Raw genomic sequence first — 57,671 nt, 5'->3', positions numbered from 1 at the left:
GACAATGATTTGGTTATGATCATTAATGCCACCAGTACAAAGCACTATGACCAACTAATTGAGCTTATGATGTCGAACCATCCTAATATTAAGAGAGTTAATACTCAGGTTGTACTCGATGCTCCCAAACAATCACTCGAGCTTCCCTTATAAAAAAACAGCTACACAAACTGTGTAGCTGCTCTGATACGAATTCAATTAGGAAGCCTTAAATTGATTTGTTAGTGGGTCATACGTATACCCAACACTTGAGAGTTTCTCTCTTACATTTTGCACATCAATTTCATAAGTAGAGACTAAATCTTCCAGACTCCCACATTCCAGCCTCAATTTTTCGTTAATGATGCCAAGTAAAATATGACTGTCTAAACGACTGACGTTACTCAAATCCATAATCGGGCTCCTTCTGATGACCACGATTTTAGCTTAGTCACTTTTACTCATATTGCATGTTCAAAAATGAGAAATGTTAACTTGCTCAGATAACATGGAAATAGACCTGATGAAAACTCACGATAGAGACGAGCATCAGAATACTGGCAACTGAAATCTGCACTTTACTAATAGAGCGGGTCACTATGAGATGCCATGCCCAGATGACAACAGCTGTTACTAGGAGCGCGAAGTTAATAAGAATCACATGAAGCAGTTCATTCAGTGTCACCGGATCCAAGGATGATGCAAACGGAACCAATACTAAAGCTATCGCCATCGCAGCAAAAATTCCGCTAACCGGTAAGATTTTATGGAACGCCTGTAAACGAGTTCTGGCCATCGTTAACATCCAATGAGCTCCAATCAAACCAAGAATAAATGCTTCAATTAAAACTAATACGCCCGCAACCCAAGTCGGTGCCATAAACATCTGATAGATAACAACCAACACCGAGAATACATTGGCTATATACAGTGCATAAAGCGGTCCCTCTTCGCGAGTTTTACCCGTTTGGACTTTCGTCATAAAGAAACCGATAAAAACGACGTTAAGGAGCACAAAAGGCAATTTGAATGACGCAAGAACCCACAGTATAAGAATAAGGGGGAGTATTTTATGAATACGACCACGCTGCCCCGGACAAATCTGTCCCTTTTTAAGCACAGTAGATAACAACAGCAACGCGCCAGTCGCCAAAGGAGGTATTACAGCAAGTATTGAATCAAACATAGACATTGAATCACATTAAGTTTTTCTTAATTTTATCAAAAGTCTCCCCCTATGGTCTCTATTATTTTTCACATACCTTATCCACTCACTAGAGAGGCTCCACCATAATGGCATTGATAAATGCATAGCGACTTGACGACTCTTCATCACACATAAAGTAGACATCGAACTTACCCTCACTATTGGCATAAGCAGTGAGTGTCTTCATATGAGGTGTAGGATTATCAACTGAGGCATCAATTCTTACGTGTGATTTCCCATGATCAACAGAATACCGACCAATTTTATCCGCTCCTGGAGAATTTCGGTAAGCAGATATAGTCACCAAAATCTGCTGTTGTGGCTTAAAACCACTGAATGAAGAGTGTTTTACGTATTCTTTGGACTGGGTGTAGGTATATTGACGCTTACAAGCATCATGGGTCACCGATACCGTAATATCACCACTTTCAAGAGCGCCTTTATTACTCCCGTAGCGAATTTGATTCGATTCGAAGAACGTTTGCATGTTAATAGAACTTGGCTCGTATCCCTCTAATGGTGAGAGATTTATTGAATCCCTATCTCCGGTCGAATACACCTGATGCGCGCCTAAGATAAACTCAGAATCCCCGGTTGAATGAGGTTGTACACAAAAATGAACTAATGCTTTGACGGGTAATACTGGAGCAAGCTGTGTCGGATTATCAATTCGGGCTTCGCGAAGAGGTGACTCATTGCGAATACGTCGAACGATATTGTTTATATACCAGCGGCGAATCACGGTGTAGTTGGGACTATGTGTTCCATCTGAATTTAGAATATGAAAATTACGATTGCGATAGAAATCGTACCAATCCATATAAGGCTTATCGTCTAGCCAATTACACGGCGACATCTCTTTGGCAAGTGGATAAATGATATGTTCATTGAAGGGTTTGGAACCGATATCTTCATTCATAATGGCATCACCATTATCATAAGCACGAAAAGAGGTGTTTACCAATAACGGAATATTCCCATTTGACCATATAGAATGAATAAGCGTCTTCATCGCTGTGTATAACGCTTCTTTAGTCTTCTCACGCATTTTCGACCATGGTCGAAAATCGGAAACATCATTACCTAGCGTGTGTATAACCACTAATGCTCTCACTCCAGCATATTTGGATTTATGCTTTTCCCACGCAGCCAAAGTCGCTTCAACACCTCGCCCACCTTCAGCCTCATCAATTACCTTAACGGATAGCCCCTGTCGTTTGAATTCTTGAGCAATACAGTCCTCCATTCGATTCACTATGCCATCGGTTATCGATGCCCCAAGGCAGATAATGTGCGATATATCGGAGATCGGGCATAACCGACTACCAAAATCAGTTGTGGTTTGCTGTGTTGCCATCGCAATCTTGTCTCCACTTTAAAAATAAGTCACCAAATTAAGGCCTTTGCTTACGTTTGTAATTAGATTTTTGGGAGTTTTTTGAAAAATACTTGTAAAAAAAGACGATAATTATCAAAGAAGACAACACGACAGAACGACTTTAACATTCCCTCAAATTTATCATGGATATGTTGAGCTAGATACTCAAATCACTTGTCGCTATAATGCCCGCCTCGCAACGAAGAGGTTAAAATATGAACAACGATACCACTCCAATTTTCCAATACAAAAAATACTGGGCGGAGTGTTTTGGTCCGGCACCTTTTCTGCCGACCAGTAGAAAAGAAATGGAGCAACTTGGTTGGGATAGCTGTGACGTCATCATCGTAACCGGTGACGCCTATGTTGATCATCCTAGCTTTGGTATGGCGATTATTGGTCGCTTGCTGGAAGCTCAAGGTTTCCGTGTTGGTATCATTGCTCAGCCTCGTTGGGATAATAAAGACGATTTTATGGCTTTAGGTAAGCCTAATCTTTTCTTTGGTATCACTGCGGGTAACATGGACTCAATGATTAACCGCTACACTGCGGACAAAAAATTGCGCCATGATGATGCGTATACACCTAACAATGAAGGTGGTAAACGCCCAGACCGCGCCACTCTCGTTTACTCTCAGCGTTGTAAAGAAGCTTATAAAGATGTTCCTATCGTACTTGGTGGTATCGAAGCGAGTTTAAGACGCGTTGCCCACTACGATTATTGGTCTGATAAAATCCGTCGCTCCATTTTATTTGATGCTAAAGCCGATATCCTTCTTTTTGGTAACGCTGAACGTGCACTGGTTGAAGTCGCACACCAGATTGCTAATGGTGCTTCTATGGCCGATCTTGCGTTTGTCAGAGGCACGGCCGTCAATTTATCGACAGTGCCAGAAAACTATCGGATTATTGACTCCTCTCGTATTGAAAAGCCGGGAAAACCATTCGTACCAAGCAATCCTTACGAAGTTGAAACTCAATGTGAAACGTCTCAAAAAGAGGAAGCAGTAGCTCAACCAATTACGATTCGCCCATCAAAGCACGATGCAGAAACAACCGCCGTTCGTATTCCATCTTTCGAAAAGCTTCGTAACGATAGAGTATTATACGCTCACGCAAGTCGAATTCTTCATTTGGAAACCAATCCATATTCAGGACGTGCACTGGTGCAATCGCATGGTGACCGAGAGTTATGGGTAAACAGAGCCCCTATCCCACTCACAACTGAAGAGATGGATTATGTTTTTGACTTACCTTACGCGAGGGTTCCGCACCCAATGTATGGCAAAGCAAAGATTCCTGCTTATGACATGATAAAAACGTCGGTTAATATCATGCGTGGTTGTTTTGGTGGATGCTCATTCTGTTCGATTACTGAGCATGAAGGTCGTATTATTCAAAACCGTTCAAAAGAATCGATCATCGGTGAAATAAAACAGATTCGCGACAAAGTACCCGGATTTACCGGTACCATTTCAGACTTGGGTGGGCCCACAGCTAACATGTATCGTCTCGGCTGTTCCGATCCAAGAGCAGAAGCCAACTGTCGTCGTCCTTCATGCGTGTTCCCTGGCATTTGCCACAAGCTCAATACCGATCACAAACACACCATCGATCTTTATCGTGAAGCGCGTAAGGTTGAAGGCGTGAAGAAAATTCTCATTGCATCAGGTGTTCGTTATGATCTGGCAATTGAATCTCCTGAATATGTTAAAGAGTTGGTGACTCATCACGTGGGCGGATATTTGAAGATTGCGCCTGAGCATACGGAAAAGGGTCCACTAGACCTGATGATGAAGCCAGGAATGGGAACGTATGATCGCTTTAAAGAAATGTTCGAAAAATACAGTGCTGAAGCAGGTAAAAAACAGTATCTGATTCCTTATTTCATTTCTGCTCACCCAGGAACAGAAGATGAAGACATGCTCAATTTGGCTCTGTGGCTTAAAAGTAATAATTTTGAGTGTGATCAGGTACAAAACTTCTATCCCTCACCGATGTGTAATGCGACTGCAATGTATCACTCAGAGACAAACCCTCTGAAACGAGTGAAATACAAGAAGAGAGAAGAAGTACCGGTAGCAAAAGGTGAAAAACAGCGCCGCTTACATAAAGCCTTACTACGCTATCATGACCCTGCTAACTGGCCTATGATCCGTACTGCTTTAAAAGAGATGGGTAAAGCGTATTTAATTGGCGATAAACCAAGCTGTTTGGTGCCTGCCGAAGATTCAGAAAAACAAACACCATCACAGCGCAGAAAGTCAGGCCGTCATGGCTCAAACCGTTTTGCGACAAAACATACTAAGTCGCAGCCAGGTTTTAAACCTCTTAACGGTGGCAATAGCAACAAGAGCCAAAACAACAATAACGGTGGTTCAGGTAACAAACAAACTAACAATCGCAGTGGTTCAAACAGTAAACCTCGCCAGAAACAAACTGCAAGGCAGAGATAGAGAAACAAAAACAGCGCCATTAGGCGCTGTTTTGTTATCTGTTAGACTGAAAAAATTACGCGTACTGCTCTTCAAACTCTTTCATAAATGCACATAACGCTTCAACCCCTTCAAGAGTCATTGCGTTATAAATCGAAGCACGCATACCGCCTACTGCACGGTGACCTTTAAGAGCAACAAGACCTTTCTCTTTAGCTAATTCAAGGAATTTTGCATCAAGTTCAGGTTTAGCTAGCTGGAACGGGATATTCATACGAGAACGGTTATTCGGATGAATCGTGTTGCGATAAAAATCTGACTCATCAATGCAGCTATACAATGTTTCTGCTTTCTTCGCGTTGATTTCTTCCATTGCTTTCACACCGCCAATTTCTTTTAGCCACTTGAAAACAAGACCAGAAAGATACCAAGCAAACGTTGGTGGCGTATTGAACATAGAATCTTTTTCAGCCAATACTTTATAGTTCAGTATCGTTGGTAACTCATTACGTGCAAAATCAAGAAGATCGTCACGTACGATAGCAATACAGATACCGGCAGGACCGATATTCTTCTGTGCACCCGCGTAGATCACACCATATTTGCTCACGTCAATTTGACGAGACAAAATATTAGATGACATGTCAGCTACGATTGGTTTGTCTGTCTGCGGTAAATCAAATATCTCGATACCATCGATAGTTTCATTTGGGCAAAAGTGAACGAATGCAGCTTCAGAATCAAACTTCCATTCGCTAGCTGGAAGGATCGCAGTCTTGCCATCAATAGTTGTTTTTACATCACAAACGTCAATTTCACAGTATTTTCCTGCTTCATCAATCGCACTTTCCGCCCAATAACCACCATCGACATACGTTGCTTTTTTCGAGTCACCCAGAAGATTCAATGGAACAGCTGCGAATTGAGCGCGAGCACCGCCTTGGCAAAATAGAACTTTGTAGTTATCTGGAATAGATAAGAGGTCACGCAAATCCTGCTCTGCTTCTTCTGCCACTTTCATAAATTCTTTACTACGGTGACTGATTTCCATAACTGACGTGCCTAGTCCATTCCAGTTAATGAATTCTGCCTGTGCCTTTTCCATAACAGCTTTAGGAAGTGCTGCCGGACCAGCACTGAAATTAAATACGGTGTCAGTTGTTGACTCCATGGGTAACTCGCTCCTGCTTTACAAATGAAAGGTGATTAATATCACTAATTATCCGATAAAAAAAGTGAAGGAAAAAAATATCTTATTCTTTTCCGTTCACATCCCTTATTTATTGAACCAATAAGGGGAAAAGAAGACTGATTATAGGCGTCTTCTGTCCATTAGGAAATAGGACATTACCGTCTTTTATATCGGCTTTTATTTGATAGGAGTTACCCGTGTCTGTCGCCATTTCCATAACCACTAGTTCATCAAGGGCAGACTGTAAATTAGGAAAATCTTTTGCCAGTGCTTTATCAACGGATGATGCTGCATTCCCTTCTAGTGATGTAATGACCTTAGCGAGATCAGCAGGCTCTTGGCTATCATTTGCCGGAACCGACAATTTCACTTCATTGGACATTTTTCCATCCTTATAGCTCAAGCCAAGCTTATTCACATTGACGTATAAACCTTTTGCAACCAAATCGTTTATGGTTGCGACCATTTTCTGCTTGAGTAACACGGAATCATCGTGTGTTTTCGCTGACGCTTGTTCAGATAAAGCAGCCAACTGATCAAGTAAGGTTGCGTCTAGGCCCCCTATCTCAACATCAATTTCGCCATTTATTATTTCGCCTGACTGCGTGGTGATATCGCCCACTTTTAACTCGTGGTGACTATTATAGTGAGTCATTTCAGAATCAATGTTGGAGGACATAGAGAACGATATATCGTGTGACTGTATCACGTTCGGTTGTGCAGAAGTCGAATAGATCAAGCTATCAAGGCCCAGCGTACCTTTGCCTATCCAAAAATGATTTAACTGTTTACCATCGCCGACAAGCGTGAGATTGTTGAAATTGATGTTTTCACCATTCTTGGAGATCAATTGCAAACTTGGCACATCCACATCGTAATTAACCTCTCCCAGGACAGTGATTGTTGTTTTGACCGTTGATGGGGAAATCGTCACATCCCATGGAGACTGCGTACCTTTGTAAACAATGCTATCGAGTGTGGAAACCAGCTCCGTATTGCCATTCAACTGAGTATCACTAACAATTTTTAGAGGTAACGCCGTTTTATTCTCGGGCTCCGTTACGCCTGAAATAGACCATAGTCCATGAGACAAATGAGAGTTGAAAATATAGTCAGTCGGTAACTTTTCAGTTTCAAGAGAACTTTTAATTGTAGGGTTCGTGATGGTCACTTTAAACTGAGCATCTGAAGAGAAATAACCCCTATCATATTTGAGTAATGTAATATCTATTGAGCTGTTGTGAACATGTGACAAATTATCTTCTGCGACACGTTGACCAATCTGACCAATAACCAATGGCCAACAGGCAATCAAACATACTGCACCCGCAGCAGCAAACCCTTTTTTTAATTTGTTCATAATACCCACTGTAATAAATTAGTGTTTAGTCACGAGCTTAGCTAAAAGTGATGACTATTATAAAACCCAGCTCCCAAACCATTTTGTTAAAAAAGCGTAAACTATTATTAAAGCTCTTGCTAAGTTAACGAGGCGGCTGATGAATCAATTTGCGATAGTATGTCTGGATAATAACCCCATTTGTATCGAACAATTTCAAGACGACCTCGTATTTTTTTCTGACTGCTTTGATCTTTACTGTGTTGAGTCCATTGAAGATGCACAACAAACCGTTGAGTTTATTTTTGAGCAAAACCAATCAATTGCCCTATTTGTCGCCAGCCATCACTCGGCTCTAGCGGGTGCAGACTATTTAACCACGCTCGATAAATCCAGCCAGACTCAAAAGAGTCGAAAAGTGTTAATTCTAAGTGATGAAAAAGATCTTCCTGCCATGCTAAATACAGTGAACGAGGGTCGCTTGGATCACTGTTTGACTAAGCCATTGGCAAGTAAGGTGTTATATACTATAGCAAAAAGGGAGCTTACCAAATTCGTTATCGAAAATGATAGCGACAACTTGTTGCATTACAGTCAAAGCCTCGAAAACGAGACATTGCTCACTGCACATATTAACCAATCGATGCACCAATATCGACAAGGGTTCATGCGTAACTACCATGACCTCTCCGATCAGCAGCTAGCTGAAAATGTTATTGTCGCGTTACATGATTTTTTCGATATAGAAGATGAAACACGAGCATGCCGAACTTACTCAAAAAACCATATTCTGACAAAAGAAGGAACTGAAAATGAATTTTTGTGGTTCATTACTAGTGGTGAGGTGGCCCTATACAAGTTGGATGATAATGGACACCGTCGCGAGGTGATCAGACATACTAAAGGTGGAATGGTCGGTGGCATGTCCTTTGTAACAGGTGAAGCTTCCTTCTCTACTGCCATTACACTGAGTAAGACAGAAGTTATAAAGCTGGATAGAGATGTTTTTTCGAAAGTAATGCATTCGAATAGCGAACTACTGCCACTATTTACTAACCTGCTGCTAAGGCATTTTAATCGCCGCCTACAACGCAGCATCAATACTAAGATGCAGCTTCAGGAAACATTAGATTCTTTAAAAAACGCCCAAAACCAGTTAATCGAAAGAGAAAAGATGGCGGTGCTGGGGCAACTCGTTGCTGGTGTTGCTCATGAACTCAATAACCCTGTTGCAGCAATAGCTCATCAAGCGGAAAAATTAACTGCGACATTAAATACGATTTTAGACAAACATCAGGACACCACCGAAAAGCTGCTTCATCCAACGTATAGAAATATGTTTGAACAAGGAAAGACTACGACACCACTATCAACTAGTGAGCAACGAGAACGAGTAAAATGCATCGATCAGAGACTGAATAACCGGTTGTTAAGTAAAAAGCTTGTTCGTTTAAATTTAGACTCAAGCCAAGAGGTCATCGATAGCGCGCTTCACTTTCCACAACAAACCCAATTCGAAGTCAATGAGCTGGAAAACTACGTTCAACTCGGTGAATCGCTACGTTCAATTCGTGTCTGCTCTGAACGCATCACACAAATGGTCAAAAGCCTTAAATCGTATGCAAGAAAAGACACAGAAGTACGTCAATTAGTCGACGTTCATGAAGGAATTGAAGATACAATCGTTATCTTCGAGAACAAGTTACAACACCATAAATTGATTCGTAAATACAGTGCAATACCTCACTTGTACACGATGGGAAACGCACTGCAGCAAGTATGGACAAACTTTATTTCTAATGCGCTTGATGCATTGGGTACAACCTCTGGAGAAATCACTATATCCACGGCTGAATTTCAACGAAATAACGTCCACTATGCGCAGATTTCCGTCAGCGACAATGGTATCGGTATTGAGGATGAAAGACTGCCTCATATTTTCGAACTAAACTTCACAACAAAGAAAGAAGGTCATTTTGGACTCGGCATAGGGCTTTCTATCTGTCAACAGATCATACACCAGCATAAAGGATGGATTGATGTAGAGTCCCAATCAGGTAAAGGAACAACCATCTCAGCGTATCTTCCACTACCGCAATAAAAGCAGGAGAGCAAGAATGAACCATCAAGAGTTTCTTATCCTATGTGTTGATGACGAACGAGAAGTTTTGGATAGTGTTGTCCAAGACCTTGAGGAATTTGAAGAGCACTTTGTGTTAGAAGCTGCAGAGTCTGTATCCGAAGCTCAGGAAGTGATTGCTGACTATGCTGCTCGCGACATTCCCTTAGCACTCATTCTATGTGATCACATTATGCCGGAGCAAACGGGTATTAGCTTTCTAATCGAACTTAATGATGAAAAGGCAACCTATCCAACCCGAAAACTGCTCTTAACAGGTCAGGCAGGACTTGATGATACAGTCGAAGCAATTAATCACGCATGCCTGGATTTTTACGTTAGTAAGCCATGGAATGGCGATGAACTACGCAGCACTATACGCCATCAGCTTTCTTTATATGTTGTCAGTCAGGTTAAAGATCTCAAGCCTTGGGTTACCATCTTAGAGCCAGAACTGCTGTTAAAAAAAATGGCCGATAGTCGTATCGACTACGGGGAATAGCTAAAAGTGGCATCATATTTGCTAAATTTCTGTTAGAAAGTCGGAACTATGACGCTCTAGCGTAGATTTTTTCACTATAAGTGTTTAAAAATAATTGAGATAGGTTAATCAAACGTTAAGTGTCAATTTCTAGGGATTCAATAACAACAGGTTTTAGCCATGCGTAAAGTCATAAGTGCAACATTATTATTAGCAGTATCAGGTTTAACACAAGCAGCGGTCGATCCCAACAGCTCGTCAGTTATGAGTAACTTTAGCTACGATTACGTTGAAGCTCGTGTCGGCGCAAGTCCTAATACTTACGGTGCGGGTATGAGTATGTCAATCCATCCCAACGCACATGTTATTGGCCGTATCGATTCAGAACTTGAAGGTGATATGGATGCATCTGGGGGTGTCGGATTTCATGCACCGATAAATAACTGGGCCGATTTCACAGGTGAAGCGCTACTTAAATATATCGATCCTGAACATGGTAGCAGCGACACTGGAATGGAGCTAAACCTCGGAGTACGCCAGTGGTTGGGGCCACAATTAGAAGTCGGTGGTAAAGTAGGTTATTTGACGATCGACGACAACGATGATTGGCTTGGTGCTGCTTTTGTCCGTTTTCATTCTACCGAACTATTCTCTGTCGGAGCAGAAGCACGCTTTAACGATGTCTATGACGACCAGTTAATGTTTAGCGCGCGCTTTAAATTCTAACTTTATTCATATAATGAGCACCGATTTGCGGTGCTCATTTAATTCATCGCCACTCAATGCTCAGCCCGTTCCAATTCATCTACATTTTTTAGTAGTTGTTCTATTTTTGGTTGCTGGATTAACTGCCAATGACAGCCATGAATCGCACCATATATTTTTAGTAAACACTTAACATCGGTTGCCTGACCATAATATTTGGCCTTAACCTTTGTAAAGGCTCGCTCCGCGCCAAGTGAGTAGAGTTCTTTTACAGAATATATGCCAGATTTTTTTAACATACGTTCTAACGAGATATTCATGTTCGCTAACTCTCTCAATCGCCTGCTCTCTGCACTATGACTGTAGTCATAGTGACGAGTAGCCAGATGCCGTGAAGAATAGACCATTGCTTCAACGTAAGAATGATGATTGATCGCGAGCTGAGTAATATCGAAATAATTTACAGTCGATGTTGAGTTTTTCTTTTTTAAAACAAACCGTTTGCAATTGAACTCACTAAACCATTCATCAAGCCAACCTCCTCCTTTGAGAAATAATTTGTCTTCACCAATGATGGCAAACATTGCACCACGCCAAAATACGCCGGTACTACCAAATACCGATTTTGTTGTCATCTCATCAGTTAACACAAAAGAATGTAGATACTCACCGTTCACGTTTGATTGGATTTTCATTGGACTAATACACCTTTATTTAATTTATAATAATCTTTCATAACCATTTAATAATTTTGGTGAATATTAGAACATTCAAATGCAAATTAGGTGTAAGCCATATGAGACTGGCGACTTTGTCATCAACTCAGGAATGATATTTTCGTATTTATGCGAAAAATCTCTCATATTTCATTTAGCACGCCAAAAAATTGTCATTTAATTGAGACAAAATATTGCAGCATAGGATAAAGCCATGAATAATATTAGTACATGCGAATCAAAGACATCTACTATGGATCACGTTTCTTTTTTTTGGACACCTATGCACCAACAAGATATGTTTGGTTCTGTCGAAAATGACTTTTGTCATATGGTCGACAGCTCTCTAGAGAATGGCAAAATAGTGCTGCCCCCTATTCCTAACGTCGTTTTGGAAATTCAGCGCCTATGCACCGAAGACAACACGACTATTGTTGATGTTTCCGAATGCTTGCTCAATGACCCTAGCCTAACAGCCGTCGTATTAAGAGTAGCTAACTCAGTCATTTTCAATCGACGCAACATTGTTTTTTCTGACGTAAACTCAGCGGTATCTAGGCTGGGGATTTTACGTGTTAGAGATATTGTTACTGCTCAATCAATCGAGCAATTAAAGTATTCCATCAATCTGGAAAACAGTTGCAAACAAATTCTCAGACAAAGTGCCATAAATTCAAGAGAACTTGGGGCAACGATGGTACTCATCGCTAAGCGTTTCAAGGAAATTAATAGCAATAAATACGATTACCTTGAACCGGACAAAGCACTTTTGGTAGGACTGTTAGCAGATATCGGTTTATTTTGTTTGCTTAGTGAATACCAAATGTTCCTTGACCGCGGAAACTATATCGAAAAGAACATGGCGTTGCGTATTTTCGAAACAAAGTGTTCTGATATTAGCTTACATGTGCTCAAATGCTGGGGTTTTGATACTGACTTTCAAGAAGTGGCTAGTAATCAGTCAATCACCCAACAAGGCCATAGTATTTCATATCTTGAGATAGCCCAACTCGCCTATTATCTTTTATTGGCAAGAAAACAAGACGAAGATATAGACGAGCCAGAGCTTGAGTTAAGTGTCGATGGTGCTCAAGTGCTCTACGATTTGAGTAGCAAAGCAACACACGAATTTGACGCACTGGTCTCAGACGTTGTGAATTCATCTGGCTTTTGATGTACTGTGTAAACTAACCTAAGCCACTCTTAAAATAGAGCGGCTTCAGGGAATTTGTCATGAGCAGGATAAAGACCCAAATCCAATAACGTTTGGATCTTAGTCATTTGTCCAGTGGCAATAAAAAGTTACGTTTTTATTTACAGCCAACTTCATGTAAGGTTCATCTATCTCATAACATTCATAAAATCTCAATTGCGAGAGTATATTAATAGCCCATATGAATGTTTAGAATTTCATCTATCTATGTAAGATAATTTCTCTAATTTGTAATGTTGATTTCAGAATCTATCGATATTGTCCAAATTTGACTAAATTTTCGAAAGTAGCCCAACATTTTTGAAATTTAGTTTGAGGCTTGTCATATTCTTATCATTTGGTATTTTGAAGTACTACAGAAATGCGATGACTTAGGTTTATACTGCTGGTAAGCGTAGGCTTAGATCATTTTAAGGGGCATTCCCTTTTTTCAGTTAATTTTAACTTGGCCATCGAACAACCTCGTGTGAACACTATGAATACATTAGAAAAGATTCAAAATAACTTAGAAAATTTTAGCAAGTCGGAACGTAAGGTTGCTGAAGTAATTATGGCTTCACCGCAAACAGCAATTCATTCAAGTATTGCGACGCTTGCAAAGATGGCCGATGTCAGTGAGCCCACAGTAAACCGTTTCTGTCGCCGTCTCGATACAAAAGGCTTCCCAGATTTTAAACTGCATTTGGCTCAAAGCTTAGCCAATGGAACACCTTATGTGAACCGTAATGTCGAAGAAGATGATGGTCCTGACGCTTACACACATAAGATATTTGAATCGACTATGGCGTGCCTGGATGTTGCCAAAAATAGTCTCGACCCAATTCAGATTAATCGTGCAGTTGACCTTTTGACTCAAGCAAAGCGTATTTCGTTTTTTGGTTTGGGCGCCTCTTCCGCTGTTGCACGTGACGCTCAAAACAAATTTATCCGCTTTAATATTCCAATTTCGTGTTTTGAAGACATAGTGATGCAGCGTATGAGTTGTATCAACTGTACAGACAATGACGTGATTGTTCTCATTTCTCACACAGGTAGAACAAAAAGCCAGGTCGAAATAGCTAACTTAGCTCGTCAGAATGGCGCTACTGTTATTGCGATTACAGCGAAGGATTCTCCACTAGATCAATGCAGTTCATTATCTATCTGTTTGGACGTTCCAGAAGATACTGATGTATACATGCCAATGGCAAGCCGAGTTGTACAGATGACGGTCATTGACGTGTTAGCGACTGGATTTACGTTACGCCGAGGTAGTGGTTTCCGTGATAATTTAAAACGCGTTAAAGATGCGTTGAAAGATTCGCGTTACGATAAACTTCCCCAGCTTTAAGAAATCGAAAAGGAGGCTCAAGCCTCCTTTTTTTATTTTATGCTCAGCTTATTCTGTACTCGCTCCATGCACCAGTGTCGGGTCGGATATGTACTCTACTTCGTTGTATTGCTCCGTAACCTCGTCATGACAGTTACCATCACAAGAGCAAACCTGATCCAATATCAACATCAGTCTTTCTTTGGTTAAAGGAATAGGATTTCCCTTTATAGAAAAGGAGACTAATGCGTCATCTGCTACATCCTCAAACGAGGTCTTACAGACACCAAAGTCTCCCAGATCGGGTATGGGTAATTGATTAAGCATCATGTTAACCCAGAGAACGGAATCTTCAACGTGAGTATGCTTTCTACCAGTGAGAATTTGAGCCAGCTTCATATATCGCTTTAGAATGTCTTTGCGCCCCTGCTCACGAGCAGCATTGATGTTCTCTTGCATGACGTGTGGAGCGAGTCGCGCAGTAATAACCGCATGCGGCGCGTCCAATTTTCCACCCAGAGCTGACGCCAGTCCGTGTGCAGCACCTAATTTAGCATTACTTAAAGCCATGCCGCCGAGCATTGCAGCGAAAGAGATATCGCTTCTCGCAGCATGATCATCGTGCAAACAAGCAGCAACTATCGACGTCCTGATCCTTTTCAACCCCTCTTCACATATCATGTCCGTAATAGGATTAGGCTCACCGCACACATACGCTTCCATAAGATGAACAAAAGCATCCATTGCGCCACGAGACGATTTGTAGGGATCCATTCCATAGGTTAACGAGGGATCGATTAGCGCCACGTCAGGTAGCATTTCTGGCCCACGGAGACTGACTTTGATTTTGTCTTGCCCGGATTTTAACACCGCATTCTTAGTGACTTCAGAACCAGTCGCGGCGGTAGTGGGGATAGCAATAAATGGCAGAGGTTTCGCTTTTAAAGGAACTCTCCTCCCGACAGCCTCAACATAATCATAAAGATTACCCTTATTGGGAATCAGCGCGGCTAAAGCTTTACCAGTGTCGATAACACTGCCCCCGCCAATTGCCACTACAACATCAGGCTTAAAGAGTCTCGCTCTCTGTGCAATTTCCTCCACGACTTTGATGTATGGCTCACCCGATATTCCGACATGCTGGTAATGCATCTTTTGCGCTTTAAGATACTCAACAACGATATTAAAGCGAGAAGGGTCTTTTCCTGAAACGAGTAGCACACTGTAGCCATATTGATTTATTATTGACAGTGATTGTTCAAGAACACCTTCACCGAAGCAAATTTTCGTTGAGGTCATAAACTGGAACATGACTTTACACTCCTACCTCTGATACTTTTTTTTAAATCTTGAACCCTATTACGAAATATTTATTTGATTCATTACAATTTGCTTCAAACTTAGCGCAATATAATTGCTAGATATTGCGCATGCTCACAGGATAGAAAGAAACCACTTTTCTATTTCATCAAGAATGATGTATCAGAATTGATGGGAATCTAATCAATAGATTTTATCTATTAAAGCAAGAGGTGCTTGCTGCTTTATTTTCTCAACTAATTCGTGCAATATGTATTTATAGAAAATAAGGAGAAAGATATGTTTGTAGTGATATTTGGTCGTCCCGGCTGTCCATTCTGCGTTCGTGCAAAAGAGCATGCCGAAACTCTTAAAGAAAAACGTGATGATTTTAACTATCGTTACGTTGATATCCAGGCAGAAGGCATCAGCAAAGCAGATTTAGAGAAAACGGTTGGTAAACCTGTAGAAACAGTTCCACAAATTTTCTTAGACCAAGAGCACATCGGTGGATGTACTGAATTTGAAGCTTACGCGAAAGAAAACTTAGGCCTATTTGATTAATATTAAATCAAATTAAGCTTCTAAAAACCCGCACACTGCGGGTTTTTTTATTCTCTATTAAAAAATCGTGAATTTATAAAATTTACCGTTATATTTTTTATTATTTACTATACAATTATTCGGCAATTACATTACTTTTTGGCATAGTTAATTAGAGTTTGCCGTGAATATAGACGTCGTTAGTTTGCTAGATCAAAATCCGATTTTATTAATCTTTGTTGTCCTTGGTATTGGCTTGGCGATAGCAAAAATTCGAATCGGTAGTTTCCAGTTTGGAAACTCAATTGGGGTTCTTATGACAGCCCTTGTCATGGGACATTTAGGCTTTTCATTCAATCCAGAAGCCCTCACCATTGGCTTTATGCTTTTTATCTACGCTGTAGGTATAGAGGCTGGACCCAACTTCTTCGGTATATTTTTCCGTGATGGAAAACATTATCTTGTTTTAAGTCTCGTTGTACTTCTTTTCGCTAATCTCATTGCCTACTTTGGTGGACAGCTACTCCATCTTGATTACGGTCTGTCTGCCGGGATGATGGCTGGGGCGTTAACTTCGACACCCGTACTTGTCGGTGCTCAGGATGCTCTCAATTCTGGTCTAGCCAATATTCCTCACAATATGAACCTGAGCATTGTGCTGGAAAACGTATCGGTTGGTTACGCGATGGCTTACCTGATTGGACTAATCAGTATGATCATTTTCGCCAAGTTGCTACCAAAGCTGCAAAAAGAAAACTTATCTGATTCAGCTCAGCGTATCGCTCGCGAACGTGGCTTAGGTGGGAACGGGCAAAGAAAAGTCTACCTCCCCATTATTAGAGCCTACCGTGTCGGTAAAGAACTGACAGATTGGATAGATGGCCGAAACCTTAGAGAATTGGGTATTTATCGTCAGACAGGTTGCTACATAGAGCGTATCAGACGTAATGGCATTCTTGCCCACCCTGATGGCGATGCCATTCTTCAAGAAGGTGATGAAATAGCACTAATGGGATTTCCAGACAGTCACGCGAGGCTCGACCCAAGCTTTCGTAACGGTAAAGAGGTCTTTGATCGAAACTTACTCGACCTTAGAATTTCTGATGAAGAGATCGTGGTCAAAAGTGACAGCATCGTTGGAAAACGTCTCTCCGATCTTAACTTGTCAGAATACGGCTGTTTTTTAAACCGGGTAACCCGTGCGCAAATCGAAATGCCTATGGACCTCGATATTGTTCTGGCCAAAGGTGACGTACTTCAGGTTAGTGGTGAAAGAACGCGCATCAAAGGACTGGCAGAAAAGATCGGTTTTATCTCTATCCATAGTCAGGTTGCCGATTTACTCGCATTTTGTGGTTTCTTCATTCTGGGAATATTACTCGGTCTTATTACCATGACGTTTGGTCATGTATCATTTGGCTTGGGTAATGCTGTTGGACTGCTTCTGTCAGGAATTATGCTTGGTTATCTTAGAGCGAACCACCCTACTTTCGGCTATGTTCCTCAGGGTGCTTTAAATATGGTCAAAGATTTGGGCCTGATGTTTTTCATGGTGGGTATCGGCTTGAGTGCCGGTGGAAAAATGTTTGAGCATCTCTCTGAAATTGGTATTCAAATAATCGGTCTTGCGTTGTTAGTCAGTGTGGTCCCGGTATTTTTTGCCTATCTTGTCGGAGCCTATGTTCTAAAAATGAACCGAGCGCTTTTGTTTGGCGCAATCATTGGAGCCAGAACTTGTGCACCAGCAATGGATATCGTTAACGATTACGCGAAGTCCACCATACCAGCACTTGGGTACGCTGGGACTTATACTATTGCCAATATTTTAATGACTCTGGCTGGCACAGTTATGATTCTTCTTACCTAACATCTGTATTTTTTGACTGATAATAATAAAAAAGGCGCCATTCGGCGCCTTTTTCAATAACATTGTCTGATTATAAATCAATTACATCAAATTTAACTTCTGGGTTGACGTCCGCTTCATAATCCACACCATCAATGCCAAAACCAAACAGTTTTAAAAATTCCTGTTTGTATGCATCGTAGTCAGTCAGTTCACGTAGGTTTTCAGTAGTGATTTGAGGCCAAAGATTCTGACAATGAGCCTGAATATCATCTCTGAGTTCCAAGTCATCCAAACGTAGACGATTTTTATCATCTACAGCAGGAGCCGATTGGTCTGCACGATACATACGTTCGCTGAACAAACGATAAATTTGCTCCATACAACCTTCGTGAATGCCTTCTTCACGCATTTTCTTAAACACCATCGCGATATAAAGAGGCATAACAGGGATCGCAGAACTTGCCTGAGTCACTACTGACTTGAGAACAGCAACATTCGCTGAACCACCCTTCTCACCAAGCTTATTGTTAAGCTCAGTAGCTGCGCGGTCTAGGTCCATTTTTGCACGACCAAGCGCACCTTCCCAGTAAATTGGCCAAGTTAGCTCAGTACCAATGTAGCTATAAGCCACAGTGCGACAACCTTCAGCAAGTACACCAGCTTCATCCAGTGCATTTACCCACAGTTCCCAATCTTGTCCACCCATAACAGTAACAGTATCTTCGATTTCCTGTTCTGTTGCAGGTTCAACACTCGCTTCGATAATCACGTCACGGTTAGTGTCAACAGCAGTTGAAGTGTAGGTTTCACCAATTGGTTTTAGAGAAGAACGAATCAACTCACCTGAATCAGGTAGTTTACGAACTGGAGAAGCCAGTGAGTAAACAATAAGATCAATTTGACCTAGATCTTCTTTAATCAGTTCAATGGCTTTCTGTTTTGCTTCGTGAGAAAAAGCATCGCCGTTGATACTTTTCGCATAAAGACCTTCTTCATGCGCTAATTTTTCAAACGCTGCCGCGTTGTAGAAACCAGCTGTACCCGGTTTTTTCTCGGTACCTGGCTTTTCAAAAAATACGCCGATAGTTGAAGCGCCACCGCCAAATGCAGCTGCGATGCGAGATGACATGCCATAGCCGCTTGATGCGCCTACAACCAGAACACGCTTAGGCGCATTCTCGATTTTACCTTTCGCTTTGGTATATTCGATTTGCTCTTTGATATTCGCTTCACAACCCACTGGGTGCGTCGTTGTACAAATGAATCCACGGATTTTAGGTTTGATGATCATATTCAACTTCCTTTAAAAAACCTCGCTAGGATAAAAGTTTCCAACATAAAACTCATCTTATTTATGTAATTTCTAACAAAAAAGCGAACAGGTAAGAGTTCTTGCGCACTTTAATCGTTCAATTTTTATCCTAATAAAAAATATTTAAAACTTTTTGGAACTATTTCCGATGAAGGCCGTCTGAATAAGTACACGTTAACGGTAAAACTACATGTTTGTTTGCCAACATACAGTTTACTTGTTTACGCTGCTTTTTCTTGTTAACTCCTATTTATGCCCAGCACAACTTTTAGTGCTGGGTTTTCTTTTTCTAGGAGCCCACGTCCCATCCAATTCCTGCTGATTTCGTTCTAAAATTTTCGACATTGTGACTTCAGAAGTCAAATTATCTCCGACATCATTGTGATATATTACGCGCGTATTGCAAGGAGAGTATCCAATGATTGCCCTATCCCACAGCCCAGTGACGGAGCACAACTTTCGCGGATTCCCATTTTACTTAAAAAGAGATGATTTGCTTCATCCTCATTTTTCAGGGAATAAAGCGCGTAAATTAAAGACGTTGATGGAAGAACCGTTACCTCATATCAAAACACTGATTAGTTATGGTTCCCCTCAAGCCAACTCATTGTACTCGTTTGCTGCTCTGGCATATTTACGTGGCTGGGAGTTCGAATTTTACGTCGACCATATTCCCGAAATGTTAGTTAATCATCCTATCGGTAACTATAAAGGTGCTATTGGACTAGGCGCAAAAGTCATTCCAGTTCAGCAACGGGCAGAAAAAGGAACACATCCAAAAGATTTCATCAATGATATTCGGCAACCGGACGAAAGCTGCCTTGTCATCCCTGAAGGTGCTCGCTGTGGGCTGGCTGAAGAGGGAATAAACTCACTTGCATACGAGTTACTTGATTTTATTAGATTGCACCAGCTGCAAAATGTTGTTGTCGCATTACCTTCTGGCACTGGAACAACTGCCATTTTCCTACATAACCAACTAAAAGAACATGATGTCGAGGTTCTGACCTGCGCCTGTGTTGGGGATAACCAATATCTTGAGTCCCAGTTTAAAGAACTAAAACCAGACACAACCTTTCCAACGATCTTATCACTCGAGAAGAAGCATCATTTTGGCAAACTATACGACGAACATTACGCCATATGGGATGAACTCAAACTAGAAACGCAAGTAGAGTTCGAATTGCTATACGATCCAATTATGTGGCGTTGCCTCGAGGAATGGCTGCCAAACAATCAAGATAAAACACTAATTTATCTTCATCAGGGCGGTATTTTGGGTAACCAAAGTATGCTTGCTCGATATAAATACCGTCTCAGACAAAAACTCTCATGAGATAAATCACAATTCGAACATTAAGACTCTTATCAGAATATACCTTAGCTAAGCTTTATTCAGGATAATCATAATGAGCAATGTGTATGATGATAAGAGTATGGTTTCTAGCCATAGCTATTTTTAGTTCTCCTACTATCGCCCTAGCAGAAGGACAGACTTTTGGAATTGTTGCAAAAAGTCTTGATGATGCCAACTTTACGGATACATGGAGAGGCTGTAATGAAGCCGCTGCAAAAAATAATGACAAATGTGTTCTTATTGGCGAACACGGCCCTGCCCACGCAAGACGCCAAATAATAGCCATAGAACAGGCAATACATGACCATTCTCTCTCCGCACTAGCCATTTCCGTCACTAAGTCTGATTTTCTTGCTAAGCACCTAAGTAGCCTGAATATTCCTGTGATTGCATTTGATTCTGACTTTAACTCAGCGTATCAGTCCGCACGCAAAACGTTTGTGGGTATGGATAACAAAGCACTGGGTCGCCAACTCGGTGAATTGGCCAAAAAACTCTACCCAAAAGGTGGTATCGTATGCATCATGACAGCCCTTTACCATCCGAACTTAAAGGAAAGAGTCGAAGCTCTAAGAGAATCCTTGAGTCAAAACAAGACAGTAACCAAGCATCTCGAAGGAGAAAATAATTGGTATGAATGCCCTCGTTCGCCGTTAGATACCTCGGGAGATGTCAATAAGGGTTTAACACAAGTCGAATACGCTCTAAAAAACATCCGACCTGATTTGGTCATTTCCGTCGGACATTGGCCTGTTGTAGAAGAAGGGTTATACCGACAGACCGTTGAACCGTACAAGAATCTACTTACTACAGGTAAGGTGAAAATGCTGGTCACGACAAGTACCATAGTCACAACAAAAGACGCATTACTCGATGAGAATCTTATTCATGGTTACGTCTATGTTGATTTCAGTGAGATTGGCAAAGAAACCTATTCAGTATTACGCAAAGTAGCGAATGGTGAAAGTGTGGAGCCTTACTATTATGTTCCTAATGGCGAGCGTTTAATGCCCCTTCCTAAAGAACAATAAGAACAGATCAAATTATTAACAAAATACTTGTAAAAGTGTTTTGTTTGGTTTATTTGTATATACATATTGAATATACAAATGGACAGGACAATGCATTGGATTTTAAAAAACGTTCATATCGTCACTATGGAGCAAGGAGAGAATGGCTACTCAGTATCCAACTTACGACATATTGAGATAAAGAACGGCCAGATTTTTGCTGTCCATCAAGACATCAATGAGGTCGCTACCGGTATAGAAGTAATAGATGGCCATGAAGCGTTAGTCTCTCCAGGACTTATTGATTGTCATACTCACTTAGTTTTTGGCGGTAACAGAGCCAATGAATTTGAAATGCGCTTACAAGGTGTACCTTACACTGAAATTGCCAATCAGGGCGGTGGAATCATTGCTACCGTTAATGCCACGCGCGCAGCGTCAATAGACGAGTTAGTTGAATACGCTTTACCTCGCCTTGATGGCTTGATTCGCAGTGGCGTCACAACGGTAGAAGTTAAGTCAGGTTATGGTCTCAATTTAGAAGACGAAATTAAAATGCTGAAAGCCGCAAAAATACTGAGTGAACTTCGTCCAATCAAGATTCAAACAACCTTACTTGCCGCTCATGCGATTCCACCTGAATACAAAACCTGCCCAGATGACTACGTGAACTTAATTTGTGACCGCATTATCCCGGAAGTGTCCAAGCAGAATCTTGCTGATGCCGTTGACGTGTTCTGTGAATCTATTGGTTTTTCACTCGAGCAAACTGAAAAAGTCTTTCAATGTGCCATTAAATACGGGCTGAAAGTTAAAGGGCATACTGAACAGCTTTCGAATTTAGGAGGCAGTGCGCTTACCGCAAAATATAATGGCCTTTCCGTCGATCACATCGAATATCTAGATGAGGCTGGCGTCAAAGCTATAGCACAAAGTGACACTGTAGCGACACTCCTACCCGGTGCGTTCTACTTTCTAAGAGAAACTCAGTATCCCCCTGTGGAATTACTACGTGAGTTCAATGTTCCCATCGCCATATCAACGGATGCAAACCCAGGTACGTCACCATTCTACGACCTAACACTAATGATGAATATGGCCTGCACTATTTTTGGTCTTACGCCAGAAGAATCATTGCGCGGCGTCACCTGTAACGCAGCAAAGGCGCTTGGTCTTGAAAGCATGATCGGTCAGATAAAACCCGGAATGGCTGCAGATTTAACATTATGGAATACCAATCATCCAGCAGACTTGAGCTATCAGTTTGGCCACCAGAAGGCACTGGCAAGAATCGTTGATGGGCACTATTACACTATTTAACACTGTATAACAGTTGCAAGACATATCGCTATTAATAGCGATAGAACAAGGAGTTACACTATGTCAGCACAAGATAAAATCGGAACGCGCCTAGATGAGTCGCGAACTATCCGCGCACCACGAGGTACAGAACTTAATGCAAAATCATGGTTAACCGAAGCGCCTCTGCGCATGTTGATGAATAACCTTGACCCCGATGTTGCTGAACATCCACATGCACTGGTGGTTTACGGCGGTATCGGCCGAGCAGCTAGAAACTGGGAATGCTATGACAAAATTGTAGAAGTATTACAACGCCTTGAAGATGATCAAACACTGTTGATTCAATCAGGTAAGCCAGTTGGTGTTTTCCCAACACATAAAAACGCACCTCGCGTTATGATTGCCAACTCCAACATCGTTCCTCATTGGGCTAATTGGGACCATTTCAACGAACTCGATAAAAAAGGCTTGATGATGTACGGCCAAATGACCGCGGGTTCTTGGATATACATCGGCTCTCAGGGGATTGTTCAAGGCACCTACGAGACATTCGTTGCAGTCGCGAAGAAACACTTTGATGGAGAGTCAAAAGGTCGTTGGATTTTAACTGGTGGTTTAGGTGGTATGGGTGGCGCACAAACGCTAGCCGCAACGATGGCTGGTTTCTCAATGCTCGCCGTTGAATGTGATGAATCACGTATCGACTATCGTCTACGTACCGGTTACGTTGATAAGAAAGCAACTACACTCGATGACGCATTAAAAATCATCAATGAATCTGACGAACCTGTATCTGTCGGCTTGTTGGGCAATGCGGCTGACGTGTTTAAAGAACTGGTTGATCGTAACATTACTCCAGATGTGGTTACTGACCAAACGTCGGCGCATGACCCGCTAAATGGTTACTTACCTCAGGGTTGGACGATGGCGCAAGCAAAAGACATGCGTGTAACTGACGAAGCGACTGTCGTCAAAGCAGCAAAAGCATCGATGGCTGTTCAGGTACAGGCAATGCTTGATCTTCAGTCTCGTGGTGCAGCAACTCTGGACTACGGCAACAATATTCGTCAGATGGCTTTGGAAGAAGGTGTCAAAAATGCCTTTGATTTCCCAGGATTCGTACCTGCCTATATTCGACCTCTATTCTGCGAAGGGATTGGTCCTTTCCGTTGGGCCGCATTATCAGGCGATCCAGAAGACATCTACAAAACTGACCAAAAAGTAAAAGAACTGATCCCTGATGACCCGCATCTTCACAACTGGTTAGATATGGCAAAAGAGCGCATTCACTTCCAAGGACTACCTTCACGTATCTGTTGGGTCGGATTGAAAGACCGTGAACGTCTCGGTCAGGCATTCAATGAAATGGTAAAAAATGGCGAATTAAAAGCACCTGTTGTGATTGGTCGTGACCACCTTGACTCAGGCTCTGTCGCCAGTCCAAACCGTGAAACAGAAGGTATGATTGACGGTTCAGATGCTGTATCTGACTGGCCTTTACTCAACGCACTGCTTAATACTGCAGGCGGCGCGACATGGGTATCACTTCACCATGGCGGTGGCGTTGGTATGGGCTTCTCTCAACACTCTGGTATGGTTATTTGTTGTGATGGTTCTGATGATGCATCGGAGCGTATCGGTCGAGTTCTTCATAATGACCCGGCAACAGGTGTAATGCGTCACGCTGACGCTGGCTACGACATCGCTAAACAATGTGCAGCAGAGCAAAAATTGGATCTACCTATGCTTAATGCTGAACTGGCTAAATTGAAGTAAGGACATTTCATGTTTGATTTAACTATTCATCCGGGCCAATTGACCCTTGCGGAGATTCGTCGCGTAAGCCGTGAATCGGTCAAACTCTCTTTATCACCAGATGCGTACGAAGCGATAGAAAAAAGTACGAAGATGGTTGAGAAAGTAATAAGTGAAGGCCGTACCGTCTATGGTATCAACACGGGTTTTGGTTTGCTTGCCAATACTAAAATTGCGCCTGAAGATTTAGAAACGTTACAACGCAGTATTGTCCTTTCACATGCAGCTGGTATCGGCGAGTTCATGCACGACGAAACAGTTCGTTTAATGATGGTACTCAAAATTAACAGTCTGGCACGTGGATTCTCTGGTATCCGTTTGACAGTTCTGGAAGCTCTGATGACACTGGTAAACAGTGAGGTGTACCCATGTGTTCCCCAAAAAGGATCTGTGGGCGCATCCGGTGATTTAGCCCCACTGGCGCATATGTGTACCGTTTTATTAGGTGAAGGTCAGGCTCGTCACAATGGCGAAATCATCTCTGGTAAAGCCGCACTATCACTAGCTGGTTTAGAGCCAATTACTCTTGCACCGAAAGAGGGGCTTGCACTGCTCAATGGCACACAGGCTTCCACAGCGCTTGCTCTCGAAGGTCTATTTGGTGCCGAAGATCTATACGCTTCTGCTACAGTCTGTGGCTCAATGTCGGTTGAAGCGGCATTAGGTAGCCGCCGCCCATTCGATCCTAAGATTCATATAGTTCGTGGTCACCAGACACAAATCGATGCGGCGGCTGCCTATCGTTATTTACTGGGTGATGAGAGTGAAATTGGCGAATCTCACGCTAACTGTGAAAAGGTTCAAGACCCCTACTCTCTGCGCTGTCAGCCTCAGGTGATGGGCGCATGCTTACAGCAGATCCGTAATGCAGCCGATGTGTTATTAACAGAAGCAAATTCGGTTTCGGATAACCCATTGGTATTCCCGGATGAAGATGACATTATTTCTGGTGGCAACTTCCACGCGGAACCCGTCGCAATGGCAGCTGATAACCTTGCATTAGCCATTGCCGAAATAGGCAGTTTATCTGAACGTCGCATGGCACTTCTTATCGATAGCGGTCTAAGCAAGCTACCACCGTTCTTGGTGGATAACGGTGGTGTTAACTCAGGCTTTATGATCGCACAGGTAACATCCGCAGCACTCGCGAGCGAAAACAAAACACTGGCACATCCTGCATCAGTAGACAGCCTGCCAACGTCAGCTAACCAAGAAGACCATGTATCTATGGCGACTTTTGCTGCTCGCAGACTGAGAGATATGGGAGAAAACACAAGAGGTATTCTAGCGGTCGAATATTTAGCGTCGGCTCAAGGTCTTGATTTCAGAACACCGAAGAAATCGACAGCGAAAATCGAGCAGGCCAAAGCCATGTTGCGAGCTCATGTGTCTTTCTATGATAAAGACAGATATTTCGCACCAGATATTGCCAAAGCAAATGACGTTTTACTTTCTGCACAGCACAACGGCTTAATGCCAAAAGGACTACTACCAAGTGTTGGTTAAGCGTATTTAAATAATGATATAGTGAAGCCCAGCGATGCTGGGCTTCACTTTAACTATTGTGTCCATGTAATATAAATAAAATTTCCAATAAAGTATTCGTTCAATATGTAAAATAGCAGATTATGATTCAAGGAATACGTTAATATGGATAAGTGTAAAAGAACCATACCAGCACACAAGCATATCGCTTTAGTCGCTCATGACCACTGTAAAAAAGAACTTCTTGATTGGGTATCGACCAATCGCGAAAAGCTACAAAAGCACTTTCTTTATGCAACAGGGACAACCGGAAAAATTTTAAGTCAGGAAACGACCCTAGCTATTAGAAGACTCTACAGCGGTCCAATGGGGGGAGATCAGCAGTTAGGAGCGCTTATCTCAGAACAAAAAATTGATATATTAGTTTTCTTCTGGGACCCTTTAAATTCTGTATCTCACGATCCAGATGTAAAAGCGCTACTGAGAATTGCAAGTGTGTGGAATATCCCAGTAGCAACAAATCAAGCTAGTGCTGACTTTATTTTTTCGTCTTCTTTAATTGATTCGGACGTTGAGGTCGAAGTCCCAGACTATGAGTCATATTTAGAAAAAAGAAAGTAAATTCTTTTAACTAATATAAATAAAAACAAGCCTACTTTGACTTGTTTTTATTAAATGACCCATGATATCTATATTTTATGCTTTTTAATATGTTTATTTTTCCTATTATTTTCATTAAAATGGACATACTCTATCATCCATTTCTGAGAATTATCATTTACTTCAGTTTCTAATGTAACTTTATTGTCATCCCCACCAGTCAAATATAAATATGGATTTTCAACCGATTGAAATTTCACAAACTGATTATCAACATAAATGATATTGAAAAGTCCCCCTTTTTCATTATCTACCCAAGATCCTAACTTTTGTCCTGCAGTTGTAACTCCTGTCCATATGGCAGCTTCTCTTCCCCCTGACTTATTTAATAATGTTACGGTACCATCGTCTTCTTCAAGAATATGCCAGTACTGAGTCTGATCTTGAGAATTTGAACTTAATTCTTCAAGAACGATATCAGGAGAACCTGAGTTTCCTATATTTGCATCAGTAACATTACCTTGTGTGCCCAATACTGTATTAGTTTCTCCGTTGATGACCAAATAGTAACGACCATTGCTGTTTCCAAGGTCAACTTCTCCAAAGTTTATATTTGCACTGCTACTTGAGCTCCCCCAAGCAGCTTGGAGAATTACTATTTGCCCAGTATCTGAATCATATTGAAGATTTCGGCTGTATCCGGAGCCTATTGGCGTCTGATACTCCGTCCACACGCCATCACTAGCTCCATCTCGATTAACCCATATATTTCCACTCCCTCCCGCATTATACAAAATGCGACCATCAGGAAGACTAACTAGTACGGGGCTTCCTCCTTGGCCCAATGATGTGGAACCTGCTGACGTAGTTAAATGAGTAATTTCAAAATTATCGGAGAAACTAAATTCTAGCGGCGAATTAGCTAACTTATAACGGACATTAGCATTTCCGCCCCAGTATTCATAAGTCATTAACCATTTACTGTCCGTGGTCGCGACAACAGTAGTCATACCCGGCCTTCCTCCACCAATTTCGGTTTTATTTTCATCAACCGAAACAGCGTCACCAGCAACATCAATAACAGGATTACTCCATACGGCACCATCCCATACCCTATGCACTAAAACCTGTCCCCGACTATCAATTGCAGTATCATTATCCGGATCTAAAATAGGCTCTCTAGTCAGAGAATCGTAACCAATGTAATCATTCTCGTCGGAATAAAATGCCACAAGTTTATCGTTATAAACCATTAGGTAGGGTTCCCATAAAGGATCCTGCTGACGATATGTGTTCGCATTGGATACATTTGAAGAACCCGCACTGCCACCCTGCCAACCGCCATACGAAATAATACTTTCAAACTTCCACGTCATGCCGTTATCAGTACTTGAATACAATGCAATCGAAACCGTTGCGCGATCACCATCATTATCAGGCTCCCAGGTTGAATCTAGCTGTTTGTTTTCAATATAGAAATAATCATCTCCAGAAACAACGGACGCTAATAGTATTGTGTTCTGCGAAAAACCAGGAATATCTTTGGGAACACGATACAAATAAGGGTTTGTCCAGTTACTTACTAATCCTTGTACACGTTCATCATTACTCAAATAAGCAGGAGCGGGTACATCTGTTAAATATTGCCAGCTATCACCATTATCATCACTTTTATATATTGGTATTGTCTGACCTATCGCACTACCACTCTGTGGAACAACCGAATTTTCAAAAGCAGCTAGAAGTCGTCCGTTCGGTAACTCGACAGACTTAGGATAAACTGCACAGTTACCATGACCTTTCAAGCATGCGGTATTCGAGTTAACGGAATAAAGAGTCCCTCCAGCTGGGTTATACGCAAACGCAGGGTTTAATAGCATCAGAATAAAAACATGAATGAACAATACAGATTTTGATCTAATACATAACTTAATAAATGCATTAATAATAATCATATCAATACCTTTTGTATATATTTCATTAGGCGTGTTTAGCCCAGACCTAAAAACAAGTCAGAATAAGAGGATTAATTTATTTAATCTTCTTATTCGATGTAAAATAATTAGTGCGGTAACTACTTGGAGATGAGCCACAATGGCGCTTGAATATTTTTGAAAAATAAAATGGATCATTATATCCAATTAAAGATGCGATATCAGAAATAGAATTACTAGAAGTCTGAAGTAATATTTTTGCTTTAGTTATTCTCTGGGACTCCCTCCACATATTTAAGGTTTGCCCCATTTCACTTTTAAAAAGATGTGATAGCCTAGAAGGTGATAAAAACACTTGCTCAGCTAACTCATCAATAGATACATCACTTTCAATATTAGATTCAAGATAGTCACATATTTCTTTTATTCTAGGATCCTTTTTTGACTCTAATGTATCACTCTGACAGTAAACACCTTCTAAAATAATTCTTTCAAGTGTATTCATCGCCATCGCCTCTGAAAGATGGTTATTCTGGGAAAATCTTTGTATTGTCTCTATAAATAACGCCTTAATGTTAAAGAAATCATCAGAGTCACCTAAAGATAAAATCCCCACATCCTTATCATTTTGCCCCCAGTTTAACCAAGTAATCCAAAATGGCCTCGGGAAAAAGTATATCCAATAATGCTCCCACCTATCACTACGCTCCCAACGAGCATAGTGATGTATGATATCGGGTGGAAAAATTAGTAAATCTCCTTTTTTACAAAGAAACTCACCATTATTAGTCGTAATAACACCGATTCCAGCAACGGTCAGATTGATGATAAAGCCTCTCATCCCTTCAGGTCGATAAATAGGATTATCAAAGCAATTTCCTTTTTTTATCGGAGTGAAACCAGCAACTAAGTAGGAATCAAATGTAAAACACATACTTTCTCCTTAATATTAATCGCTTATATAGCGGTCAATATTTTCATATCCCATGGACCAAGAGTTAATATATCGTCAATAAAATACTGAGTTCTATTAAGAAGATCATAATATTGCGAGCTTAACTTCATTTCTTTTTCTTCATTCGAATAATTAAATACAAATCGAATAGTGTTCCCTTTCTTGTTGATCGTATCTTTCACTACGATAGGAAACGTCGCATCTGACCGCTTAGATTTTAGAGTTAAATCTCTTACGAGATAAGAGATAAGCTCATAGGTGAGCTCTTTTGATGGTAGAAATCCGAGATACAAAGCTTGACCCGAACCATATTTAGAAAGAGTTGCTGCGGCGTAATGTTTCCAGTAGCTATGGTCATATGTGAGAAGAACTTGAGTTTCATCAGTTAAAGGAGTTAATAACTCCATCCATAAATCTGGCTTTTCATTGTCACAAACAATTTCATTTGTATTTGACACAACTTTTACGTTATCGGGAATCGTAAACTGACTGTATGATACATTGCAGGATTTATTTAGAATTCCAGGTTGAGTCTCACTTCTTACCTTAACATTCTCGTTAGAAAATCCTGATTTAAAACTAATCAGGACTCTCCCACCCTTTTCTACATATTTATTAATTTCTTCCAATTCTGAATCTGTCGCTGAGTACAAAGCAGGTATAACAACCAGCTTATATTTGCAGTTATCTGCATCGAGCGAATTTACAAAATCAACCGAAATATTATGGTCATACAAGCTATCATAAAATACGCGTAATACATCATTATAGATATAATGATCGCCACTATTAAGTTCAGGCTGAGGTGTATCTGGTCTGAACCAATTCATCGCCTCCATGGCATCATTGCTAACGTAGATAGCTACATCGTTCTCTATACTCAAAGAGTCTAGCTCTTCCGAGAGATCGTGAAACTCCTTCCCAATGATCTTTGCTTCACAATAAGTCGGATTTTCTTCGTAGTCATGACTTAACAACCCTTTCCAATAGGTTTCATATGAGTTATGGATAGAGTGCCAATGCCAATAAGAAACCATTTTAGCGCCACTTGATACATGGCTAAAGGCCTGCAATCGAAGCTGACCAGGATACGGTGTCCATTTGGGGAACCCCTGCGCCTGAGTTTCCATAACAAAATAATTCTTACCATCTTTTGTACTTCTGGCTACATCACCGCCAAAAGCTATTTCCCGTCCAGTAAGATGGTCTTGACCTGGGTGATAAATATCAACACTGACAATATCCATTGTTTTTGCAGCATCAAAGTGGTCAACGCTAGGTTGTAATCCGAATGAATACCCACGCCACTCGTAATCAAAATTTTGTGTTATAAATTGTTCAGATCTTGAGTAATCAGCAATAATTTTAGTCTGCCATTCAAGATAATCTTTCACTTTACTACGTCGAAAACGAGCAAATTCGTTACCTAAGCTAGCATTAATTGTACCTTCGATGGGCGGGATATCTTCCCAGCAATTTATTCTATTACTCCAATAATCTAAGCCAAACTTATCATTCATTTCATCGATATTTGGAAATCGATTCTGGAGATGTTCAACAAATGCTTTTTGAATAAATTTACCTACATTCCCGTAGTGCTTAGTTTCATTATCTACTTGATAACCGATGATAGACGGGTGCTGATGAATATGTTGTACCAAAGCTCTGATGACAAGTTCTGAATGACGAAGAAAATCTGGATTCATAATATCCATTATCTGTCTTCTTCCATATACCTGGTGACCTGATGGATCTGTAATCATGATTTCAGGGTATTTTTTAGCTAACCAAATTGGAATTGCATAGGTTGGTGTCCCAACTATCACACTTATTCCTGCTACATGCATAGCATCCAAAACACGATCAATATGATGAAAGTTGAAGATACCCTCCTTTGGCTCTAAAGTACTCCATGTTGACTCAGCAATTCTGACAACATTTATGTTCGCTTTGAGCATAAGCTCAATATCCTTATCTAATCTCTCATCTGATATATATTCATCATAATAAGCAACTCCATAATATAAATTAGACATATTACTTCCTATTAAATTAAAGTTTAATTGTTGAATTGGCAGTATTGAACCATTAATCAAGTATCAGACATCATGAAATTTATTATTCTGTTATTAAAAAATAAAAACGAATTTTTAAATTTCACCTAACGCACATTTCTTATCATCATAACCAGAATAGCGCCAATAAATGATATGCCTGATAAAGCAGGTAATATGCTGAGATACTGATGATCAAAAATCCCAAATAATAATGCTCCTAGTACTGGTCCGAGAATTTGAGCACCAGTATTTGCAAGATTTAATATTCCGAGATCCTTTGCAGCATTCTCAGGACTTGGTAGAACTTCTAAATTTAATGCTTGGTCTACAGAGAAGAATATTCCCGAACCGATTCCCGCAATAACCCCATACCAAATCATTGAACTTGGCTCGCCAGATAAGTAAGGTAATAATGTACCTAATGAAATTAAAAGAGCGGAAAACGCGACTGGTTTTTTACGTGTTTTTAGCTTATCTGCAATTGGGCCGGAAATAGGAGCAAATACAAGTGCTGTAACCATAGTAGCAACTCCCATAAGAGAGATGAATTTACCAGAAGAAGTATTATTTAAGCCCATCCCTGTCGTAAGGAAAAATAGTTGATAAACACTAAATGCAGTTAATGTTATATTAATCAGCATTTTACCAAAAAGAGCAAGATAAAAGTCCCTTGCTTTTTTGACTGGGAAAACAAAATACTTCATGAAGAAATCCCAGTTCAACTCCCCTTGTTTAGGCATGTCTAGGCTGGACTTCTCTTTCATTAATATCGCAGCAATTGGTCCGGATACGAGCATCAATATCGCCATTGCATTATATCCAGTATCAACGAGACTAGGGTTGACATCACTAAGGAAAAACCCTCCAACTACCGGACCGCCATATTGACCAATAATAAATCCAGCAGCATATATTGAGGATATTAAACCTCGATGTTTAGGTGCTGTTTGATCTGCAATTACCGCAATTAGTGGAGCAACTATAAAGTTAATAAATGTCTGAAGTAGACACCATAATATAATAAAGTATGTAAGATTTTCGCTAGAGTCTATTTTCCCTAACCCAAGAATAACAGCGGAAGTTAAAAAGGAGCCTGATATTATCCAAGGAGTTCTTCTACCCCAGCGTGATCGAGTTAGATCTGATAGAGCCCCGATAACTATAGTTGTAATTGTTGAAGTAATAGCACCTAATGTACCAAGCAAAGCTAGCAGGCTATTTACTTTAGAGCTATCACCAATAATGTAACTCAATTTGGCAGGATTCAATACAGAATTAATCCCCATGAATGGAGCTAACCAAAAAAGTGCGCCAATACCAACAGCGACACCTATTAATACAGGAGCTTTTGGTTGTTTGTCATTACTTATTGTTGCAGACCATTTTGTTTCAATTTCATCGTTAATGTGAATACTAGATTCAATATTTGATTCTGTTTGCATTTTTACAAATCTCATTTATTTTAATCATAATCATCATGTGAGGATAATTTAATATTTATAATAAAATAAATATTACGTTGTTATGTTCATCTATAATATCCTCACAATTCCCCTTCTTTTATTTCTACTCAATCCTCCATCCAAAAAAATCGCTAATTAATTCCAGTGAATTAACTATATTATCTTTGTTGAATTTTTGACTTAACTCAGTGGCTAAGAAACCTGTACATATCTGCTACTAGAAAAAAAATGTGATCTCAACAGCTCGCTAAAATACTTTTAAATAGATTTAACTCATATAAATCAGTATATTAAGTAAATATCACATCAACATAATCGAAACTAGGCAAATTTTAGCTTGGAAAATTTGTAGGTGAAGAGATCAGATAAGTTGAGTATTGCCATAATTTGATGGTTACCGATTTGATTCTATCGACTCTAATTCCTCAGTTAGACTACTTCTGTACTTTCGATTATTTTGAACATAGGTAACACTTCACCATTACTGATTTTTCTATATATATTAATCTGTCATTCCTATGGATTTTTCTGCTGTCAGTCTTCTTTTGCTAACCAGACACTGCTTGATGTGAAACCCCTTTGTTATACCTATTGTGACTCTACTTAGAGCAATAACGTGAAATAGCATAAAGGACTGACATATGAATAAAACAAAAACAATGGTCTTAGCTACCTTGGCTTGTATCTCCACAATAGGTATTCCGCTCAAGGCAGCAGAACTCGATATCGTCAATATCCCCAAAATCGGAGGTATGCCCTGGTTTAATAGAATGGGTGATGGCGTAAAAGAAGCTGGCAAGGAATATCATATCAATGCGTATCAGGTTGGCCCCTCTAGTACCGATGCAACCGCTCAGGTAAAAATTATTGAAGACCTAATCGCCAAAAAAGTGGATGCCATTACCATCGTCCCAAATGATGCCGAAGTGCTGGAACCCGTATTTCAGAAGGCACGTAAAGCTGGTATTGCGATTGTTACCAATGAATCTCCCGGACAACCAAGTGCAAACTGGGAGGTATCTATTATCGATGATCGAAAATTCGCTCAGGACTATCTAGAAAAAGTGGCCGAATTTACCGGGGGTAAAGGAGGGTATGTTATCTACGTTGGTGGGCTAACCGTTCCTCAACACAACCTGTGGGCGGACTATTTCGTGCAATACCAAAAAGAGAAATACCCCGATATGTACGAAGTAACATCACGTATGCCAGTTGCAGAAAACATAGATGATTCTCGGCGCACAACACTTGAGCTCATGCGTGCGCATAAAGACTTGAAAGCGGTAATTTCCTTCGGTTCGCAAGGACCAATCGGTGCAGGTCGCGCAGTTCAAGAGCGCAGAGCAAAAGCCAAAGTCGGTGTCTTCGGCATGATGATTCCTTCTCAAGCTGCTTCGCTAATTCGTAATGGCAATATCACTATGGGTATCACCTATGATCCGGCTACTGGCGGCTATGCAACAACAAAAGTAGCAGCCGATGTCATTAATGGTGTCGATATCGAACCAGGATACACCATCAAAGGCTTTGGTCCAGCCGAAGTGAACAAGGAAGAGAAACTGATTAAGTTCCACAAAGTACTGTTTGTTACTAAATCCAATATTGACCAGCTCTACTAGGTTAACAACGGTTTAGCACATGTCCCAGCTTTCCTGCTGGGACAGATTATGACAGTCAGTGAGGACGTACATCATGCAGCCTTATTTAAAGCTCACCAATATTAGTAAAAATTTTAACGGCTTTTATGCACTCCAAGGGATCAATTTTGATATTTATCCCGGAGAAGTTCATTGTATCGCGGGCCAAAATGGCTGCGGAAAATCAACTATCATCAAAGTCATTTCGGGCGTCCATCAGCCAGATAAAGGTGGAACGATTGAAATACAAGGAAAGCGCTGTACAACATTAAGCCCAATAAAGTCCGTTCGCGAAGGTATTCAGGTTATCTACCAAGATTTATCGTTATTTCCTAATTTGACTGTGGCAGAGAACATAATGATCAATGCCTACCACAGTCGGGGCTTACGCCACACAAGAGCCATGCTTGAACAGGCGTCTGAAGTACTGAGAAATATGGAGGCTAATATTTCTCCACATGATTTAGTCGGTGATTTAACCGTTTCTAAATGTCAGTTGGTGGCGATAGCCAGAGCGTTGGCAGAGAATGCCAAACTCATCATTATGGATGAGCCTACTGCCTCATTAACTCACCATGAAGTGGAACACTTACTTACCTATGTAAAGCGGTTAAAACAGCAAGGAATCGCCATTATATTCGTCAGCCACAAGCTCGACGAAGTCTTAGAAATATCAGACCGTTTCACTGTATTAAAAGACGGAAAATTGGTTGCTACTATCTCAGCTCAGGATATGACCGTACAACGACTGAGCGAATTAATGACAGGTCGAAATATTACTTTTACTCCCCTTTCTACTGAATACTCAGAAGAAGTCGTACTTGAGTGTCGCCACTTATCGAAACAGAACCAATTTCACGATATCAACATCCGTGTTCATCGTGGCGAAGTACTTGCAATAACAGGCTTATTAGGATCGGGACGAACTGAACTCTGCCTGGGTCTTTTTGGGTTAAATTCTCCCGATTCTGGTGATGTGCTACTTGAGGGAAAACCCGTTATATTTCGCAGCAATCGAGACGCTATCGAGGCTGGAATTGGCTATGTATCAGAAGATCGAATGGGTACAGGGCTCGTTATGGAACAACCTATTGCAGACAATATAGTCAGTACACTGTTCAACGAACTTCAACCTCGCTTTGGACTTTTTTCACAAAGCAGAGCCTTTGAGTTGGTAACACAACTCGTTGATCAATTGAAAATAAAAATCGGCGCTTCTACCGATCCTGTCAGTACGTTATCCGGGGGAAACGCTCAACGTGTGTCCATCGCTAAATGGTTAGCCATTCGACCCAAAGTTCTTATTCTCGACTCGCCAACGGTTGGAGTCGATATCGCCAATAAATCGGGTATCTATCATGTTATCGAAACATTATCTAAGGCTGGCGTCGCCGTTATCATTGTGACAGACGAAATCGAGGAAGCCTGCTACAACAGTCATAATATTGCCGTGATTGCAGACGGTGAACTCGTCAAAAACTTCGTTACAGCAGAGACATCTGTAAAAGCGCTTTCGGAGGTAATCTATGGATAAACGTTGGCTGGTTTCACTTTTAAAAAAGAATGAAGCCATTCTTTTTTGTACCATTGTGCTCATTGCCTTGGTCATCACCGCTATGACCCCAGAGTTTCTAACCGTCGGCAATATTTATGACCTACTGAATAACTACGCCATGTTAACTATTTTGGCTTGTGGTCTATTTATCGTTTTGATCTCGGGAGGAATCGACATTTCCTTCCCTGCCACAACCATAATCAGTCAGTATGTCATGGTATTGGCAATCAATGCGTTCACCAGTAACTTTGTTGTGGCCTTTGCAATTTCGGGCTGCATTGGCCTTCTTTTGGGGCTGATCAACGCATTGCTGGTCAATAAACTCAGAGTACCATCCATCATCATTACGATTTCCACCCTCAATGTATTCTATGGTTTACTGCTCTTTCTCTCAAAAGGTGAATGGCTATACAAGTATCCTCGTTGGTTTGAAGATGGTATTACTCTTTTTCGCTTTACCGCATCAGATGGCTACGACTATGGTTTAACGTTACCAATGATCGTCACTGTTGTTGTTGTAACAATCACTTCATTCGTTATGAACAAGACTAGTATTGGACGTCAAATCTTTGCCGTGGGTGGAAACTCAGAAGCGGCTTCTCGAGTTGGGTTCAGTATTTTGAAAGTCCAGCTATTTGCCTACGGCTATCTGGGACTGCTTGCTGGAATCGCAGGTGTCGTTCAGTCATACACTATTCTTACCGTCGCTCCTGACTCGTTGCTTGGATACGAACTCACTGTTTTAGCAGCGGTAGTGTTAGGTGGAACCAGTATTATCGGCGGAAGAGGATCGCTTTTTGGCACCATACTTGGTGTGATTCTCATTGCCCTCATTCAGAACGGACTCAATTTATTGGGAGTGTCTTCCTACTGGCACACGGTTATCACTGGCGGTGTCATTTTAGTAAGTATTAGTACTACCGCTTGGCGTCAGAGAAAAGAAGGAGTAAGCAATGGCTTCAGGGCAATCTAAACGCAACCTTGAGAAGTACCTTTTGGTACTTCTGCTACCTATGTGTATCTATTTTTCTATAAAAATTCCGGATCTGTTCTGGTCGTGGAATAATTTCTTGTCCATTTCAGCGCAGATTCCGTTGTTGGGATTCTTAACGTTTGCCATGGCAATCACTATGTTAACAGGCGGGATCAACCTCTCGATCATCCCTATTACAAATGCATGTGCTCTGGTTATGGGTTGGCTAGCCATTACTTTGCCTAACTCCGCAGTATATCTGCCGGTTGTTCTGCTTGGCGGTGTTGTAATTGGTGTTTTGACGGGTCTGCTCAATGGTCTCTTAGTCGCTAAAATTCGGGTCTCGCCTATCCTCGCGACGTTGGGCACCATGACATTTATTAATGGACTCAATATATTATTATCTGGTGGTAAAGCTGTTTCTAATTTCCCAGAATACATTTTAAACATCGAGAAAATTCAGGTATTGGGTATTCCGTTTCCCATGATACTGTTTTTGTTTGTCGCGATACTCTTTTGGTTAGCGCTAGAAAAAACCGCCTTTGGTAAATCTGTCTATATGTTGGGTTCTAATGAAAAGGCAACCTTCTACTCAGGCATAAATACTAATAAGATTTTGCTGCTGACCTACGTACTTTCGTCACTTCTATGTGTATTCGCGGCTCTAATCATGATGTCTAAATTTAATTCAGCCAAATCATCTTACGGTGAATCATTCTTGCTCGTAACGATACTGGCTTCCGTACTAGGCGGGCTTAATCCTGATGGTGGATTTGGCAAGACCATCGGTATCGTTCTGGCTCTAATACTTCTTCAAGCCATGGAGAGTGGCTTTAATATGATTGGTATTAACAACTTTCTGACGATGGCATTATGGGGAGGAACCCTCCTACTCTTTATTTACTTACGTAATCAAGATGAAAAACTGTCACGTTATTTCAATCACCTCACACACCGACAGACGCAGCCAAAGGATGTGAAGAATTAATAACGGTTAACGATAAGGTCAATCCGATTAAAATCGTAATCGTTACAACAACACTTATTTTTACCCCTGCTATAGAAAATGGTAGGGGTTTTAAAATTATTATGTACCTATCTATAATTTATTTTTTCTTATTCTTAGAATCATCACCTCAATACAAATTACGCTTATACGCCCCTAAAACCCCACATTTAATGAGGAATTAATCAGCACTTTCTATTCCATTCTTGCTCATAAATATACTCCACAAAACGCATACTAAATCACTCTCCTAGGTATTATATCGGGAGATTAATTAACTTGAATGTTAATCAATTGTTGAATAAATTAGCGCTATAAAATAATTATCCTGATCCAACAGTAATGAGGCATAGAGATTCAAAACGAAACAAATGTAAGTCGTATTATTTATAAAATAACCTAACTTATGAGTAACTTTAAGGAACACCATGAGTGCAAAAAATAAAATTTTACTATCGATAGGCGGTCTTTTCTTTATTGTCATCTTATCTATTGTTGGGAATGGGTATTTTGCTTTTAGCAACTCTTCTGAAAAAAATTATACTGATAAACTAAAAATCGAAGCTAAATTAATAGCGGCAGCTTCTGAGCAGAAAATGCTGAGAAATTTTGATTTATTAGTTATGGCAGCCGATTCAATTGATGTAGACGATCAAGGCAATCTAAATGTCGAACAGCTGAAAAATAAACTTAACTTTATGGAAAATAATTATGACATCGTCGAGGCGTTTTATGCGAGAGCCGATGGCGTAAGTTACCGTAAGACAGGAGAAATTGCAGACTTCAATGCGAGAGAACTACGTAGAACGTGGTTTTTGAGAGCGATGACAGGAGAAGCTCATGTAACAACTAAGCCGTATGAGGCGTCAGGCTCGATGATCATTTCTCAAGTAGAACCAGTGAAACGTAATGGGAAAGTTGTTGGCGTTATTGGTCTGAATATTGACCTTGGTGATACTGCTTCCTATATCAAAACATTATCTGAAAAAGGACAAATATTCCTCAATCGAGAAGATGGCTATATTCTATCTGCTTATAATCCTGATTCCGTCGGTAAAAACATCTTCGATTTGAGACCGTCGTACTCCGAGTATAAAGATAAGGGTGGCATTGGCCATAAATATCAGTACGAAAACAAACCCTACTTTGTCGTTAATGCCATTTCAGAAGAACTCGGTTGGACAGTTTGGAGTTGGGAAAGTCAGGAAAATATTGGCGCCGCTTCTCGAGCAAACCTGCACAGAGGAGTACTGTGGGGCTCAGTGGCATTGATTCTCGCTTTGATATTGACCTATGTTGCTATCATTAGGCTTATGTATCGTCCTATTGGTGGAGAGCCTACCGATATTGAAGAAATGGTACAAAAAACAGCCCAAGGTGACCTAACCGTTGCTAATGATTCTAAAGGCAATGAACAAGGTATTTTAGGCGCAATGATCACTATGGTTTCAAATTTAAAAGATACCATTATCCAAATTACTCATTCATCTAAAAATCTTGAGCAAGCATCTGAGCAGATGACGGAGATTTCATCAAAAGTGAAAGTTAGTTCTGAATCACAGATGTTGCAACTTGAACAAGCTGCAACAGCATTAAATGAGATGTCTGCGTCTATCGATGAAGTAGCTCGTAATGCGCTTAAAGCATCTGATGCGGCTAAAGGCGCAAATGATTCTTCCGAACAAGGGCTAGCGATCGTTAAGGAAATGAACCAGAGTATCGTTTCATTAGTCGAACGAATAGAAACAGTTGTGAATGTGAATATCCAACTAGAAAAAGAAACTCAAAGTATAGGTCAAATACTTGATGTTATTGATGGATTGTCCGAACAAACCAACTTACTCGCTCTCAATGCGGCCATAGAAGCAGCAAGGGCTGGAGAACATGGACGTGGATTTGCTGTGGTTGCAGATGAAGTTCGTAATTTGGCCAATAAAACGAAAGAAAGTACCACTATGATCAACGAAACTATTGGTCGTTTACAGAGTGAGGCAACTCAATCAGTAGAAATGATGCGAGAAAATATGAACGATGCTCAGGCGACTTCAGAACAATCAGAGTTGGCCAATCAGGCCTTACAAAAAATTCAAAAGTCTGTAGAGTTAATTCAGGATATGAATTCACAAATTGCAGCAGCAGTAGAAGAGCAAAGCCACGTTGCGTCAGAAATCAGTACTAGTGTTGAGGAAATTAACGAACTGGCACGTTCTACAGTCGATATTTCCGATACAAACCATGCAAAGGCTCAGGGACTCACAGAAATTGCAGAGACGTTGAAAAAATCAATTCAGATTTTTCGGTGGTAACTATTAAGGATTAGTCCGATCTCAGCTTGCCGAGTTTAATTCATTATAGGGTCCGAATTTATCTTTGATTTAGAAATATTCGGACCTTTTTTCCAAAACTTGCTCATTTATTTAAGTTCGAATGATCATCGCTGAAATCGTACCAGCGTTTAAAGGCATTTCAGATAAATTGGTACCGAATGCAAAACCCGCTCTTGATTGTCCTGTTGTTTTTCCATATGCACCTAATGCAGTTCTTGTTGGATTCTTATCCAGCTTCGCAGCGGGTCTGGTTGGTATGCTTTTACTGTACATGATGAATTTAACCGTCATTATTCCTGGCGTTGTTCCTCACTTCTTTGTCGGTGCAGCCGCAGGTGTTTTCGGTAACGCGACAGGTGGACGTCGTGGCGCAATTTTGGGGGCATTTGCCCAAGGTCTGCTCATCACATTCTTGCCTGTTTTCCTTCTACCGGTGCTGGGTGACTTAGGTTTTGCTAATACCACCTTTAGCGATGCAGACTTTGGCGCAATCGGTATTTTACTGGGCTTGATTGTTCGGTAGTCCGTTTAAGCTTTTACTCCACATTAAGGCCTCAACCGAGGCCTTAAAACACGGATAGAATTAGCGATTTTATTTCGATGTCTGACATGCCATCATATCAGCTTCGATTTGCTCCCAGTCCAACTCCTCTGAACTGATAATTTCAATCCGAGAATCTCGACGATACGCAACTTTATCAAAATCGTGCTCGTCCTTGACTCGATTAAAAAACACCCATGCTGAGCCTATTCTTATCACGCCTTTTATTCGGCTCACTTTAGGGAGGGAGACTAGCACACTCTCTAACGCCCAATAATCAAAGCAATCCTCACGATGGAATACCCAGCCGCAGCTAAAAAGCCCAGAGCCATTACCTGTTTTTCTTACTGGGATACCAGGCTCGGGAGATTTATCGCTTCCATGATTATGCTCATGATGATGGTGATGGTGCTCTTGTGGCAATTGCGATTTCAGTTGTCCATTTCGAACTAAATCCAAAAGTATCAGATCGATTTCACCTTTCGTTGTACGGCCAATATGCTGTTTGATTGGAAACATATTGTTAAGGCTATCTTCAGCCAGTTGAATTTGCTGTTCAGTGGCAATATCGCACTTATTGATTAGGACGACGTCGGCGAGATTAAGCTGATCATGGAAGATTTCGTTGCCAATCACCTCTTCTTGATCCAACCAACGTGGATCAAGCAAACAGATGGTTGCACGTAAATCTAGGGTGTCTCTAAATTTAGGACCCATGAGCGTATCGATAATCCCCTCAGGGTGACCAATACCCGTTGGTTCGATAATAAGCCTGTCAGGTTGAGTTTGTTCAATTAGTGTCGTGAGTGTTTGCCCCAATGACAGTCCAAGAGAACAGCAGATACAGCCCCCTGTTAACTCTTTAACGTACAATCCATCTTGCGTTGGCATCATTTCCTGATCAATACCAACTTGGCCAAATTCGTTGACCAATATCGCCCAGGTTTCGTGCTGTGGTTTCCTTGCGAGGAGAGAATTGATCGTTGTTGTTTTCCCAACACCTAAAAAACCTGTGATGATATTAGTTGGGATCGTATTGGACTGCTTATTCATAATAACCTTTGATTCAATTATCTAAACTAATGTTCTAACTTGCACAGAAATTACAAGCTAACTGACTGATTGACTATTTCCCTCGAGGGGCTATTTCCCTTCTTTCTAATAATTTCCTCAGTAGCGTATATACTTGAGATACATACATGCAAATTAGGTGGCAGACTATGGAAATGTATCAGCACGGTATGGCCGATTTATTTGAACAGTTAGGATTAGGCAGCTCTCCAGACGAGATCAAGAATTTCGTAAAAAGCCACAGGCAGAGACTCGACTCAATGCAGCTCCACGAAGCGAATTTTTGGAATGACTCACAAGCGGATTTTCTTAAACGCGCTATCGAGCAAGATGCTGACTGGGCCGAATTAGTCGATCAATTGGACAATATGCTCAGAGAATCATAGATGACGATGTCGATGTCCGGTCAAGCAACTTGAGTTTTATGTAATTCTGACCTCATTTAAAAAGGGTCCAGTTTTTTAACTCGACCCTTTAGACAAACAATATCCGAAACTTTCGGACTGATATGTAATTACAAACTCGCTAAGGCGTTATCAATAGCATCTACAATAGCGTCTGCCTGCTCTTGCGTTAAAGTAAGAATTGGACTTAGACACAGAGTATTGTTGTACTTACGGAAAGAACGGTTAGTACGTCCAATCAATACGCCATTCTGACTACAGTGACCAACGATTTTCATCAGGACGGTTTCTTCCATTGGTTCTTTTGTCGCGCGGTCTTTAACAAGTTCTAAACCAAGGAACAATCCTTTACCACGAACATCACCAATAATCTCGTACTTGTCTTTCAATAGAGATAAACGGGTCATCAAGTAGTCACCCATTTTGGCTGAGTTTTCCAAAAGACCTTCGCGTTCGATAATGGCTAAGTTTTCCAATGCCGCTGCAGGGCCTGAGGTACAACCACCAAAGGTGCTGATATCACGGAAATAGCTTTCACGCTCTTCAGGCTGGTCGTTTAATTTCTGGAAAATTTCCTCAGTTACCACGGTACATGAGATTGGAGCATAAGCAGAAGCCAATCCTTTTGCCATGGTTACGATATCAGGCTGAACATCAAAATGCTGATAACCAAACCATTTACCCGTACGGCCAAGACCACATACCACTTCATCGATATGAAGAAGCATATCGTATTTCTCACAGAGTGCTTTAACGCCTTTTAAGTAACCTTCAGGAGGAACAATTACACCACCGCCAGCAGTAATAGGCTCGACAACAATCGCACCGATGGTATCCGCACCTTCTTTCTGAATAACGTCTTCCAACGCTTTAAGAGAAAGCTCGGTGTAATTATCCACTTCGCCATATTGACTACGGTATTCTAAACAGTGTGGAAATTCGACAAAACCAGGCGTAAACGGACCGTATTGGTTCTTACGCTCTTCCTGACCCGATGAGCTTAAACAAGTAATAGTCGTGCCGTGGTAGTCACGATCACGGTATAAAATTTTGGATTTTTTGCCACCATAAAATTTAGCGGCAATTTGGCGAACCATTTTGTACGCTTTTTCATTCGCTTCTGAGCCTGAGTTCGAATAGTAAACACGGCTCATACCGGGCATGACACTTAATAGTTTCGCTGCAAACTGACTCGCGATAGGGGTTGCACCGGAACCGGCATAGTAGTTCAGTGACAGTAGTTGGTCCTTAACCGCATTCGCAATAGACTCGCGACCATAACCCACGTTAACACACCAAACACCACCTGCAGTTGCATCAAGATATTGCTTACCATTAGAGTCCCACAGGTAGCTTCCTTCGCCTTTCACAAACATAGGCGCTTTTGTCGTTGCGTGTTGAGTCATATGGTGCCAAACATGAGCTGAATCGAGCTCGATAGCATTCTCCAAAATTTCCTTATCCATTATTTTTCTCCTTTTTATCTGTTAAACATAACAGTATGCCGACAACTCAATAAGTTTTAGCGCCAGAATTGGCTTTTTATTGGAACAATTCTGGCCCCATATAACAGTGTGGTACCAATATCACAAATAGTCGATAGGTTGCTTGGCATATATCGTGCATTTTCTTTACTAAGTTGGTAGAGATAGAAAGACGATCGCATGAAAAATGATCACCTCATTCACATCGAATTTTCTCCAGATCGCAGCCTCCAAGAGCAGATCAGAGAACACCTCATTGCGAAAATAAACCAGGGTGTATTTGGCACTAAAGCATTGCCATCATGTAGAAAACTTGCCCAAATGCTCAACGTATCTCGTAATACCATCGTGTTGGTCTATGAAAAACTGGTTGATGAAGGGTTTCTAATCTCCCAGCAGCGTAGTGGTTTCTTTGCCAATCCCGATAGTTATTCCGAGTCATTTAGTGTCGATCCTAAGACGAACCAAACTAGTGATGAGTCTGCACTAAAATGGGCTAAAAAATTTAAAGTTGATTTCTCAGAACAACGCAATATCAAGAAGACGCCAAACTGGCAGAGCTATCCTTATCCGTTTTTATTTGGGCAGCCCGAAGATACGCTTTTCCCATCCAACCATTGGCGTGAGTGCGTTCGGCTAGCGCAACGTAAAACCATTATTCGAGATTGGATTTCAGACCACATAGACTGTGATGATCGCTTGTTGATCAAGCAACTTCAAACCAGCGTGCTAAGCAAACGGGGGATCAGTGCTCATGAAGACGAAATTCTCGTGACAATTGGTACCCAAAATTCATTATTTCTGCTTGCTCAACTACTGACCAATACAGGAACAGTGGTCGGTATAGAAGACCCCGGCTACCCTGATGCCCGCAATATTTTTTCAACGTTTGGTGCCAAAGTGCTCCCACTACCAATCGATAGCCAAGGCATTGAGTTGAACAATAATCTTGCTCTGTGTGACTACATTTACACCACACCTAGCCATCAGGTACCAACCAATGTGACCATGAGCATGGAGCGTCGTACGGCATTACTGGATTGCGCGAAAAGAAATAATTTAGTCATTATAGAAGATGATTACGACAGCGAAATTAATCTCAACAGCAAGCCCTCTCCATCGTTAAAAAGTATGGATAGCGAAGGAAACGTCATCTACGTTGGTAGCCTATCGAAATCATTATCACCTGGTCTAAGGATTGGCTTTATGGTCGCGGATCGGGCTCTAATTGATGAAGCTCGTAAGTTACGTCGCTTAATGTATCGACATCCACCCGCTAACAACCAACGCACGAGCGCACTGTTTATTTCTCTAGGCTATTACGATAGCTATCTCACCCGTATTCGTCGTTCTTATACAGAGAAATGGACAGTGTTACGTCAGGCTTTAGAGCGTCACCTTCCCCAGTGCATTACCAGCCAGACTCTGGGTGGTAGTGCCTTTTGGCTAAAATTACCCGAGGGTATTAGCAGCAACGAAGTCGTTAAGAAAGCCATGGAAATTGGGGTGTTAGTTGAAGACGGAGATTTACACTTTCACCAACCAGAAAACAATGCTAACCATTATCTAAGGCTTGGATTCTCTGGTATTTCAATTGAGAACATTGAACCGGGTATCATGATGCTAGCCCGGGTTATCCGCCAACAATTGCCCCAACAACAACCCAAAATTGGCACTACGGTGAAACAGAAACTTAGCTCAGTATAGAGTACGATAAATAGGGAAAATGACAGCACTTGGAGATCTATATGTCAAAAGTTGTATTCATTACTGGAGCAACATCTGGATTTGGTCAAGCAGCAGCTAGAAAGTTTGCAGCAAACGGATGGGCACTAATTATCACCGGAAGACGTGAAGAGCGCTTACAGGCTCTCGCCGAGGAACTCTCAAATGTTCCTGTTCACTATCAGGTGCTGGATGTAAGAGATAAAGAGCAAGTCGATCAGCTGATTTCAGATCTGCCAGATGCATTCAAATCAATAACCAGCCTGATTAATAACGCAGGCTTGGGCTTGGCATTGGCCCCAGAGCCAGCGCAAAAAGTCGATATCAAAGACTGGCAAACCATGATAGATACCAATATTACCGGGCTGGTCAATGTCACTCATGCACTTCTGCCAACACTTATTGAAACTGGCAGTGGTGCCTCGATTATCAATGTAGGCTCCATCGCCGGACAATGGCCCTATCCTGGAAGCCACGTGTATGGTGCATCGAAGGCGTTTGTCCAACAGTTTAGCTACAATCTGCGCTGCGACTTACTCGGTACTGGCGTTCGTGTTACAGACCTGGCTCCAGGTCTGGCTGAAACGGAATTTACGTTAGTCAGAACTAAGGGTGATCAGGCAGCATCAGATGCTCTTTATGACGGAGCAAAAGCACTTGATGCCACAGATATTGCCGAATCCATGTACTATCTTGCTACATTGCCTGACCATATATGTATTAACCGAATGGAGGTCATGCCAACCTCTCAGGCATGGTCTCCATTTTCGGTTCATCGAGAAAAATAAGTCCAGTCAGTCATAAAAAAGCAGAGCGTCGCTCTGCTTTGATCTGTTCTCACATACTTTGATAGTTTGGACCACTGCCCCCTTGCGGTGGCGTCCATTCAATCATACCTCTCGGGTCTTTAATATCGCATGTTTTGCAATGCAGACAGTTAGGCGCATTGATCTGTAGAGTGTTGCTGCCGTCAATCTCGTGCACTTCATACACGCCAGCAGGACAGTATCGCTGAGCTGGTTCATCAAATCGTTGATAGCTTTCCACTAACCAATTTTCTTGCTGCTTCACGTGTAGGTGACATGGCTGCTCTTCATCATGCTCGGTATTGGCTAAATAAACTGAGTCCAGCAACGAAAAGGTCAATACCTTATCCGCTTTAAAATCCTGATCTGAAGTTTCGCTAGTTACTGATTTTAACTGTGCTGCGTCTGGTCGTTTATCTCTAACAATAGGTAATTTAAACCTGACTATCTCATTTAGCCTGTTGTAACCACCACCAAAAAGTCGACCATAAGCATGCAGTGCTGGAGCAAACGAACGAGTTTCTTCAAGCTGACGATAAATCCGCGAAGATTGCCAAAAACTGGTAAATTGCTCGGTTTTTTCTGCCTCATCTTTGATGTCAAGAATGGTGTCAGCAGCACATATTGATGAATACATCGCGGTATGAATGCCCTTCATTCTTGATACGTCAAGAGTACCAGCATCACAACCCAATATAAATCCACCAGGAAAACACATTTGCGCTAGAGAATTAAAACCGCCTTTTGTGATAGTGCGCGCGCCATAAGCCAGTCTCTCGCCACCTTCGAGGATCTTAGCGATCTCGGGATGTGTTTTTAAAGTTTGGAAGGACTCATAAGGGTTAAAATAAGGATCACGATAATTCAAATCAGTAATTAACCCCAACCAGACTTCATTGTTGTCTGCATGATAAAGATAAAAACCACCACCAGTGTCATTCGCCAAAGGCCATCCAGAGCCATGAATCGCCATTCCTGCTTGATGCTGTTCCGCAGGAATCTTCCATTTTTCTTTAAAACCAAGCGCGTAGTGCTGAGGGTCTGCACCTTGATTAAGACCAAACCTGTCAATGACTTGCTTACCAAGGTGACCGCGACTCCCTTCACACAACAAGGTTTGTTTTGCTAACAGACGCATACCAGGCTCGAATCTGTCAGTTGGTTGCCCATCTTTTCCTAGCCCCATATCCCCAGTAATAACACCACGAATACAGTTATCTCCCCACTCTAGATCTGCTGCGGTAAAGCCACAAAAAATTTCACCACCAAGCGCTTCAACTTTTTCCGCCAGCCACTGACACAAACGTCCCAAGCTTAGCAGTCTCATACCTTTGTTGTGCAGGGTTTTGGGTACTAAAAAGTCTGGCATTGAAGTCAAACCGTCCGGTTTAAGTAACCACAATGCTTCAGCAGAAACTTCAATACCAAGTGGTGCTGTATTTAATTCTTCATCACTGAATATCGCATGCAGTACTTTGGCATCAAATAACGCGCCAGAAAGTATATGGGCACCTATTTCTGCCCCTTTTTCCAAGACACAGACGGAATGTTCAATACCGTGAAGCTGAGCTTGCTTGAGAAGTCGGTACGCGGCAACTAATCCAGCTGGTCCACCGCCAACAATGACAGTATCAAATTCCATCTCATCACGTTCTATTTGCGTATCCATCTGTTGTCCTTATCATGCCATAGCGGCTTGAAGTTCAGGGAGGATCTCATCAGCGTTGCCAACGAAAGCGTAATCGGCAATAGACATAATCGGAGCATCGGCATCACAGTTCACCGCAAAAATAGTTTTTGCAGCAGAAATACCGGCTAAGTGTTGAATGGCGCCAGAAATACCGATCGCTAAGTAAATATCCGGTGCAATAACTTTGCCTGTTTGCCCAATTTGCTTATCATTTGGCATCAAGCCACTGTCCACAACCGCTCTTGTACCACCTAATGCAAATCCTTTTTTATCGGCGAATTCGGTGATACGTCGGTAGACCTCACAATTAGCTGCACCTCTTCCTATTCCTATGACCCATTTAGCACTGTTTATATCTAATGAATCTTGCTCGCTAAAAATGTGCTCGATAATACGTATCGATTCATGGCTATCAGGTTTTGGGTATTGCTGTTGAGTCAGGCTGTTAGATGCTGAACGCTGCGCCAAATCAAATGCACTACAACGCACCGTCGCGACGACGATAGGGTCAACGACTTCAACAGTTTCAATAACATTGCCAGCGTAAATTGGATGTTTAAAGCATTTATTCGAGACAACAGAAGTAACATTGGATACCTGTCCGACTCCCAGTTTGGCCGCAACTCGCGGAAGCGTTGCCTGAAAGAGGTTACCATCACTACTTAGCAGTGTTGAATACTGATTTTTCTGGATAATTTGCGTCAAGACCTGGCTCAGTGCCATTGGCTCCTGAGCGTAATCAAGCGATATCACTTCAGTCACTAAATTCAATTTTGATAGCGCATCGATGTAATTTGGCTGATTGGCTGACTCATGAATCAAAAGTGTAATTGACTCACCAAATTTCTGTGCACACGACACCAACTTATCAGAAATGCTGTTCAACTCAGTTTCTGTTGGAAGGATTACTAATACCGTCATGCTCTACTCTCCCATCTTGGCTAATATTTTGCCGATAAATTCGCCAGCCGATGCACAAATGACACCATTGCCTTCTCGTCCCGGAGGCGTTTCAAGCAGAACCCGTGTTTGATGAGAAACAACATCGATATTCAATTGGTCGAGTGTTTTTACGTCCAGAGGTTTCTTCTTCGCTTTCATTACGTTGGGAAGTTTGACAAATCTCGGCTCCGCCAGTCGAAGATCAGCCGTTATAATCGCGGGTAACCCCAGTTCGGCAACTTCTTCACCGTTATCCACTTCATAGCGAACACGAACACATCCTTCATTAAATTCAATAGCAGATGCACAATGAGAGATTGGATAATCTAATAGCCCGGATAGCATCGCGGCAGATTGGGCATTGTCGCCATCAATAGACTGCTTACCCATCAGGATTAGGTCGGGTTGTTCTTCAGAGACAACACCATTCAGTATCTGCGCCACATGCAAAGGTTCAAGAAGCCTCTGGCTCTCTACTAAAATCCCTCTATCTGCTCCCATAGCAAGAGCGTGGCGAATTTGGTCCTGAGCCTTTGTCTCTCCAATAGAGACAACTACGATTTCGTCGACCTGCCCCTGCTCTTTTAATTTAACCGCCTGTTCAACGGCAATCTCGCAGAACGGGTTCATCGACATCTTAACGCCATCTGTCTCAACAGCAGAGTTATCGTCTTTCACCCGGACCTTAATGTTGTAATCTACCACTCGCTTTACTGCGACAAGGATTTTCATTCCAGTACTCCCTAAGCGACTTTTCAATAAAACTAAGGAACGACGAATCCTTCCCGATTCCTTTCATCAGAAAAGCGGGTCTTATTTCGACCAGCTTTGATTTGAAATGCTCACCTATTTAGGTGGTAATGATGTAATGTAACCCATCATCTTGATGTTCGCCTTGATCTAACACGATACAAAAGGCAACAAATTGAATCACTTTAAGGCATTGCCTTTAACGGTACTGATTCATCTTCGTCCTGATCCCAAAACGCATTGCGATCCATATAATTTTTCAGAAATTGCTGTAATCGTGGCGGCTTTGCTCCTTGGAATAGTTGTCTTGGAGACCCTTTCGCCATGATCTCGCCTTTATCGAGAAACACAACGGTATCTGCTACTTGTGCTGCAAAGCCCATTTCATGAGTCACAACAATCATTGTCATGCCATCGTTCGCGAGATCTTTCATGACCTGTAACACTTCACCCACCAATTCAGGGTCGAGTGCCGATGTAGGCTCATCAAACAACATCACTTGTGGCTCCATTGCCAATGCACGTGCAATTGCGACACGCTGCTGCTGGCCTCCTGATAACTGGGCTGGATAATGATTTGCTCGTTCTGATAACCCTACCTTTTTAAGCAACTGCTGCCCTTTCGCATCAGCGTCGGCGCGAGACATTTTTTTTACCCGAACCAAAGCTTCCGTCACGTTACCCAATGCCGTCATATGGGGCCAGAGGTTAAACTGCTGAAATACCATCCCCATATTGCGGCGCACGTGATTCAGTTCTTTCGTTGAAGCTAATTTCCGATAATCCGTATCATCGTTGTAGCCCAACAACTCCCCATTAATCAACACCGTGCCACTTGAATACTGCTCAAGGAAGGCAATACAACGCAGCAACGTACTCTTTCCTGAACCTGATGGGCCAATTAAGCATACAACTTCAGAGGCTTGTACGTTTAAGTTAATACCTTTTAGTACCACATTATCACCGAAGGACTTCCCCATGCTCTGAACCTGAACAATCGGTTTTACTTCTTGTTTCACTTCCATGATTATCTTTCCATATATTTACTTAAACGTTTTTCCGCTCTTAACCCTAATCGAGATGTTGCTTCTGCCATGATAAGGTAAGCAATCGATAAGACTAATAACGTTTCGGCATAGGCGTATGTTTCAGAACCGATTCCAGTTAGTACAAATGTCAGTTCAGGAACCGTTACGATAGAGAGAACGGCGGTTTCTTTGCCTAAAATAATCGACGTATTGACGAGTGCAGGCACAATCAGCACCATCATTTGTGGAATTTGGATACGCCAGATCATTTGAACGTGAGAAAATCCCATCATTTGTGCCACTTCAAGGTGTCCTTTGGGTATTGACTGGAACCCTGCACGAAAGATTTCTGCATAATAGGCACTACCATAAATAGCCAAACCGATAATGCCTGCTTGCAGAGGCTCAAGATAAAGACCTATTGACGGTCCACCGTAATACAAAAGGAAAAGCTGTATCAGAAACGGAGTGGTTCGAATGACCTCAACATAGAGTCTTACAGGATATCGAAAGATTCTCGATTTTGCTGTCAGTCCAAGCGCGACAATTAGCCCAAGTCCCATGCCGAACAAACATGAAATCGCCGTCGCGACTAGCGTTGTTCCAAACCCACTCAATATATCGGACATATGGCTGGTGATAACTGAAAAATCAAAGGTCATTAGGCAGCTACTCCATGTTTTGCTCTTTTCTCCAACCACAAGCCGAGAATTGAGATAACACTGTTGAGCACAAAATACATCGCAGCAGCGGTTAGATAGAATTCAAACGGTTGGAAGTTACTCGCTGCAAGGTTTTGCGCTGTTCGGGTTAACTCAGCAATACCAATCGCGGAAATCAAAGAGGATGCTTTGACAAGGAGAATCGTTTCATTGACTAAACCAGGAATCGTGAGCTTAAACACTTGTGGTAACTCAACATGCAGCAGAACCTGCATACGAGTCATGCCGAGCATCTGTGCTGATTCGCTCTGTCCTACGGGTAAAGATTGAAAACCTCCACGTAAGATTTCCGTCATATAGGCACCAGCACACATTCCAATACAAGCCGTTGCAGCGACGAGTGCAGGAACCTTAATACCAATTAGAGGCAGACAATAGTACGCAACCATCAGTTGCACCAGCAAAGGCACACCACGAAAAACGGACACGTAGATTTTAACAAACAATTGTAGATATCGATTTGGTGACATTCTTAGAGCACACATCACCATTCCGACCAGTAATCCCAAAAACACTGCCATAAAGGAAAGGAACAGAGTCATTTTGACTCCGTCCCATAGTATGGGAAGCGTTGAGGGAAGAATCGAAAAATCAAGCATATTCAATCCTTCCTAACTGATTAGATAACAGGTGTGATGGTTTCCTGCGGAAGGCTCATTTCAACACCAAACCATTTTTCCTGAATGGACTTCATACGACCATCTGATTCCATCTTAACCATGATGTCATCAATGGCTTTTAAAAGACTCGCTGAATCATCATCCTTTCTTACTACGTATCCAAAATAAGTCTTTTTACCAAACGGAGGCATCACCACTTCGAAGTTTTTATGTTGACTGGCCATATAGCCAATGTTTGGAAGCGCATTGGCAACGGCGGCTACACGTCCTGTCATGATCTCAGAGTACGCTTGGTTGAAATCGACATATGACTTAATTTCGACAGGTTTAGACAGGGTATCTGAGAAGTCTTTCAACTGCTGCTCCTGAGAAGAAGACTTCTGCACACCGATTTTCATACCCGCAATATCTTCAGGTTTGGTGACTCGGCTGTCTCCACGCTTTTTAAGTAATGCAACTGAAGCATCTGCAATAGGATAGGTAAAATCATAGCGCTTGACGCGTTCTTTCGTGATAGTAACTGGCCCGGCAACCATATCAAACTTGTCGGCTTCCAGCCCAGGTAAAACACTTGACCACGGCAGATCGACATAGCTCACTTTTACGCCAAGCTCTTTACCCACCTCATCAAAGAAATCTTTATTCAAGCCGACGTGCTTATCACCTTTCAGAAAGTCAAACGGGGCAAATTGCAGTTCGGTACCGATGACTAACTCTCCTTTTGCTTTTACATCGGATAAGACATCAGCATTAGCAGCAAAAGCACACAGGCTGCTAAGAAGCAATATTGCACTACCCAAGCGATATTGATGTTTCTGTTTACGCATTCTAACTCTCCATTTAGCTCACCGGATATAGCCGGATTTCCATATAAAATGCCAAGGTTCAAAGCAGCCAGTAGAAACCAGCACTTCTCTCTTCCAAAACCTATTGTATATACATATATAGCACAGGCGTTTTTTATCAAACAAGACTCTGAACCATTTTATTTACCAAAATCCCTAACAATTTTCTTTTTATCCGTCCCATTGCTTTTTTACCCAACCAGATGCACTATTTACGAACCCCAAGATGGTGAAATGCACAAATAAAAAGCAGAAATATGATAGATAATGGACTGAAATAAAACTGCTCTTATTGATGGGATTTCATAATCATATTTAATTTTTATCTTTTACCAATAATTAATACTCAATCTCTATATTGAAAAAATTATCAATAAAGTCTGGACTAATTTGTATAAAAACTATACATGTATATACTAATTTTAAATTGCCAAGATGGCAGTGATAAACGATTCAAAAGGATTTGCAGGAATGAAAACGATCGATGAGATTGCCGATCAGCTCGTCAGCAGCTATGTAGCACCACTAACAGACTACAACGCAGGTTTATCAATCGAAGCACTTAAAAAGAAATATCAGGTCGAGAAAATAGCGAAACTGGGGAGCAACGAAAATCCCTTTGGTACAGCCAACTCGGTAAAGCTCGCACTCAGTGAAGATGATAATCTTGCTCACTATCCAGACCCAGACTGTAGTGAACTCAAATCCCTTCTAAGCAGTCGCCTAGATGCACCAACCAGTCATTTTGTTATGGGGAATGGCTCTGAAGATTTAATCAATATGATTTGTCATTCGTTTCTACAAGCCGGAGACGATGTATTAACCGTTATCCCCTCGTTTGGTCTGCATATTCTTTATCCAAAATCCTATGGTGCGAACGTCATCGCGTCTTACATGACCTCAGATCTCACTTTCGATGTAGATGATTTAGTTGAGAAATTAAAAGCAAAGCCGAAACTGTTTTTTATAGCCAGTCCAAGCAACCCGGTAGGGTGTACGCTGTCATCAACGGATGTCGATAAATTAATAGAAAATCAATCAGAAGAAACTTTGTTTGTTTTCGATGAAGCGTATTATGAATTTGCCGCTCATGAAAGTACGTATAGCGATGTAGTTGAAAAACTAAAACAATCAGGCAAACCGTATATCCTGCTACGCACTCTGTCTAAAGCTTATTCTCTCGCGGGTTTACGTGTTGGGTACGCGCTTTGTGGCTCAGAAAATATCGCACGCTACTTAAACAAAATACGTTTACCCTTCAACGTAAATCGACTGGCACAAAAAGCAGCTAAAGCGGCTTTAAACGACAACGAGCATCTCACCAAAACACTAGAGTGGAACAGTCAGGCCCGTTCAGAGGTATTCAACCAATTAACAGAGATGGGCCTAGCACCTATTCCATCTCAAGGGAATTTCCTGTTTTTCAGAACCAATATGCGTTCAACTGATCTCGCAGAAGCGTTACGTTGGCATGGTGTCATCATCAAACCTTGGCTCGAACAGGGATACACAGACTATGTTCGAGTATCTATCGGTAATAAAGAAGAAAATCAGCAATTTATTACCAGTTTGGCAGCAATCCTGCATCCAACTGAGTAATTTTACGCGTTTATCTTTGGGAGTATGATGATGAGTAACACGCCAGCGTGTTTAACAGATTTAAAAACGGTACTGCAAGCAGAACAAATCAAACAAAGTGATGCTGTCGATATCAGTTTTCACAAAGATTGGAGCAGTGCCCCGCCTGTCGCCCCTGCTGCCGTTGTCTATCCCGAGTCAACGCAGCAAGTCGCAGAGATTGTCAAAATCTGCGTGAAACATCGTCAACCGATGGTCGCTCAAGGCGGGAGAACCGGTCTTGCTGGTGCTGCAACACCTGTACCAGATGCAATTTGTATTTCGTTTGAAAAAATGAATGCCATCAACGATCTTGACCCCATGTCAAATACAATCTCGGTTGAAACCGGCATTACGCTGCAGCAAGTTCAAGAAGCTGCTCTCGAAGTGAAACGTGCATTTCCGGTCGATTTTGGCGCTCGAGGAAGCGCTCAAATTGGTGGTGTGCTGGCGACAAATGCGGGTGGAAACAATGTAATTCGCTACGGAATGACTCGTGACAATGTATTGGGATTAGAAGTCGTAACAGCCAATGGTGAGATTATTGACCTAAGTAACCGGATGATCAAAAACAATACGGGCTACGACTTGAAACAACTCTTTATTGGCAGTGAAGGGACACTTGGTTTTATTACCAAAGCGACTCTAAAGCTGACATCCGTTCCCGGTGAACCTCGCACAGCATTGTGTGCTCTGGAAAGCTACGAAAATGGCGTCGCTTTATTACGTCAGCTACAAGAGAAACTAGGTCAATCGATTCACGCCTTCGAAATGATGTGGCCAGATTTTTACCAAATGAGCTGTTCGTGGTTTTGCGCCGATAACCCGCCACTTTCTATCGGTTATCCTCTTTACGTGTTGGTAGAGTGCCGTGACTGTGAAGAAGAGAAATTTAATGAGGCTCTGGGAAACGCATTCGAAGACGAACTCGTTGTTGATGCTGTTATCGCGTCATCTCTACGCGAGAGAGAGAAAATTTGGGAAATTCGTGAAGCAACAACCGAGTTTCCGACCAAGCTGGCACCAATTAATTTTGATATCAGTTTGCCGATAAAGCAGATAAATACGTTCGTCCAGACCTGTAAATCACGAATTGATGAGAAATGGCCTGGCGCACTAACCATTAACTTCGGTCACATTGGTGATAGTAATCTGCACTTAACCATAGATAAGCGTTCTGCAGACGGAATAGACGAACTCGCAGCAGATCAATTAGTATACGCCTGTGTAGAAGAATTCAACGGTTCTATTTCAGCTGAACATGGTATTGGAACTCTAAAACGAGATTTTCTTCACCATACGGTTGCTCAGCCAGCGTTACATTTAATGAGTACGATTAAACAAACGCTAGACCCATATAACTTACTTAATCCGGGTAAGTTAATTGACATAAATAAGCAGTAAAATCGTGATGAATATGCACCTTATTTAATCACTAAAACATTGGCACAATACGTGCTTACAACTTGTATATACATATACACTCATTATAAAAACATTTATCACAAGGAGAGTTAGATAATGATGTTTAATTGCGCTAAGAAGTTTTGCAAAAGCGTCGCATTTACGGCGGCTATTGCATGTTCAGCAAACACATTTGCTGCGGATTTAGGCAAACTAAAAATGGGCATTGAACCATGGTTAGGATACGGCCTTTGGCATATAGCCGCACAAGATAAGTTGTTTAAGAAACAGGGCTTCGACCAAGTAGATGTGGTCAATTTCGCGGAAGATAAAGACATCAATGCGGCATTAGCAAGCGGACAAATTGATGTGGCGAACATTGCGACACACACAGCAATGGGCATGATTTCAGCTGGGCTGCCAATCAAAGTCATTATGTTGTTAGATCAAAGTGAAACAGCCGATGCCCTTATCGTATCGAAAGACATTACGTCACTGGAAGATCTTAAAGGTAAACAAGTCGCTTATGAAGAAGGAACGACCAGTGATATTCTTCTGCACAGCGCGCTTAGCTCTGTTGGTATGACAACAGCAGACGTCAAGCCAGTACCCATGCCTGCATCGAATGCCGGTAGTGCTCTAATTGCGGGTCAGGTTCCGGTTGCCGTTACTTATGAACCCTACTTAACTGTAGCTAAAAACAACGATCCATCTATCAAAATGCTTTATAGCGGTGCTTCAGACCCTGGCCTGATAAGTGACGTATTGGTCGTTCGTCAATCTGTGATTGATGATCATCCAGAACAGGTATCTGCTCTAATCAAGGTATGGGCGGCTTCGCTAAAAGAGTACAACACCAATACCAAACGTGGTCGTGAGATCATTTCCAAAGCGGTTGGTGCTAGTCCTGAAGAGCTTTCTACGGCTTTTGATGGTGTGAAATATCTTAATGTTTCAGCAAATAAAGCCATGCTTGCTGGCGAATTCAAAGATCAAACTTTCCCTCACATTTTGAAAGCAGCCAATGATGCAAAAATCATTTCTGCTGACCTTGCTTTCGATCAAGTCGTCGACTCATCATTCATCGAAAAAGAGTAAGGAATCTTAATGTCTGTGACAAACCTGGAGAGCTGCGGCTCTCCTGTTAAAAACACAAAAAAGCGGGAGAATGTTTTGAAACGGACACTCTTTACCATTGGCCACACACCAACTCGTACTCAAGCGATCATTATTGGTGTGGCTACTTTTGTTATTCTTTTTGCAATTTGGTGGTTAGCCACCTCAACGGGAAAAGTAAAGCCAATCTTTCTGCCTGGACTGGAGCAAGTCTGGAAGCGCCTAATTACCCTAGCGAGTCAGGGTACACTTTGGGAAGACATGCAAAGTAGCTTGTATCGCATCGCAGTCGCTTTTTTCATATCGTCTGTCATGTCGATCGTAATCGGTATTCTGGCGGGTTGCTATGGATTC

At 41.6% G+C, this 57,671-nt stretch carries 48 protein-coding genes and 1 pseudogene (2 of these 49 running past the window's edge); 28 read left to right on the top strand and 21 right to left on the bottom strand.

All coding sequences use genetic code 11. The features are described 5' to 3' along the window. Positions 1-153 carry the 3' end of an Lrp/AsnC family transcriptional regulator gene (locus EES38_RS08885; RefSeq protein WP_243694172.1) on the top strand. Its footprint begins 303 nt before the window's first position, so only the last 153 of its 456 coding nucleotides appear in the window; its start codon lies off the left edge, out of view; the stop codon is at positions 151-153. A gap of 45 nt (positions 154-198) precedes the next feature. Here the strand turns inward: EES38_RS08885 and EES38_RS08880 are convergent, their stop codons facing one another. The 3 genes from EES38_RS08880 to EES38_RS08870 all read right to left on the bottom strand — a co-directional run bounded on the left by EES38_RS08880 (position 199) and on the right by EES38_RS08870 (position 2,543). After that, complete coding sequence (locus tag EES38_RS08880) at positions 199-393, bottom strand: DUF4250 domain-containing protein (protein ID WP_124936826.1); 195 nt, start codon at positions 391-393, stop codon at positions 199-201. A gap of 85 nt (positions 394-478) precedes the next feature. After that, positions 479-1,171, bottom strand: coding sequence for an HI_1241 family integral membrane domain (locus EES38_RS08875; RefSeq protein WP_124936825.1), 693 nt, complete (start codon positions 1,169-1,171; stop codon positions 479-481). Positions 1,172-1,253: 82 nt separating this feature from the next. After that, a complete protein-coding gene (locus tag EES38_RS08870; protein WP_124936824.1) occupies positions 1,254-2,543 on the bottom strand; it encodes an SGNH/GDSL hydrolase family protein in 1,290 nt (429 codons plus the stop codon). 236 nt (positions 2,544-2,779) lie between these two features. Between EES38_RS08870 and EES38_RS08865 the strand changes: the two genes are divergently transcribed. Further along, positions 2,780-5,020 (top strand): YgiQ family radical SAM protein, encoded by a 2,241-nt coding sequence (locus tag EES38_RS08865; RefSeq protein ID WP_124936823.1) that lies wholly within the window; start codon positions 2,780-2,782, stop codon positions 5,018-5,020. Positions 5,021-5,075: 55 nt separating this feature from the next. Here the strand turns inward: EES38_RS08865 and serC are convergent, their stop codons facing one another. Next, positions 5,076-6,170 carry a 3-phosphoserine/phosphohydroxythreonine transaminase gene (serC, locus tag EES38_RS08860; RefSeq protein WP_124936822.1) on the bottom strand — a complete coding sequence of 365 codons (1,095 nt, stop codon included), beginning with the start codon at positions 6,168-6,170 and terminating at the stop codon, positions 5,076-5,078. 109 nt (positions 6,171-6,279) lie between these two features. Further along, entirely contained in the window at positions 6,280-7,551 is a 1,272-nt protein-coding gene (locus EES38_RS08855) for a DUF945 family protein (RefSeq protein ID WP_124936821.1), read from the bottom strand. A 139-nt stretch (positions 7,552-7,690) separates the two neighbouring features. Between EES38_RS08855 and EES38_RS08850 the strand changes: the two genes are divergently transcribed. The 3 genes from EES38_RS08850 (at position 7,691) to EES38_RS08840 (ending at position 10,856) form a co-directional block, all read left to right on the top strand. After that, positions 7,691-9,631 (top strand): ATP-binding protein, encoded by a 1,941-nt coding sequence (locus EES38_RS08850; RefSeq protein WP_124936820.1) that lies wholly within the window; start codon positions 7,691-7,693, stop codon positions 9,629-9,631. A 16-nt stretch (positions 9,632-9,647) separates the two neighbouring features. Next, the gene (locus EES38_RS08845) at positions 9,648-10,151 is read left to right on the top strand and encodes a response regulator (RefSeq protein ID WP_124936819.1); all 504 of its coding nucleotides are present in this window, start codon (positions 9,648-9,650) and stop codon (positions 10,149-10,151) included. Positions 10,152-10,310: 159 nt separating this feature from the next. Further along, a complete protein-coding gene (locus EES38_RS08840; protein ID WP_124936818.1) occupies positions 10,311-10,856 on the top strand; it encodes a hypothetical protein in 546 nt (181 codons plus the stop codon). A gap of 53 nt (positions 10,857-10,909) precedes the next feature. On the opposite strand, the gene EES38_RS08835 is transcribed toward EES38_RS08840, so the two are convergent. Next, the gene (locus EES38_RS08835) at positions 10,910-11,530 is read right to left on the bottom strand and encodes a TfoX/Sxy family DNA transformation protein (RefSeq protein ID WP_124936817.1); all 621 of its coding nucleotides are present in this window, start codon (positions 11,528-11,530) and stop codon (positions 10,910-10,912) included. Between the two features lie 274 nt (positions 11,531-11,804). On the opposite strand from EES38_RS08835, the gene EES38_RS08830 reads away from it, so the two are divergent. Both EES38_RS08830 and EES38_RS08825 read left to right on the top strand, forming a co-directional pair. Beyond that, positions 11,805-12,725, top strand: a complete 921-nt coding sequence (locus tag EES38_RS08830; RefSeq protein WP_124937190.1) for an HDOD domain-containing protein — start codon at positions 11,805-11,807, stop codon at positions 12,723-12,725. A gap of 514 nt (positions 12,726-13,239) precedes the next feature. Further along, positions 13,240-14,094, top strand: a complete 855-nt coding sequence (locus EES38_RS08825; RefSeq protein WP_124936816.1) for a MurR/RpiR family transcriptional regulator — start codon at positions 13,240-13,242, stop codon at positions 14,092-14,094. Between the two features lie 48 nt (positions 14,095-14,142). Here EES38_RS08825 and EES38_RS08820 read toward each other — a convergent pair whose 3' ends face one another. Further along, positions 14,143-15,384 carry an iron-containing alcohol dehydrogenase gene (locus tag EES38_RS08820; protein WP_124936815.1) on the bottom strand — a complete coding sequence of 414 codons (1,242 nt, stop codon included), beginning with the start codon at positions 15,382-15,384 and terminating at the stop codon, positions 14,143-14,145. A 288-nt stretch (positions 15,385-15,672) separates the two neighbouring features. Between EES38_RS08820 and EES38_RS08815 the strand changes: the two genes are divergently transcribed. Beyond that, positions 15,673-15,936 (top strand): GrxA family glutaredoxin, encoded by a 264-nt coding sequence (locus EES38_RS08815; protein ID WP_124936814.1) that lies wholly within the window; start codon positions 15,673-15,675, stop codon positions 15,934-15,936. A 163-nt stretch (positions 15,937-16,099) separates the two neighbouring features. Further along, positions 16,100-17,782, top strand: coding sequence for an aspartate:alanine antiporter (locus EES38_RS08810; RefSeq protein ID WP_124936813.1), 1,683 nt, complete (start codon positions 16,100-16,102; stop codon positions 17,780-17,782). 70 nt (positions 17,783-17,852) lie between these two features. Here EES38_RS08810 and fabV read toward each other — a convergent pair whose 3' ends face one another. After that, positions 17,853-19,055: an enoyl-ACP reductase FabV gene (gene fabV / locus EES38_RS08805; protein WP_124936812.1), complete on the bottom strand. Its 1,203-nt coding sequence runs from the start codon at positions 19,053-19,055 to the stop codon at positions 17,853-17,855. A 442-nt stretch (positions 19,056-19,497) separates the two neighbouring features. Between fabV and EES38_RS08800 the strand changes: the two genes are divergently transcribed. The 6 genes from EES38_RS08800 (at position 19,498) to EES38_RS08775 (ending at position 26,666) form a co-directional block, all read left to right on the top strand. Continuing rightward, a complete protein-coding gene (locus tag EES38_RS08800; RefSeq protein ID WP_124937189.1) occupies positions 19,498-20,412 on the top strand; it encodes a 1-aminocyclopropane-1-carboxylate deaminase/D-cysteine desulfhydrase in 915 nt (304 codons plus the stop codon). A gap of 86 nt (positions 20,413-20,498) precedes the next feature. Then, on the top strand, positions 20,499-21,464 hold the full coding sequence (locus EES38_RS08795) for a substrate-binding domain-containing protein (protein WP_166434227.1): 966 nt from the start codon (positions 20,499-20,501) through the stop codon (positions 21,462-21,464). Between the two features lie 90 nt (positions 21,465-21,554). After that, a complete protein-coding gene (gene hutI / locus EES38_RS08790) occupies positions 21,555-22,763 on the top strand; it encodes an imidazolonepropionase (RefSeq protein ID WP_124936810.1) in 1,209 nt (402 codons plus the stop codon). A 60-nt stretch (positions 22,764-22,823) separates the two neighbouring features. Beyond that, positions 22,824-24,521 (top strand): urocanate hydratase, encoded by a 1,698-nt coding sequence (hutU, locus tag EES38_RS08785; protein ID WP_124936809.1) that lies wholly within the window; start codon positions 22,824-22,826, stop codon positions 24,519-24,521. A 9-nt stretch (positions 24,522-24,530) separates the two neighbouring features. Next, entirely contained in the window at positions 24,531-26,066 is a 1,536-nt protein-coding gene (hutH, locus tag EES38_RS08780) for a histidine ammonia-lyase (protein WP_124936808.1), read from the top strand. Between the two features lie 144 nt (positions 26,067-26,210). After that, positions 26,211-26,666, top strand: a complete 456-nt coding sequence (locus tag EES38_RS08775; RefSeq protein WP_124936807.1) for a methylglyoxal synthase — start codon at positions 26,211-26,213, stop codon at positions 26,664-26,666. A gap of 68 nt (positions 26,667-26,734) precedes the next feature. Here the strand turns inward: EES38_RS08775 and EES38_RS08770 are convergent, their stop codons facing one another. The 4 genes from EES38_RS08770 to EES38_RS08755 all read right to left on the bottom strand — a co-directional run bounded on the left by EES38_RS08770 (position 26,735) and on the right by EES38_RS08755 (position 33,033). After that, a complete protein-coding gene (locus EES38_RS08770; RefSeq protein WP_208020419.1) occupies positions 26,735-28,600 on the bottom strand; it encodes a fibroblast growth factor in 1,866 nt (621 codons plus the stop codon). Positions 28,601-28,676: 76 nt separating this feature from the next. Next, positions 28,677-29,513, bottom strand: coding sequence for an arabinose operon transcriptional regulator AraC (araC, locus tag EES38_RS08765; RefSeq protein WP_124936806.1), 837 nt, complete (start codon positions 29,511-29,513; stop codon positions 28,677-28,679). 23 nt (positions 29,514-29,536) lie between these two features. Beyond that, positions 29,537-31,570, bottom strand: a complete 2,034-nt coding sequence (locus EES38_RS08760) for a beta-galactosidase (protein WP_124936805.1) — start codon at positions 31,568-31,570, stop codon at positions 29,537-29,539. A 125-nt stretch (positions 31,571-31,695) separates the two neighbouring features. Next, positions 31,696-33,033 carry an MFS transporter gene (locus EES38_RS08755; RefSeq protein ID WP_124936804.1) on the bottom strand — a complete coding sequence of 446 codons (1,338 nt, stop codon included), beginning with the start codon at positions 33,031-33,033 and terminating at the stop codon, positions 31,696-31,698. A gap of 662 nt (positions 33,034-33,695) precedes the next feature. Here EES38_RS08755 and EES38_RS08750 point away from each other — a divergent pair. The 6 genes and pseudogenes from EES38_RS08750 to EES38_RS08725 all read left to right on the top strand — a co-directional run. After that, entirely contained in the window at positions 33,696-34,673 is a 978-nt protein-coding gene (locus EES38_RS08750; protein ID WP_124936803.1) for a substrate-binding domain-containing protein, read from the top strand. A gap of 73 nt (positions 34,674-34,746) precedes the next feature. Beyond that, a complete protein-coding gene (locus EES38_RS08745) occupies positions 34,747-36,225 on the top strand; it encodes a sugar ABC transporter ATP-binding protein (protein ID WP_124936802.1) in 1,479 nt (492 codons plus the stop codon). Next, positions 36,218-37,219, top strand: coding sequence for an ABC transporter permease (locus EES38_RS08740; RefSeq protein WP_124936801.1), 1,002 nt, complete (start codon positions 36,218-36,220; stop codon positions 37,217-37,219). Before EES38_RS08745 ends, EES38_RS08740 begins: the two co-directional genes overlap by 8 nt. Continuing rightward, entirely contained in the window at positions 37,200-38,207 is a 1,008-nt protein-coding gene (locus EES38_RS08735) for an ABC transporter permease (RefSeq protein ID WP_124936800.1), read from the top strand. The genes EES38_RS08740 and EES38_RS08735 overlap by 20 nt, the downstream gene beginning before the upstream one ends. A gap of 446 nt (positions 38,208-38,653) precedes the next feature. Further along, positions 38,654-40,531 carry a methyl-accepting chemotaxis protein gene (locus EES38_RS08730; RefSeq protein ID WP_124936799.1) on the top strand — a complete coding sequence of 626 codons (1,878 nt, stop codon included), beginning with the start codon at positions 38,654-38,656 and terminating at the stop codon, positions 40,529-40,531. Between the two features lie 115 nt (positions 40,532-40,646). Continuing rightward, positions 40,647-41,075 (top strand): annotated as a pseudogene (locus EES38_RS08725) (PTS transporter subunit IIC); the annotation flags it as partial. A gap of 69 nt (positions 41,076-41,144) precedes the next feature. Here the strand turns inward: EES38_RS08725 and EES38_RS08720 are convergent. Further along, positions 41,145-42,146 (bottom strand): CobW family GTP-binding protein, encoded by a 1,002-nt coding sequence (locus EES38_RS08720; RefSeq protein ID WP_124936798.1) that lies wholly within the window; start codon positions 42,144-42,146, stop codon positions 41,145-41,147. 167 nt (positions 42,147-42,313) lie between these two features. Here EES38_RS08720 and EES38_RS08715 point away from each other — a divergent pair, with 167 nt between their 5' ends. Continuing rightward, entirely contained in the window at positions 42,314-42,550 is a 237-nt protein-coding gene (locus EES38_RS08715; protein ID WP_124936797.1) for a DUF2789 family protein, read from the top strand. A gap of 128 nt (positions 42,551-42,678) precedes the next feature. Here EES38_RS08715 and EES38_RS08710 read toward each other — a convergent pair whose 3' ends face one another. After that, positions 42,679-44,034, bottom strand: coding sequence for an aminotransferase family protein (locus EES38_RS08710; RefSeq protein ID WP_124936796.1), 1,356 nt, complete (start codon positions 44,032-44,034; stop codon positions 42,679-42,681). Positions 44,035-44,232: 198 nt separating this feature from the next. Here EES38_RS08710 and pdxR point away from each other — a divergent pair, with 198 nt between their 5' ends. Both pdxR and EES38_RS08700 read left to right on the top strand, forming a co-directional pair. Beyond that, the gene (gene pdxR, locus EES38_RS08705; RefSeq protein WP_124936795.1) at positions 44,233-45,759 is read left to right on the top strand and encodes a MocR-like pyridoxine biosynthesis transcription factor PdxR; all 1,527 of its coding nucleotides are present in this window, start codon (positions 44,233-44,235) and stop codon (positions 45,757-45,759) included. A 41-nt stretch (positions 45,760-45,800) separates the two neighbouring features. Further along, positions 45,801-46,565, top strand: coding sequence for an SDR family NAD(P)-dependent oxidoreductase (locus EES38_RS08700; RefSeq protein ID WP_124936794.1), 765 nt, complete (start codon positions 45,801-45,803; stop codon positions 46,563-46,565). A gap of 49 nt (positions 46,566-46,614) precedes the next feature. On the opposite strand, the gene EES38_RS08695 is transcribed toward EES38_RS08700, so the two are convergent. The 7 genes from EES38_RS08695 to EES38_RS08665 form a co-directional block, all read right to left on the bottom strand. Then, positions 46,615-48,252, bottom strand: coding sequence for an electron transfer flavoprotein-ubiquinone oxidoreductase (locus EES38_RS08695; RefSeq protein ID WP_124936793.1), 1,638 nt, complete (start codon positions 48,250-48,252; stop codon positions 46,615-46,617). A gap of 12 nt (positions 48,253-48,264) precedes the next feature. Then, positions 48,265-49,194 carry an electron transfer flavoprotein subunit alpha/FixB family protein gene (locus EES38_RS08690; RefSeq protein ID WP_124936792.1) on the bottom strand — a complete coding sequence of 310 codons (930 nt, stop codon included), beginning with the start codon at positions 49,192-49,194 and terminating at the stop codon, positions 48,265-48,267. 3 nt (positions 49,195-49,197) lie between these two features. Beyond that, complete coding sequence (locus tag EES38_RS08685) at positions 49,198-49,947, bottom strand: electron transfer flavoprotein subunit beta/FixA family protein (protein WP_124936791.1); 750 nt, start codon at positions 49,945-49,947, stop codon at positions 49,198-49,200. Positions 49,948-50,150: 203 nt separating this feature from the next. Beyond that, positions 50,151-50,990: an amino acid ABC transporter ATP-binding protein gene (locus EES38_RS08680; protein WP_124936790.1), complete on the bottom strand. Its 840-nt coding sequence runs from the start codon at positions 50,988-50,990 to the stop codon at positions 50,151-50,153. 2 nt (positions 50,991-50,992) lie between these two features. Next, a complete protein-coding gene (locus EES38_RS08675) occupies positions 50,993-51,655 on the bottom strand; it encodes an amino acid ABC transporter permease (RefSeq protein ID WP_124936789.1) in 663 nt (220 codons plus the stop codon). Beyond that, positions 51,655-52,314, bottom strand: coding sequence for an amino acid ABC transporter permease (locus EES38_RS08670; protein WP_124936788.1), 660 nt, complete (start codon positions 52,312-52,314; stop codon positions 51,655-51,657). The genes EES38_RS08675 and EES38_RS08670 overlap by 1 nt, the downstream gene beginning before the upstream one ends. A 20-nt stretch (positions 52,315-52,334) precedes the next feature. Further along, positions 52,335-53,162, bottom strand: coding sequence for a transporter substrate-binding domain-containing protein (locus tag EES38_RS08665; RefSeq protein ID WP_124936787.1), 828 nt, complete (start codon positions 53,160-53,162; stop codon positions 52,335-52,337). A 489-nt stretch (positions 53,163-53,651) separates the two neighbouring features. Between EES38_RS08665 and hisC the strand changes: the two genes are divergently transcribed. The 4 genes from hisC to EES38_RS08645 form a co-directional block, all read left to right on the top strand. After that, positions 53,652-54,779, top strand: a complete 1,128-nt coding sequence (gene hisC / locus EES38_RS08660; RefSeq protein WP_124936786.1) for a histidinol-phosphate transaminase — start codon at positions 53,652-53,654, stop codon at positions 54,777-54,779. Positions 54,780-54,809: 30 nt separating this feature from the next. Continuing rightward, on the top strand, positions 54,810-56,201 hold the full coding sequence (locus EES38_RS08655) for an FAD-binding oxidoreductase (RefSeq protein ID WP_166434226.1): 1,392 nt from the start codon (positions 54,810-54,812) through the stop codon (positions 56,199-56,201). A gap of 117 nt (positions 56,202-56,318) precedes the next feature. Next, the gene (locus EES38_RS08650; RefSeq protein ID WP_124936784.1) at positions 56,319-57,299 is read left to right on the top strand and encodes an ABC transporter substrate-binding protein; all 981 of its coding nucleotides are present in this window, start codon (positions 56,319-56,321) and stop codon (positions 57,297-57,299) included. 9 nt (positions 57,300-57,308) lie between these two features. After that, positions 57,309-57,671, top strand: partial view of an ABC transporter permease gene (locus EES38_RS08645; RefSeq protein WP_124936783.1) — the start only. It continues 495 nt past the right edge of the window; the window shows 363 of its 858 coding nt (coding positions 1-363); its start codon is at positions 57,309-57,311; the stop codon falls past the right edge of the window.

The sequence above is a fragment of the Vibrio viridaestus genome (assembly GCF_003856525.1).
GTDB classification, from domain to species: domain Bacteria; phylum Pseudomonadota; class Gammaproteobacteria; order Enterobacterales; family Vibrionaceae; genus Vibrio; species Vibrio viridaestus.
The sequence above is the reverse complement of the archived record's forward strand: the minus strand, read 5'-3'. Positions and strand labels throughout refer to the sequence as shown.

Coding starts and splice junctions, on each gene's coding strand:
- EES38_RS08775 (WP_124936807.1), top strand. CDS start 26,211: ATGGATAAGTGTAAAAGAACCATACCAGCACACAAGCATATCGCTTTA.
- EES38_RS08845 (WP_124936819.1), top strand. CDS start 9,648: ATGAACCATCAAGAGTTTCTTATCCTATGTGTTGATGACGAACGAGAA.
- EES38_RS08655 (WP_166434226.1), top strand. CDS start 54,810: ATGAGTAACACGCCAGCGTGTTTAACAGATTTAAAAACGGTACTGCAA.
- EES38_RS08715 (WP_124936797.1), top strand. CDS start 42,314: ATGGAAATGTATCAGCACGGTATGGCCGATTTATTTGAACAGTTAGGA.
- araC (WP_124936806.1), bottom strand. CDS start 29,513: ATGTGTTTTACATTTGATTCCTACTTAGTTGCTGGTTTCACTCCGATA.
- EES38_RS08755 (WP_124936804.1), bottom strand. CDS start 33,033: ATGCAAACAGAATCAAATATTGAATCTAGTATTCACATTAACGATGAA.
- EES38_RS08815 (WP_124936814.1), top strand. CDS start 15,673: ATGTTTGTAGTGATATTTGGTCGTCCCGGCTGTCCATTCTGCGTTCGT.
- EES38_RS08750 (WP_124936803.1), top strand. CDS start 33,696: ATGAATAAAACAAAAACAATGGTCTTAGCTACCTTGGCTTGTATCTCC.
- serC (WP_124936822.1), bottom strand. CDS start 6,170: ATGGAGTCAACAACTGACACCGTATTTAATTTCAGTGCTGGTCCGGCA.
- EES38_RS08835 (WP_124936817.1), bottom strand. CDS start 11,530: ATGAAAATCCAATCAAACGTGAACGGTGAGTATCTACATTCTTTTGTG.
- EES38_RS08695 (WP_124936793.1), bottom strand. CDS start 48,252: ATGGATACGCAAATAGAACGTGATGAGATGGAATTTGATACTGTCATT.
- hutI (WP_124936810.1), top strand. CDS start 21,555: ATGCATTGGATTTTAAAAAACGTTCATATCGTCACTATGGAGCAAGGA.
- EES38_RS08795 (WP_166434227.1), top strand. CDS start 20,499: ATGATGATAAGAGTATGGTTTCTAGCCATAGCTATTTTTAGTTCTCCT.
- EES38_RS08840 (WP_124936818.1), top strand. CDS start 10,311: ATGCGTAAAGTCATAAGTGCAACATTATTATTAGCAGTATCAGGTTTA.
- EES38_RS08760 (WP_124936805.1), bottom strand. CDS start 31,570: ATGTCTAATTTATATTATGGAGTTGCTTATTATGATGAATATATATCA.
- hutH (WP_124936808.1), top strand. CDS start 24,531: ATGTTTGATTTAACTATTCATCCGGGCCAATTGACCCTTGCGGAGATT.
- hutU (WP_124936809.1), top strand. CDS start 22,824: ATGTCAGCACAAGATAAAATCGGAACGCGCCTAGATGAGTCGCGAACT.
- EES38_RS08740 (WP_124936801.1), top strand. CDS start 36,218: ATGGATAAACGTTGGCTGGTTTCACTTTTAAAAAAGAATGAAGCCATT.
- EES38_RS08875 (WP_124936825.1), bottom strand. CDS start 1,171: ATGTCTATGTTTGATTCAATACTTGCTGTAATACCTCCTTTGGCGACT.
- EES38_RS08650 (WP_124936784.1), top strand. CDS start 56,319: ATGATGTTTAATTGCGCTAAGAAGTTTTGCAAAAGCGTCGCATTTACG.
- EES38_RS08770 (WP_208020419.1), bottom strand. CDS start 28,600: ATGATTATTATTAATGCATTTATTAAGTTATGTATTAGATCAAAATCT.
- EES38_RS08720 (WP_124936798.1), bottom strand. CDS start 42,146: ATGAATAAGCAGTCCAATACGATCCCAACTAATATCATCACAGGTTTT.
- EES38_RS08665 (WP_124936787.1), bottom strand. CDS start 53,162: ATGCGTAAACAGAAACATCAATATCGCTTGGGTAGTGCAATATTGCTT.
- EES38_RS08710 (WP_124936796.1), bottom strand. CDS start 44,034: ATGGATAAGGAAATTTTGGAGAATGCTATCGAGCTCGATTCAGCTCAT.
- EES38_RS08745 (WP_124936802.1), top strand. CDS start 34,747: ATGCAGCCTTATTTAAAGCTCACCAATATTAGTAAAAATTTTAACGGC.
- fabV (WP_124936812.1), bottom strand. CDS start 19,055: ATGATCATCAAACCTAAAATCCGTGGATTCATTTGTACAACGACGCAC.
- EES38_RS08865 (WP_124936823.1), top strand. CDS start 2,780: ATGAACAACGATACCACTCCAATTTTCCAATACAAAAAATACTGGGCG.
- EES38_RS08855 (WP_124936821.1), bottom strand. CDS start 7,551: ATGAACAAATTAAAAAAAGGGTTTGCTGCTGCGGGTGCAGTATGTTTG.
- EES38_RS08680 (WP_124936790.1), bottom strand. CDS start 50,990: ATGGAAGTGAAACAAGAAGTAAAACCGATTGTTCAGGTTCAGAGCATG.
- EES38_RS08825 (WP_124936816.1), top strand. CDS start 13,240: ATGAATACATTAGAAAAGATTCAAAATAACTTAGAAAATTTTAGCAAG.
- EES38_RS08700 (WP_124936794.1), top strand. CDS start 45,801: ATGTCAAAAGTTGTATTCATTACTGGAGCAACATCTGGATTTGGTCAA.
- hisC (WP_124936786.1), top strand. CDS start 53,652: ATGAAAACGATCGATGAGATTGCCGATCAGCTCGTCAGCAGCTATGTA.
- EES38_RS08870 (WP_124936824.1), bottom strand. CDS start 2,543: ATGGCAACACAGCAAACCACAACTGATTTTGGTAGTCGGTTATGCCCG.
- EES38_RS08880 (WP_124936826.1), bottom strand. CDS start 393: ATGGATTTGAGTAACGTCAGTCGTTTAGACAGTCATATTTTACTTGGC.
- EES38_RS08850 (WP_124936820.1), top strand. CDS start 7,691: ATGAATCAATTTGCGATAGTATGTCTGGATAATAACCCCATTTGTATC.
- pdxR (WP_124936795.1), top strand. CDS start 44,233: ATGAAAAATGATCACCTCATTCACATCGAATTTTCTCCAGATCGCAGC.
- EES38_RS08735 (WP_124936800.1), top strand. CDS start 37,200: ATGGCTTCAGGGCAATCTAAACGCAACCTTGAGAAGTACCTTTTGGTA.
- EES38_RS08730 (WP_124936799.1), top strand. CDS start 38,654: ATGAGTGCAAAAAATAAAATTTTACTATCGATAGGCGGTCTTTTCTTT.
- EES38_RS08690 (WP_124936792.1), bottom strand. CDS start 49,194: ATGACGGTATTAGTAATCCTTCCAACAGAAACTGAGTTGAACAGCATT.
- EES38_RS08820 (WP_124936815.1), bottom strand. CDS start 15,384: ATGTTCCAGTTTATGACCTCAACGAAAATTTGCTTCGGTGAAGGTGTT.
- EES38_RS08670 (WP_124936788.1), bottom strand. CDS start 52,314: ATGCTTGATTTTTCGATTCTTCCCTCAACGCTTCCCATACTATGGGAC.
- EES38_RS08830 (WP_124937190.1), top strand. CDS start 11,805: ATGGATCACGTTTCTTTTTTTTGGACACCTATGCACCAACAAGATATG.
- EES38_RS08675 (WP_124936789.1), bottom strand. CDS start 51,655: ATGACCTTTGATTTTTCAGTTATCACCAGCCATATGTCCGATATATTG.
- EES38_RS08685 (WP_124936791.1), bottom strand. CDS start 49,947: ATGAAAATCCTTGTCGCAGTAAAGCGAGTGGTAGATTACAACATTAAG.